We start from the raw sequence: 57,671 nt of genomic DNA on the forward strand, positions 1-57,671 counted from the left end.
ATGCTCCTGCCGGGTGTTCTTAGTAGCGGCAGTGGCCACTTGGGAGCAGTGCATGCAGCGCTCAAGACCGGCGAGGATTTCATTAACGCTGGCCAGCCGCTGAAGGGGTAGATGAGATTCGTCGGCGACATCCGGCGGGGAACATTTATGCTCGGGCAGTGAACGCGCAGCGGTAGCGCATAGTGCTTGACTGTGCCGTTCAAGTTCGGTGAGTTCTTGCATAAAGCGATTATCTTGACGCCGAGCATGCGCTTTAACCAACATCAGGAAGGCGCCGACATTCAAACTGCTGCCGATAAGCAGCGCCGCCATTAGCCACAACATGGTGCTCCAAGAGACGTAGCTGGGCGACATCCACCACATCATGGCGCCAACCACCACGCAGAGCACGATTAATGCTGCTTGCACAAGCAGCAGTGGCCACAGCAGAGGCCAAACAATGGCATTCCAAAAGTGCTCCCTTTGATAGCGCTGCATGATCTCGCCTTCCTATTGGCCGTATGGCCGCTGATAACGTGACCGCTGTTTAAGGCCCCACACCCATTCGGTGTGACGATTTATGCTACAAACATGATACTAATGTCAGTGTACGTCTACGCTTCGTTACTGTCATGCGGCTCTTGCGTTGAACGTTTTTCATCCTTTTCGCCTGCGAGTTTGTTATGTGCTTGATATCGTTTGCTTGGCAACCCGGCACCCCCATGCCTTTGCGGCTAATGGGTAACCGTGATGAGTTCCATGCGCGCCCCACCGCGCCGCTGGGTGAGTGGCAAGATAACTCGGCCATTGTCGGTGGCCGCGATTTAGAGGCCGGTGGCTCGTGGCTGGCAGCCAAGCGCGGCGGTGTAGTGGCCGCGTTAACCAACGTACGTGACCCGCAATTGGGCACACCACCCGGCGCGCCAAGCAGGGGGGAGCTGGTCGCCGATGCCCTGCAGTGTAGCGATATAGAAGCGTGGCTAACTGCGCTCAGCCAGGGCGAGGCAATGCGCTACGCGGGCTTTAATTTATTGGTCGCCACGCCCCAACGGCTTTGGCACCTACACCGCAGCAGAGATCGTCTGGCTCTCACTGAGGTAGCTCCCGGGGTTCATGGCCTCTCCAACGCTGATCTCAACTCACCCTGGCCAAAGCTTCTACATGTACGCACTGCGCTTGAGCACACTCTTTTACAGCCAGACCCGTTCCAGGCATGGCCTAGTGGCGTTCAGCGCGCTATGCAAAATCCACAAGAAGCGGCTATCGAGGAGTTGCCGGATACCGGCGTGGGGCTTGAATTGGAGCGCCAGCTTTCAGCGGCGTTTATTGTCGGCGAGCGCTATGGCACCCGCGCCACCTCGTGGCTCACTCTGGATAGCGACGGGCACATCGAAGTTACCGAACAGCGCTTTGGGCCGCTGGGGCGCTTTGAGGGTGAAACCTCTTTAGCGTTGCCCAGCAGTTCGCTTGAATCTACACCCTAGGCTTTGCATAAAGAACTTAGTCACGGGGCGGCATCAGATGCGATAGCTGCCACTCATCCATGCGCCCCTCTAGATGGGTATGCACCTGGGCAGGGGTGTCTAGCTCCATCACTTCTTTGAGCAACTGCTCAGCATCGCTGAACGGCACCCGGCGAATGGCCGCGCGCACTTTGGGCAGGCTTGGCGCATTCATGGAAAGACTGGTAAAGCCCATGGCCATGAGCAGCAGCGCTCCAGCCGGGTCTCCGGCCAATTCACCACAGAGCGAAATGGGCTTATCGAGCCGCGTCGCATCATTAGCAAGTTCCAGCAGAGCGCCGAGCAACGCCGGGTGCAGCGCATCATAAAGGCTCGATACGCGCGGGTTGTTACGGTCTACCGCCAGCAAGTACTGGGTTAGATCGTTGCTGCCCACGGAGAAAAAGTCGACTCGCTTCGCCAGCGCGTCCATTTGATAGATAGTGGCGGGCACTTCAATCATCACGCCCACTTTAGGTCTGACGACAGTAATCCCTTCTTCGCCCAGCTCTAAAATGGCGCGATCCAGCAGGCGCAGCGCTTCATCGACCTCTTCGACGTTGGTAATCATCGGGAAGAGAACGTAGAGGTTATCCAGGTCGATCGAGGCTTTGAGCATGGCGCGCAGTTGCACCATTAACACTTCCGGGTGATCCAGCGTTACCCGCATACCGCGCCAGCCTAGAAACGGATTCGCCTCTTCAATGGGGAAATAGGGCAGATCCTTGTCACCGCCGATATCCAATGTGCGCATCACCACCGGCAACGGGGCAAAGCCTTCGAGCTGCTCACGATAAAGCTTGGTTTGCTCTTTCTCGCCGGGGAAGCGTTCGGTAATCATAAACGGCACTTCGGTTCGATAGAGGCCCACTCCACCGATACGGCTTTTAAGCAGCGCGGTGGCATCTACCGCTAACCCGGTATTGACCATAAGCGGCATCGTGTGACCGTCGGGCGTGGCGCTGGGCAGATCCTGCTCGTGCTCAAGCAGTTCGCTGAGCGCCTCTTCTTCGGCGATCAGACTTTCATAACGGGCCGTAAGTTCAGGCGCTGGGCGCACAAACAGGCGACCACGGTGACCATCCAGCACCACCGGCGCCCCGCCTAGGCGCGGCAGCGGTAAATCCATCATGCCCAGCACCGTAGGAATGCCCATGGCCCGGGCGACAATCGCCACGTGGGACGTGCTGGAGCCGCGTACCGAGACCAGCCCTTTGAGCTTTTCGCGGGGGACTTCACCCAGCATGGCCACGCTGATCTCATCACCGACCAGAATAGCGTTATCGGGGTAGGTTTCCGGCGTGGATGGGGTATCTTCTTGCAGATGCGCAAGCACCCGGCGGCCAAGATCACGAATATCAGCCGCTCGCTCGCGTAGGTAGTTGTCGTCTACCCGCTCCAGATACTGGACGTGACGACGCACTACATCGGCCAGAGCGCCTGGTGCCCACTGGCCTTCGCGAATGCGTTTTTCCACTTCATCAGCCAGCGCGGCTTCGCCGAGCATCTGCTGATAAACATCGAACAGCGCCAGCTCTTGAGCAGAAATCCTGCTTGCCAAACGTTCGGCCGCGGCACGAATTTCGTTGCGGGTTTTGCCAATGGCTTCTTTGAGGCGGGCGACCTCATAATCCTGATCGCGGGGTATCAGATCCGGCACGCTGTTTAAATCCGCGGGCGGGGTAATCACCACTGCTTCCCCCATGGCCATGCCAGGCGAGGCAGCAACGCCTTTAAACATTGCCTGCCCTCCGGCAAGCGCCGGGCGCAGCAGGTTGCCCGTGGCTAAAGCATGCGCCAGCACACCAGCCAACTGCGCGGCCATGGTGACCAGAAAGGCTTCGTCCTCATCGTCGTAGCGGCGCTTTTCGGCTTGCTGAACCACCAATACGCCCAGCATGTGGCGCTGATGAATAATCGGCACACCCAAAAAGCTGGAGTAGCGCTCTTCACCGGTGGCTTCAAAGTAGCGGAATTGCGGGTGGGTCTGGGCGTCTTCAAGGTTTAGCGGCTCGCTGCGTTTGGCCACCAAGCCCACCAGGCCTTCACCTAACGGCAGTACTACGCGCCCTACGGCTTGAGTGCGCAGACCAATGGTCTCCATCAATACCAGCGACTCAAGCTCCTTGTCGTAAAGGTAGAAGGAGCACACATCAGTCTGCATCGCTTTACGAATTCGGCGTACCATCGTGGACAGCGCGGCGTCGAGAGTGCGCGCGCCGTTCACTTCCTGAATCACCCGGCGCAACACCTCAAGCATGGACGTTTTACTTTTCACTATTATTTGCCTCGCTGAGGAATTTTCTGGCAGACTGCTGCCGCCCTACCCTGGGCAGCGGCCAATCGCCCTAATCGTCATCCTGTGCCAGACGCTGAACGCGGGGAGACAACTCCCGCAGCGCGCGCCGATATACCTCTCGCTTAAAAGGCACTACCTGCCCTAGCGGGTACCAGTAGCTCACCCAACGCCACCCATCAAACTCGGGGGTTGGGGTTGCCGTCATACAGATCTGGCTTTCCTGGCAACGGATTTTAAGTAAAAACCACTTCTGCTTCTGGCCTATACAGACCGGACGCGAATGTGTGCGAATCATACGTCGTGGCAGACGGTAGCGTAGCCAGCCCCGGGTGCAGGCAACAATATCAACATCGTCGGCGGTTAGGCCGATCTCTTCGTAAAGTTCACGAAAAAGTGCTTGTTGTGGCGTCTCGCTTGCATTGATGCCCCCCTGGGGAAATTGCCACGCATTTTGTCCTACCCGACGCGCCCAAAGCAGCTGCCCCTGGCTATTGGCAATGATGATGCCAACATTGGGGCGAAAGCCGTCAGCGTCGATCACGGACATCACCTTAATAAATTTTCAGTTGTCCCCATTTTTCCACAAGGGTGACAAGCGTATCAATACAATATAACGCTAAGTGATGAATGGTTGCGTATCAGCATAGAGAGAAGAACGTGCGTTGGTGGGAATGACATGGCGACTCTGCGATAATCCGCGTCCGCTATTTGCCTAACTAGCGTCTTTGAGCACTAACGACTGTCTACTATCCACTGACTAAAAAAGGGGAGCGCCGTGAGTCTGGCCATATTCGATTTGGATAATACGCTGCTATCCATCGACAGCGATCATGCCTGGGGCGAGTTTTTACTCGAACAAGGGGCAGTCGACCCGGTTGCCTACCGGGAAGCCAATGAGCGCTTCATGGCTGATTACAACGCGGGCACCCTGGATATGGCTGCTTTTTTGGAGATGGCGCTTAAACCGCTGGCTGATAATTCGCCGGAACAGCTTTCAGCATGGCACCAGCAGTTCATGGCCAGCAAGATCGAACCCAATATTCTGCCCAAAGCAGAAGAGCTTCTGGCACGCCACCGCACCAAAGGCGACACGCTGCTGATTATTACCGCCACCAACCGCTTTATTACCGCCCCAATTGCCGAGCGTTTGGGGGTCGATCACTTAATCGCGGTGAACCCGGAGGTCAAAGAGGGCCGCTACACGGGGCGCGTTTCGGGCATTCCCAGCTACCGCGAAGGCAAAGTCACCCGCTTAGAAAAGTGGCTGGAAGATCAAGACCTGACCATGGAAGGCGCGTGGTTCTACAGCGACTCGCACAATGATTTGCCGCTGTTAGAAATAGTCGAGCACCCCGTCGCCGTCGACCCCGACGACACCCTGCGCGAAATCGCCAAAGAACGCCAGTGGCGGATTATGAGTTTGCGGGATTAGGTTGTGTGAGGTGTGAGTCGTGAATCGTGAATCGTGAGTCGTGAGTCGTGAGTCGTGAGTCGTGAGTCGTGAGTCGTGAGTCGTGAATCGTGAATCGTGAATCGTGAATCGTGAATCGTGAATCGTCAGGAGTATAGGTTTCGTAGCGCGTGGTAACGAATCTCGCGAGGCACGAGCGAATGAGGCACCCGCGGGAGGCGGCGGAACGACGCCCCGTGGCAACCAACCATCATCGCCTACACAAGCCAACCCCCGGCACCGCTTCGCGCTGCTTTCGCGGGTGCGCTTCGCTTACCACGCGCTACTAAATCTCGCAGGCACATGAGGGTGGGGATTCCAAGGGCGTGTGCACGTTATGCAAATGGCCGTGGCACGTTATCATGCCACCGAAATCGAGTGATTGTCGTAGCGCGTGGTAACGAGAAAGCGAGTTCAGCGAGCGTTTCGAGGCACCCGCGGGAGGCGGCGGAACGACGCCCAAGAGCACCGCACGCGCCCTGGTATCAATAATTGCCACACGCAGGTAAATATTTAACGGCTTAGGAGAGTATCAAGCGAAATCACATTGCCAGCATGTTTATCTGCTAACTTAACGTCATCTGTGACCAACGTTGCTGCTGCTACAGATGCGGAAGCAGAGATAATACTATCCGGCAGTTTCATTTGAGTACTTCGTCGTACCTTGATGGTTTCGTTTTTGACCTGATGATCCAGTTCCACTCTTGTTAGCTGGGCCAATATCACCTTAATCGCCTGCTCGTCCTCTGGGAGCAAACCGGGAAAGGCCAGAAGCTCAAGCTCAGTGATGACAGAAAAGGCGTAATGGGCAGCTGGCAGACACAACTGACGTTCAATGGCATTAATGAAGACATTGGTATCGAGGAGATAGCTACCACTCATCCCGCAAATTCCTTTGGTATTCGACGCCGTCATGTGCTGTCAGAGACGGAGCTTTCACAGAGGTAAAATCTATTCCAACTTGCTTAACGGAGGGGTTCTCCTCCTCCTTTGTATTCTCATACAAAACAACGATTCGGGCATGTCTGTTCTTTAAATGCGCATATTCATCGGGGATTTTAACTACCCCATTCTGAATATCTGCCTCAAATTCAATCGCATGCATTTCAATCCCCCTTACAAATAAATAGCTTACCTCGCCATTTGACACTCTTTCTGTCAAAAATTCGAGTCACTAACGAACGGACTTATAATCCCGGCACCGCTCCGCGCTGCTTTCGCGGGTGCGCTTCGCTTACCACGCGCTACTAAATCTCGCAGACACATGAGGGTGGGGATTCCAAGAGCGTGTGTACGCTATGCAAATGGCCGTGGCACCCCACACCAACCTCGGCACCGTTTCATGCTGCTAAATCTCACCCAACAAAAAACCCCACAAGCTAAGCTTGCGGGGTTTGGCGTTAACTGGCGCTAGTGTAAAAGCGTCAGCGGGCGCGTTTAGCCGAGCAGGTGCTCGACTGCTGCACGCTCTTCGCGCAGTTCTTTCTCGGTGGCTTTCATCTTCTCTTGGCTGAATTCGTCAATTTCGAAGCCTTGAACGATTTCATACTTGCCACCCTGGCAACGTACCGGGTAGGAGTAGATGATGCCTTCGTCGATGCCGTAGCTGCCGTCAGACGGAATTGCCATGCTGACGATGCCTTTGGAACCCAGCGCCCAGTCGTGCATATGGTCGATGGCGGAAGAGGCAGCAGAAGCGGCAGAAGAAGCGCCACGTGCTTTGATGATCGCCGCGCCGCGCTGCTGCACGGTGGGGATAAAGTCGTTTTCGTACCAATCGCGCTCAACCAGATCGAACGCTGCTTTGCCGTCGACTTTGCACTGAGCCAGATCCGGGTACTGGGTGGCACTGTGGTTGCCCCAGATGATCATGTTTTCAACGTCAGTGACATGCTTACCGGTTTTCTGTGCCAGCTGGGTCAGGGCGCGGTTGTGATCCAAACGCGTCATGGCGGTGAACTGACCTGCGTCCAGATCCGGCGCGTTGCAGGAAGCAATCAGCGCGTTGGTGTTGGCCGGGTTACCGACGACCAGCACTTTCACATCACGGCTGGCGTGATCGTTCAATGCTTTACCTTGAACGGAGAAGATCGCTGCGTTGGCTTCCAGCAGGTCTTTACGCTCCATGCCCGGGCCGCGCGGACGTGCGCCAACCAGCAGGGCGAAATCAGCGTCTTTGAACGCTACGTTCGGGTCATCAGTAGCAACGATGTCTTGTACCAGCGGGAAGGCACAGTCGTTGACTTCCATTACCACGCCGTTCAGGGCGTCCATTGCCTGGGGAATTTCCAGAAGCTGGAGAATGACAGGCTGATCCGGCCCCAGCATGTCGCCAGCGGCGATGCGGAAAATGAGAGAGTAGCTGATCTGACCGGCGCCGCCGGTAATCGCAATACGTACTGGATCTTTCATCATTGCTCCTTGATTGGTTCGCCTAGGGATGGTTCTCGCCTGAGGAGTGGCTTAACAGAACTCAAGACGCAAAGATGGTATGCCCAGCAGGACAAAAACTCAATCAGACATGAGACTACTTGCCATTTGACACACAAGCTTTCCTTCCATTGGCGTGCTACTCGCTGAAAAGGTTGAGTTGCGCTATGGTATCTTCGGCTTTATGCCCCTCCTTTCTTGTTTTGCTAAGGACATGGACGCTCCATGCGAAGAATCCCGTTTTCTTATGCCCTAGCTAGCCTACTGGTGCTGGCACTAGTGATATGGCTCGCTTTTGGTAATTTTCAGCGCTTTCAAACCACGCCTCCTGACGCCCCCGATCAAATCGAAGCGGGTTCGCGGGTCGAAATTGTCGTGCAGCAGAGCACGCCGTTTATTCCCCAGCAGATTATTCAGGGCCAGTTGACTGCCGAGCGTGAAACCACCCTGCGCGCCAACGTAGCGGGCTTTGTAGACGAGAAGCCGGTGGCCCAAGGTAGCCGCGTTGAGGCGGGCGATACGCTGTTGGTCATTGATAACGACGCTTTGCCCGAGCAGTTGCAGCAGGCCCGTGACGAGCTAGCAGTTGCCGAGGCGGAATATGCCGGGGCACGCAACCTGCGCCAGCGGGAGCTGATCTCCCAGCCAGAGCTACTGCGCCTGCAGAGCGCGCTAAGCGCCAGCGCCGCTTCAGTGGCTCAGCTGCAGAATCAACTGGATGACAGCCGCCCCACCGCGCCTTTTGATGGGGTGCTTAACCGCGTACAGGTGGAACTGGGCGACTTGCTGCAGCCCGGCGAGGAGTGGGGCCAGTTGGTCGACGACCGCCGCTTGAAAGGCGCTGCCTGGGTCTCTCAGCAGCAGGTGGGTGATTTAAGTGTAGGCCTGCCGGTGACTGCACGACTGCTGAACGGTGACCATCTGGAGGGCGAACTGACCTTTATTAGCCACCGCGCCGAAGAGGCCACGCGCAGTTTTTATATTGAAGCGACGCTGGATAATCCGGCCGGTAAGCGTTTAGCAGGTGGCAGCGCCGAGCTGACCATCACCCTCCCCCCGCGCCAAGTGCATACCCTTTCGCCTGCGCTGCTGAGCTTGAATAGCGAAGGCCAACTGGCGGTCAAGCATCTGGATGACAACGATCAGGTACAGCAGACCGCTGTGGAACTGGTAAGTGCCGATACCCAGCGCGCCTACGTGACTGGCCTGGCCGACCCGCTACGCCTGATCACGTTGGGCGCTGGCATGGTAGATATCGGTGAGACAGTGACCCCGGTGCCTGTTGAAGAGGCGATTATTTCACAGCCGGCGGAACAGGATAGCGTTCATGCGCCAGTTGATTAATGCGGCGCTAGCCCACACTCGCACGACATTACTGCTGTTGGTGAGTCTTCTATTGGCGGGCATCACTGCCTGGCAGATGATTCCTAAAGAAGCTAACCCCGACGTCACCATTCCGATGATTTATGTCTCGCTGACACTGGAGGGGGTGAGCCCCGAGGATGGCGAACGGCTGCTGATTCGCCCCATGGAGCAGGAACTGCGTGGCATTGAAGGGTTGCGCAAGTTCACCGCCCAATCCAGCGAGGGGCATGGCTCGATTACTCTGGAATTCGACCCCGGCTTTGATCCCGACACCGCGCTAACCGATGTACGTGACCGGGTGGATATTGCCCGCAGCGAACTACCTTCCGAGGCCGATGAGCCGCGGGTGATGGAGGTCAACGTCTCGGAGTTTCCGGTGTTGACCATTGGCCTCTCCGGGCAGTTGGATACCCGTGAGCGCATGACGATTGCCCGACGCTTGCAGGAGGAGATCGAAGGTATTGCCGATGTGCTGGAAGTCGATATTGCCGGTGAGCGGGAAGACTTGCTGGAGATCGTCGTTGATCCTTTGGTACTGGAGAGCTACGGCGTTGATTTTGACACGCTATTTAATCAGGTATCGCGCAATAACCGCTTGGTGGCAGCGGGCAGTTTGGATACCGGCGCGGGGCGCCTGGCGCTGAAAGTCCCCGGGATTATCGAGTCCCTTGACGATGTTATGAATATGCCGGTCAAGGTCGATGAGGATCGTGTGGTCACCTTTGGCGATGTGGCCTGGATCAACCCTACCTATAAAGACCCCGAAGGCTTTGCCCGCATCGATGGCCAACCAGCGGTGGTGCTGGAAGTTTCCAAACGCGCCGGGGCGAATATCATCGCCACCATTGGCGCGGTGCGTGACCGCTTAGCCGATGCAGATGACTTACTTCCCGAGCAGTTGCGTTTCACCACTATTCTGGATGAGTCGACCACCGTTAAGAACATGCTCTCCGAGCTGCTCAATAACGTACTGACCGCCGTTGTGCTAGTGCTGATTGTAGTGGTCGCGGTGATGGGCTGGCGCATGGCGCTGCTGGTGGGGCTTACCATTCCCGGTGCCTTCTTAACCGGTATTCTGCTGGTATGGGCGTTTGGTTTTACGCTCAATATCGTGGTGCTGTTTGCACTGATTCTGGTGGCGGGCATGCTGGTGGATGGCGCTATCGTGGTCAGCGAGCTTGCCGACCGCCATCTGCGCGATGGCCAAACGCCTCATCAGGCGTGGCTCAACGCCGCTTCAAGAATGAGCTGGCCGGTGATTGCCTCGACGGCCACTACGCTGGCGGTCTTTATTCCCCTGCTGTTCTGGCCCGGCGTGGTCGGTCAGTTTATGAAGTACCTGCCCGCCACAGTGATTTTGTGCCTGCTGGCATCGCTGGCCATGGCGTTGGTGTTCTTACCTACTCTTGGGCGCCTGTTTACGCGTACCACCGCAACCACGACAGACGCCAACCAGGATGAAGCGACAACCTCCTTTGGGCGTGGCTATCGCCACCTGCTGGCAAGGCTACTTATGCACCCTGCCTGGGTACTGCTGGTGACCGTATTGTTAATGGCTCTGCTGTATACCGGCTATGCGCGCTTTAACCACGGTGTCGACTTCTTCCCAGCCGTAGAGCCTGACAGCGCCCAGGTGTTGGTGCGCGCCCGAGGCGACTTCTCCGCCGTTGAAACCGACGCCATTGTGCAGCGGGTGGAAGCCAAACTATCCGGCATGAGTGAAGTGCGAGCGCTGTATGCACGCTCCTTTGCAGTGCCTAACCAGCAGATGGGCAACGACGTGATTGGCATGCTGCAGTTCCAGTTTATCGACTGGCATGAACGTCGCCCTGCCCAGGCCATTTTGGACGACATGGCCGAGCGCGCCGGAGATATTCCCGGCATTACGCTGGAATTTCAGGAGCAGGAGATGGGCCCCGGCGGCGGTAAGCCAATCGTGCTTGAGGTCAGCGCCACGAATCCCGACGTCGCCGATGCAGGCGTTAACCAGATAACCCAACTAATGCGCGAGCTGGGTGGCTTTACCGACATTGAGGATAACCGCAGCCTTCCGGGCGTGGAGTGGCAGGTTAACGTGGATCGCGAAGCGGCGGCGCGCATGGGTACCGATGTAACGACCATTGGAAGCGCGGTGCAACTGCTGACGACCGGCCTTCAGGTGGCTAGCTATCGCCCGCCGGAAGTCAGCGATGAAGTGGATATCCGCGTGCGTCTGCCGCAAAACTGGCGTTCGCTGGATCAGCTTGAGCGCTTGACCATCAACACTCAGCGGGGCCAAGTGCCGATCTCGAATTTTGTGACTCTGGAACCGGCGCCGAAGGTCGGCACCCTTAATCGCATCAATGGTCGCCGGGCGATTACCATTGAGGCTGACTTAGCACCGGGCTATCTCGCTGATGAGCGCCTAACTGCCCTGCTAGCCGCAAGCAGCGGCAGTTTGCCTGATGGCCTGATGGTCAACGTGGCGGGTGAGCAGGAGGACCAGCAGGAGTCGATGCAGTTCTTAGCCAGTGCCTTCTTGATTGCTATCGGTTTGATGGCGCTGATTCTGGTCACCCAGTTCAATAGCTTTTATCAAGCGGGGTTGGTGCTCTCGGCGATTGTGTTCTCCACCGCGGGTGTGCTCATGGGCCTCCTGATTACCGGCCAGGCGTTTGGCATTGTCATGGTGGGGATGGGCGTGATTGCTCTGGCGGGTATCGTGGTCAATAACAACATTGTTTTGATCGATACCTACAACGAACTGCGCGGCCAGGGTATGACACCCGGCGAAGCCGCCCTTGAAGCGGGCTGTTTACGCCTACGCCCTGTGCTGTTAACGGCGATTACCACGGTATTGGGGCTCATGCCGATGGTGCTGGGGATCAATGTAGACCTGTTCACCCCTGCCCTGGGCTTTAATGCGCCCTCCGCCCAGTGGTGGACGCAGATGTCGAGCGCCATAGCCGGCGGCCTCACCTTCGCCACCGCGCTAACGCTGTTGCTCACGCCGTGTATGTTGGTGATTGGGGGTAAGCTTCGTCGTAGGGGGTGAATGGTGAATGGTGAATGGTGAATGGTGAATGGTGAATGGTGAATCGATTATAAGGTATTGGGCACCCACCGCGTTATGTGCACGCGTGATTTAGTAGCGCGGCGTAAGCGTTAGCGCACCCGCGAAAGCAGCGCGAAGCGGTGCCGGGGTTGAAGCGGGATTACCATGGAGCAAAAGCGCCGCATAGCGGCGCCTGTCTAATGGAAGGTCTTACTTAAGCGGGGGCTTTGGTGTGCTGCGGGCTGTGTGCGGCGTGTAAGCGCGCGATCAATTGGTCTTCTAGCGCGAAGCGTTCGGTAAGGCCACGGGCTAAGCGGTCGATCCAGGCAGGTAGGCGGGCGATGTTTTGCTCGCAGCTAAGCGTGGAGCCAAAATCGGTATCGAACTCCAACACCATCTCGGTGGACATTTCTAAACGCTCAAGCAACTTCTCCGCGATGACGAGCGCGCCCTCGTCGCTAAAGGCCCGTGCCTCTTCCGAGAGCTGGGGGTAAATCTCAAAGTGACCTGCGCTGATGTAATCCATCAGCTTTTCACTAAACGTATCGATAGGCGCTTTGCTCACTGCTTCCAATTCAGCATCACACGCTTCTTTTAGCTCAATAAAGCTGATCAATAGCTGACGGCGCTGATCCAGCCAGCGGTCAATCAGGGAATGCACGCCTCCCCAGCGCTCCAGGGCATTTTTGCAATCTTCGAGCATGGGGCTTTCTCCTTAAAGTCACCTTTAACTGCTATTAATAACTACTATCAAACGCTCAGATCAAATAATAAGCTTAGAGTCGCGCCTCCCACTACCTCTGTCAATCCCAGCAAGTACGGTTTCCATGGTACTAAAAGTTCACTGCCCATAACGCTTTCTTCTATGGCTGATAACCAGCGCTCTCAAGCGGCAGCCCCTGCCATATTCCTGCGTCTATTTATGCTCTCATCTTCCGGCCACCATTGCGAGCACAGCCGCATGAGGGCTTTAAACGCTCGCACGCCTACTCACAGGAAAATACTTTAAGCTTAAAAAGTTTATACTTGAATTTTATAGAGCCCTCTCCTATCTTCAGGAAAGAGAGTGTTTTCCGTGGAGAATAAAAATGAGAATCGCCTGCCTGGGTGGAGGGCCTGCTGGCCTCTATTTCGCTATCAGCATGAAGCTACACGATCCCTCCCATGAGATCGTGGTGATTGAGCGCAACCGTGCAGACGACACCTTCGGCTGGGGCGTGGTGCTGTCAGACGAAACCCTCGACAACCTGGCGGCCAACGACCCGGTCAGTGCAGAGCGCATTCGTGAGCATTTCGCCTATTGGGACGACATTGCGGTCGTTCATAAAGGCGCCAAAACAGTCTCTACAGGCCATGGATTTTGTGGCATTGGCCGCCGCCAACTGCTAATTCTGCTACAGGAACGCGCTCGCGAGCTCGGCGTGGAGATGCGCTTTGAAACCGATATTACAGAAGCCTCCATTGAGCAGTACCGGCGTGAGTATGACTTGGTCCTGGCCGCCGATGGCCTTAATTCTCTCACCCGCCAAACCTACGCCGATCACTTCAAGCCCGACATTGATGTACGAGCGTGCAAGTTCGTTTGGCTGGGTACCCATCAAACCTTCAACGATGCCTTCACCTTTATTTTCGAAAAGACCGAGCATGGCTGGGTGTGGGCTCACGCTTATCAGTTTGATAGGGATACGGCGACCTTTATTGTCGAGTGCAGTGAGGCCACTTGGCAGGCGTTTGGCTTTGGCGAAATGAACCAGCAGGAGTCGATTGCAGTCTGCGAGCGCATCTTTGCCAAGCATCTCGACGGCCACGCGCTGATGACCAATGCCAACCATATACGCGGCTCCGCCTGGATCAACTTTCCACGGGTACTCTGCGAACGCTGGAGCTATGAAAACGTCGTATTGATGGGTGACGCCGCCGCCACCGCACACTTTTCAATTGGCTCCGGCTCCAAGCTCGCTCTGGAGAGCGCCATCGCGCTGGCCAACTACTTGCACAGCGAAAGCAGCATGGCAGCTGCCATTGCTCGCTATGAAGAGGATCGCCGCTTCGAAGTGCTGCGCTTACAGTCCGCCGCGCGCAACTCCACCGAGTGGTTTGAGCAGGTGGAGCGCTACCTGGATCTCGACCCGGTGCAGTTCAACTACTCGCTATTGACCCGCTCCCAGCGCATCAGTCACGAAAACTTGCGGGTACGCGACCCACAGTGGCTAGAAAGTGCAGAGCGCTGGTTCCAAACCCAGGCGGGCAACGCTGGCAGCGCCCGTGCACCGATGTTTGCGCCTTATCAACTACGCGATATGACGCTGGTTAATCGCGTGGTGGTCTCCCCCATGGCGCAGTATAAAGCCGTCGATGGCTGCCCTACCGATTGGCACTTTAGCCACTATGCCGAGCGAGCCAAGGGTGGCGCAGGCCTGGTATATACAGAGATGACCTGCGTCAGCCCCAGTGGGCGAATCACCCCCGGCTGCCCAGGCTTGTACGCGCCCGAACATGAAGTGGCGTGGAAGCGTCTTTGCGATTTCGTGCACACGGAAACCCAGGCCAAGCTATGCGCCCAAATCGGCCATTCAGGAGCAAAGGGCTCTACTCAGTTGGGCTGGCAAGAGATGGATGCCCCGCTTACGGATGGCAATTGGCCAATATTGGCAGCTTCAGCACAGCCCTGGTCAGCGCGTAACCAAGTGCCCAAGGCAATGGATTGCGATGATATGGATCGGGTGCGCGATGAGTTTGTCAGTGCGGCGCAGATGGCCGATCGCGCGGGTTTTGACATGATCGAGGTCCACGCCGCCCACGGCTACCTGCTCTCTTCGTTTATCACGCCATTAACCAACCATCGTGACGATGAGTACGGCGGCTCGCTGGATAACCGGCTGCGCTACCCGCTTGAAGTGATCAACGCCGTGCGCCGCGTTTGGCCTGCCCATAAGCCGCTTTCGGTGCGTATTTCTGCCAACGACTGGTGCGGCGATGAAGGCATCACCCCAGACGATGCGGTGGAGATCGCCAAACGGTTGCGCGATGCGGAGGTGGATATTGTCGATGTCTCTGCCGGACAAACCTCGACCCAGGCAAAGCCGGTCTATGGACGTATGTTCCAAACGCCCTTCTCTGACCGGATTCGTAACGAGACGCCTATCGCCACCATGTCGGTGGGCAATATCTATCAGGCCGACCATGTGAACTCGATCCTGATGGCCGGACGCGCCGACTTAGTCTGTATCGCCCGCCCTCATCTCGCCGATCCTTACTGGCTGCTGCACGTTGCTGCGGGGTTGGGTGATAGTGAGGTGGAGTGGCCAGCACCCTACCGGGCAGGCGCCGATCAGCTACAGCGCTTGGCTGAACGTGGCGAGGGTTGGGTATGAGCCAATCCGATAGAAACTCGGCAGCGAACAGCCTGGCAGGCAAGCGGGCGGTGATTACCGGCGGCGGCAGCGGTATCGGTGCCGATATGGCCCTGGCCTTTGCCCAGGCGGGCGCCGAGGTCACGATTACCGGCCGCCGTGAGGCAGCCCTTCAAGCCGTTGCCGAGCAGCATGATGGCATTCGTACCGCCGTGGTCGATGTCACCGACGAAGCCGCCATGGTGACGCTCTTCGAGAAGATCGGCAATGTGGATATCGTTATTGCCAACGCCGGGGCGGCAGAGAGCGCGCCGTTCGCCAAGACCTCTTTCGGGCAGTGGCAACGTATGTTGAATGTAAACCTTAGCGGAGTGTTTCTGACCCTGCGTGAGGGTTTGAAGCAGTTGAACGACGGCGGGCGCCTTATCGCCGTTGCCTCCACCGCGGGCCTGAAAGGTTACGCCTATGTGGGTGCTTACTGTGCGGCCAAACACGGCGTGGTGGGGCTGGTGCGTTCACTGGCGGCTGAAACCGCCACTCGCGATATGACCGTTAATGCGCTCTGCCCAGGTTTTACCGACACGCCGTTACTGGCCGCCAGCGTGGAGAATATTGTGACCAAAACAGGCCAATCCGCCGAACAGGCCACCGCGCATTTTCAATCGACCAACCCTACAGGGCGATTAGTCACTCCTGCAGAGGTCACCGCGACGGCTCTATGGCTATGCGGGCCTAACAGTGGCGCAATCAACGGCCAGACGATTTCCATCTCAGGGGGTGAAGTATGACGGCAGAAAGCTTAAGCAAGGAGCGCCTGCGCTTATGGCTGCGCATGCTGCGGGTTACCCGTCAGGTGGAGTCCGAGCTGCGCGAACGGCTGCGAACCGAGCACGACTCTACACTGCCGCGTTTTGATGTGATGGCCGCGCTATATGCCGCTGAGGAGGGCCTGAAAATGAACGAGCTCTCCAAGCGGCTGCGGGTTTCCAACGGCAACGTCACCGGCATTATTGACCGCTTGGTGGAGGATGGCGCCGTGGAACGTATTGCTATTGAGGGCGACCGGCGCGCCACGCGGGTCTGCCTGACCAGTGCTGGTCGCGAAAGCTTCAGGGCCATGGCCGTTGAGCATGAGCGCTGGATCAATGCGCTGTTCGAAGGGGTGACCGAAGAGGATGCCCATCATATCGGCGAGCTGCTGCATCGTTTACCGACTGCTCCTCACGATGCCTCCTTATCTTAACGACGGCGACTCCGATTAATCACTGACAGGCGAGAACAACAATATGAAGAGCATGGCTGACCTGGCCCCCGAGCACTTTATTTGGGAAATGAGTGGTGATGTCGCCGTTATCCGGTTGAATCGCCCAGAGCGCAAGAACCCGCTGACATTCGAGAGCTACGCCGAACTGCGCGATACCTTTCGTGACTTGGCCTATGCATCCGATGTGCATGCCGTGGTGTTTACCTCCAACGGCGAGAACTTCTGCTCCGGCGGCGACGTACATGAAATCATCGGCCCCCTGGTGGGCAAGGATATGAAGGGACTGCTCGAGTTCACCCGCATGACCGGGGATCTAGTCAAGGCCATGCTGAACTGCGGCAAACCGATCATTGCCGCCGTCGACGGCATCTGCGTTGGCGCGGGGGCGATTATTGCCATGTCCTCGGATATTCGTTTTGCCACCCCCCGCGCCAGCACGGCGTTTCTGTTTACCCGCGTGGGACTGGCGGGCTGTGACATGGGCGCCTGCGCAATTCTACCGCGCATTATCGGCCAGGGCCGCGCCGCCGATCTACTCTACAGCGGCCGTAGCATGAGTGCCGAGGAAGGCCTCCAGTGGGGCTTTTACAACCGAGTGGTCGAACCAGACGCCCTGGAAGAAGACGCCATTGCTTACGCCACCCGCCTGGCTCAGGGCCCCACCTTCGGCCACAGCATTACCAAAACCCAGCTAAACCAGGAGTGGTCGATGAGCCTGGAGCAGGCCATCGAATCGGAAGCCCAGGCCCAGGCGATTTGCATGCAGACCAACGATTTCGAGCGCGCCTACCACGCCTTCGTAGCCAAGCAAAAACCTGAGTTCAAGGGGGACTGATGAGCGACAAGAGCTTTCTAGCGTGGCCCTTTTTCGAGGCCAGACACCGCGAACTTTCCGAGCAGCTCGAAGCGTGGTGCCGCACTGAACTACCCCGCGACCACAGCGATGTAGATACGACCTGCATTCAACTGGTACGCGATTTAGGCAAAGCTGGGTTTCTGGAAGGCACTGCGGGCGAGCATATCGATGTGCGCAGCCTGTGCCTAATCCGTGAAACCCTGGCCCGCCATGATGGCCTGGCCGATTTTTCGTTTGCCATGCAGGGGCTGGGAACCGGTGCGATCAGCCTATATGGCAGCGATGAACAGAAGCAGTGGCTGGACAGAACCCGGCGTGGTGAAGCAATTTCCGCGTTTGCCCTGAGCGAGCCTCGCTCGGGCTCTGATGTGGCCCAGTTGGATACCACCGCTGAGCGCGAGGGTGATAGCTACCGTTTGAATGGCGAAAAGACCTGGATCTCCAACGGTGGTATTGCCGATATCTACACAGTCTTTGCCCGCACCGGTGAAGGTCCCGGCGCCAAAGGGCTTTCAGCCTTTTTAGTGCCTGCCGACACCCCCGGATTGGAGATTCGTGAGCGCCTGGAGTCGGTGGCGCCTCACCCGCTGGCACGGCTGGGCTTCAACGATATGGTGCTGCCTGCCAGCGCGCTGATCGGCAAGCCTGGGCAAGGCTTTCGGATCGCCATGTCGGTGCTGGACGTTTTCCGCTCCACGGTTGGCGCGGCGGCCCTGGGCTTCGCCCGCCGGGCAATGGAAGAGTCGCTCTCCCGCAGCCGCTCCCGGGAGCTGTTTGGCGCCACCCTCTCCGACTTACAGATGGTGCAGGGCCACTTGGCTGATATGGCGCTAAACGTGGATGCCTCCGCCCTGCTGGTTTACCGCGCTGCCTGGACGAAAGATCAAGGTGCTGAGCGGGTGACCCGTGAAGCGGCAATGGCCAAGCTATTTGCCACCGACCAGGCCCAGCAGGTGATTGACCAGGCAGTACAGCTTCACGGCGGCGACGGCGTTCGCAAAGGCCATATTATCGAAAGCCTCTACCGGGAAATCCGCGCGCTGCGTATTTATGAAGGTGCCTCAGATGTACAAAAAGTAGTCATCGCCCGCAGCATCCTCGCGGAAGAGTAAACAGCAAAAACCGTACAGCAGTTTTCAACAACAATAAAACACAACGCCAGACACCGTATCCCTGCCCGCGCTTCCTTTGAGCCGTGGGCAGGAATAAACAACGACACCAAATACGGAGGTTGGTCATGTACATCCAGTCGGCCCATGCTGATACTTTTGCGCGGGATAACCTGCCACCCACTGATTGCCAGCCTGAGTTCCTGCTCGCGGGCTACCATTATCCCCAACGACTTAACGTGGGCGTTGAGCTCTGCGATCGACTGCTCGACCAGGGTCACGGTGAACGGATTGCCTTAGCGGGCAATGGCCGTCGTCGCACCTATCAAGAGCTCACTGAGTGGACCAACCGCCTTGCCCACGTGCTGGTCGAAGACCTGGGCGTGGTTCCCGGCCAGCGGATATTGATCCGTTCCGCCAACAACCCGGCCATGGTGGCCTGCTGGCTGGCCGCCACCAAGGCGGGTGCCGTGGTGGTCAACACCATGCCGATGCTGCGAACCAAAGAGCTATGCCAGGTAATCGATAAAGCGGAAATCAGCCTCGCCCTGTGCGATACCCGTCTGCTCGATGAACTGGTTGAGTGCCAACAGCACAGCCCGGTGCTCAAACGTGTGGTTGGCTTTGATGGCACGGCTAACCACGACGCCGAGCTTGACCGTTTAGCGCTGGGCAAACCCGCCACCTTTGAAGCGGTGGATACCGCCGCCGACGATGTGGCGCTGCTGGGGTTTACCTCTGGCACTACCGGCTCACCCAAAGCCACCATGCACTTTCACCGCGACCTGCTGGTCATTGCCGACGGCTACGCCAAGGAAGTCCTACAGGTAACGCCGGAGGACGTGTTCGTCGGTTCGCCGCCGCTGGCATTTACCTTTGGCCTGGGCGGGCTGGCCATTTTCCCGCTGCGCTTCGGCGCCACCGCCGTGCTACTCGAACACGCCTCCCCGCCCAATATGATGGACATTATCCGCGAGTATCAGGCCACGGTGGTCTTCACCGCACCAACAGCCTACCGGGCGATGCTCTCAGCACCTACTCGCCATGAGGATTTGAGCAGCCTGCGCGTGGCGGTTTCCGCTGGCGAAACCCTGCCCGCACCGATTTATCATGACTGGATCAAGCAAACCGGCACACCGATTCTCGACGGCATCGGCGCAACTGAAATGCTGCATATCTTTATCTCTAATCACCTGAATGACCATCGCCCCAGCTGCACCGGCAAACCGGTGACCGGTTACGAGGCACGAATCGTTGATGACGAGATGAATGATGTCCCTCGCGGCACGGTCGGCAAACTGGCCGTGCGCGGCCCTACCGGCTGCCGCTACCTGGCCGACAAGCGCCAGCAAAAGTATGTAAAGGCAGGCTGGAATATCACCGGTGATGCGTTTTACCAGGATGAAGAGGGCTACTTCCACTTCGCCGCTCGCAACGACGATATGATCGTCTCGGCGGGCTATAACATCGCAGGCCCCGAGGTGGAAGCAGCCCTGCTGGCCCACCCCGCCGTGAAAGAGTGCGCGGTGATTGGCGCGCCTAGCCAAGAGCGTGGCCAAATTGTCGAGGCTTTTGTTGTTCTAAACGATGGTTTTCAGCAAGATGAAGAATGTCAGCAAATGTTGCAGGACTTCGTGAATCAGACCATCGCGCCGTATAAGTACCCTCGCTCCATACGATTTATCGAGGCACTACCTAAAACATCCACGGGTAAGGTTCAGCGCTTTCGGCTGAGCCAGGAACATTACCCGAGTGCTGGCTCTCCTGGCATCAATGTGAATAGCACTAACATCAATAGCACCAACACCAACGCATGACCCTCTAAGTAATAAACGATTAAAAAATGAGGAATGATCCATGAAAATGATATCCCGCTTTGGCCTTGGCTTACTGCTCTCCTCCAGCCTGGTAACCACTGCTCACGCTGATGACGTTAAAATTGGCATGATTACCACCCTCTCAGGCGGCGGTTCGCACCTGGGCGTGGACGTTCGCGATGGCTTCATGCTGGCACTTGAGCAGTCGGGCCGCGACGACGTGGAAGTGCTGATTCAGGATGATGCGAGACGCCCCGACCTGGCGCGTACGCTGGCCAATGAGTTTATGCAGCGTGATGAGGTCGATATTCTTACCGGCATTATCTGGTCAAACTTGGCAATGGCGGTCGTTCCTTCGGTGGTACGCCAGGGCACTTTCTACCTGTCACCTAATGCCGGGCCCTCGGATTTAGCAGGGCGCATGTGCCACGAGAACTACTTCAACGTGGCGTATCAGAACGACAACCTGCACGGCGCCATGGGCGCGTATATGCGCGAAGAGGGGTATGAGCGCCCGATCATCATGGCGCCCAACTACCCTGCTGGCACCGATGCGCTGGCAGGCTTCAAACATCTTTACGAGGGTGAGGTCGTTGGCGAGCTTTACACCCAAATGGGCCAGACCGACTACGCGGCTGAAATTGCCCAGATTCGTGATAGCGATGCCGACAGCTTGTTCTTCTTCTTACCCGGCGGTATGGGCATCTCGTTTATGAAGCAGTGGGAAAGCTCCGGTGTCGATATGCCGATCTTTGGCGCCGCCTTCTCGTTTGATGAAATCTTAATCAAAGCGGTAGGCAGTGCGGCGATTGGCGCACGCAACACCTCGCTATGGGCCTATGACCTGGAAAACGAGGCCAACGATCGCTTTGTTGAGGGCTTCCAGGAAGCCTATGACCGCACGCCAACGTTGTACGCGGCACAAGGTTACGACACCGCCAATCTGATTCTTAGCGCGCTTGAAACTGCCCACCCCGATGACAAAGACGCCTTCCGCGAGGCACTTCGTGCCGCTGACTTTGATAGCGTACGCGGTGAGTTCCGCTTCGGCCCGAACCAGCACCCTATCCAGGATATTTACGTGCGTGAAGTCGTGGAGGGTGACGATGGCGAGCCCACCAATCGCCTGATCGGTGTCGCAATCGAAGATATCCAAGACGTCTATTACGAGCAGTGCCAGATGTAAGCTCGCCTCGGCTGGGTGTAGCCGCCCAGCCTTTTCTCTTTACCTGCGCTAAGGATACCCAACGTGTCCGTTACTCTGCTGATAGAGCAATTACTGAACGGCGTGCAGCTCGGCACGATGCTGTTTTTGATGGCCAGCGGCCTCACCTTGGTGTTTGGGGTGATGGGGCTGATCAATCTTGCCCACGGTTCTTTTTATATGGTGGGCGCCTACGCCACGGCAGCGGTGACTGCCTCAACGGGCTCTTTTCTGATTGGACTGGCTGCTGGGATGACCGCGGCCGCCCTGGTAGGTGCACTGGTAGAACTGTTGGTGATACGCCGACTTTACCACCGTCCTCATCTTGATCAGGTATTGGCAACCTTTGCACTAATACTGATTTTTTCGGAGGGCACGCGCTGGATCTTCGGCTCTTCACCGTTATGGTTGAGTCCTCCTTCTTGGCTGACGGGGTTTGTCACCCTGCCAGGTGATACCCGCTACCCCATCTATCGGCTGATGCTGATTGGGGTGGGTATCGCTATTTCGATTGCCCTTTACTTGCTTATCTCGCGAACTCGACTCGGTATGCGCATTCGGGCAGGTGAAAGCGATCGCGAAATGATTGGTGCGCTGGGGGTCAATATTTCAAAACTCTATACCTTGGTGTTTGCCTTAGGGGCGGCGTTAGCGGGTTTAGCCGGCGCTTTAGTAGGCGCATTGCAATCTGTACAGGTGGGTATGGGCGAGCCAGTGCTGATTTTAGCGTTTGTCGTAATCGTCATTGGCGGTATCGGCTCAATTAAAGGCGCGCTACTCGGTGCCCTGCTGGTGGGTATTGTCGACACCTTGGGTCGGGTCTATCTGCCCATCTTCTTTCAAGCGTTTATGCCACCGTCTGAGGCGACCGGCGTCGGTTCGGCGTTGGCCGCGATGCTGATCTATATCCTCATGGCCGTCATTCTCGCGTTCAAGCCTAAGGGACTGTTCTCTGCCCATGACTAATACCACTTCCTTGTCCAAGAACGCTGCGCTAGCGCCCGAAGCGGATAGACCTTTTGACCGCAAAGGGCTGGTTCAGATGGCCCTGCTCGGGCTACTGCTGTTACTGCCTGTAGCAGCCTATTTCTTGGGCCATATTTATTATGTCAATCTGGCCTCGCGTATCACCATTATTGCCATGGCGGCCGTTGGCCTTAACCTGGCCATTGGCTATGGGGGCATGGTGAGCTTTGGCCACGCGGCCTATTTCGGCTTAGGTGGCTATGTGGCAGGCATCAGTGCTTATCACGCTTTTGATATGACCCCATTTATGACGTGGCCTTTCAGCGTGCCGGGCAGCGACAATTTACTGGTGATATGGCTCGCCGCTATGTTGCTGTGCGGGCTGCTAGCGCTGGTCATCGGCGCTATCTCACTGCGTACCACGGGGGTCTATTTCATTATGATCACCCTCGCCTTTGCGCAGATGATTTACTACTTTGCCAACTCCTGGCCGACCTATGGCGGCGAAGATGGTCTGCCTATTTATATTCGCAACACCCTGCCCCTGTTCAATAACAACATGCTCGATAGCAGCGATGCACTCACCTATTTCCTGATCTGCTTCACCGGGCTTGTGTTAGCAATGGCAATTACCTCACGAATGATGAAATCGCGCTTTGGTGCGGCCTTGACCATGGCACGGCTTAACGATGTACGCCTTGCCACTGCCGGGATCAGCCCCTACCCCATTCGCTTGGTGGCGTTTGTGATTTCTGCCGCGATTACCGGGCTTGCTGGTGCGCTTTATGCGGATCTGAATGGCTTTGTTAGCCCGACAATGTTGAGTTGGCACTTCTCCGGCGAACTTATGGTCATCGTCATTTTGGGCGGCGTGGGGCGCCTTTACGGCCCGTTAGCCGGTGCGGTGCTGTTTGTGATGATGGAAACCTTTCTGGGGGGAGTCACCCAATATTGGCAGCTTTTCCTCGGGTTAGTACTGCTTGGGGTGGTGCTATTTGCCAAACATGGTGTGATGGGTTGGCTGGCCGGGAGGGAACGCAATGAGTGATGTGGTTCTTTCACTACAAAACCTGCATAAGCGCTTTGGCGCACTACAGGCGACCAGCGATGTTTCGTTGGATCTTAGACCCGGGGAGATTCACGCCTTGATTGGCCCCAACGGCGCGGGGAAATCGACCCTGATTGGCCAAATCGCGGGGAATATACGCCCTGATGAAGGGAGTGTTTACTTAGCAGGCTGTGAGATCACGAGCATGAGTATCGCTCAGCGGGCGCGCCTGGGCCTGGGGCGTAGCTTTCAGGTCTCCTCGCTGGCGGAGCCGCTATCGGTGATGCGCAATGTGATGATGGGAGTTCAAGCGCTGCAGAGTCACAGTTTTCGGTTCTGGAAGCCCGTTGCTCGCGATCGGCAACTGCTTGAACCAGCCTATGAAGCACTGGCGCGTATGCAGCTTAGTCACCGCGCCTGGACGCCGGTATTTGAACTTTCCCACGGGGAACGCCGCCAGGTTGAGGTGGCTTGCGCTCTGGCGCTCAAGCCCCGCGCACTGCTGCTGGACGAACCCATGGCAGGCTTGGGTCCAGAAGGATCGGCAAAGCTGACCGAGCTGCTGGAGGCGCTTAAGCTGGAAGTGCCTATCCTGCTGATCGAGCACGATATGGAGGCGGTATTTCGTCTGGCTGATCGTATCTCTGTGTTGGTATCCGGGAGCGTTATCGCCCATGGGGATAGCCACACTATTAGGCAGGATCCCCGCGTCCGTGAAGCCTACCTGGGGGATTCTGATGCTTAAGGTTGCTGATATTGAAACGTTTTATGGGCCCTCTCAGGCGTTATTTGGCGTTAGCCTTGACGTTAACGCCGGTGAGATGGTCGCCCTAATGGGGCGTAACGGTATGGGTAAAACCACCACCATTCGCTCGATATTCGGTCTGACTCCGGCCAGCCGTGGCACGATTGAGTTTGAATCCCAGAACATACGCCGCTTACCCGCTTTTCGTATCGCTAAAGCGGGGCTTGGCTTGGTGCCGGAGGGGCGCCGCTGTTTCCCTAATTTGTCGGTGCGCGAAAACCTATTGGTGACCGCCCGCCCGGGCGAGTGGACACTGGAGAAAGTAGAAACGCTGTTTCCGCGCTTGGAGGAGCGCCGCGCGCAAATGGCCAAGACCCTCTCCGGCGGTGAGCAGCAGATGCTGGCTATTGGCCGGGCGCTGATGACCAATCCGCGTTTGCTGGTGCTGGATGAAGCCACTGAAGGATTGGCGCCGGTGATTCGCCAGGAGATCTGGCGGGCAATTCGGCTGCTCAAGGAGCAAGGTCAAGCTACGCTGCTGGTGGATAAGTCATTAAGCGAAATTCTACCCATCGCTGACCGCTGCACCATCCTGGAAAAAGGCTGCACCGTATGGGATGGCAAACCCGCCGCGCTGGACAGCACTGTGCGTGACCGTTATCTGGGCGTGTAGGGAGGAGAAAACAGTGGCGTTTACTACCCAGCGAAAAGTTCGTTTCCAGCACTGTGATCCGGCGGGAATCGTTTTTTACCCCCGCTATTTCGAGATGATCAATTCAGTGGTGGAGGATTGGTTTGAGGAGGTCGTGCAGCGTGACTTTAACCAACTGCATGTGGAGAGCGGCACCGGGGTTCCCACCGCCGCTATCGACACCCAGTTTCATGCGCCGAGCCGGTTAGGCGAACGACTCACCTTTGAATTAGCGGTTCAAGCCGTTGGGCGTAGCAGCCTTACCCTTCAGATTATCGCTTACTGCGGTGATCAGAAACGTCTAACCAGTCGTTCAACCCTTGTATATGTGGATCTAAATAGCGGTCAGCCAATGCCCTGGACAGAGGCTATGCGCCAGCACTTTACCGTCGAAAACCTATAAGGATAGCCATAATGAGTGACGCCAACTTTCATCAGCTTCTTCACCCTTCGCATTGGAAAGCAGCGGTGGGCTACGCTAACGGCGTGCTGGCTTCAGGCCAGAGTGTGTTTGTAGGTGGGCAGATTGGTTGGAATGCCGACCAGGTATTTGAAAGCGATGACTTTGTCGTTCAAGTGAATCAGGCGCTGCAAAATATCGTGGCGATCTTAAAAGAGGCGAACGCAGGCCCGGAGCATATCGTGCGGTTGACCTGGTATGTGACGGACAAGCAGGAGTATCTGGCGCGGCTTAAGGAGGTGGGCGCCGCCTATCGCGAGGTGCTGGGCAAGCATTTTCCGGCAATGACGATGGTTCAGGTGGCGGGGCTGGTTGAGGATCAGGCTAAGGTGGAAATCGAAGCGACGGCGGTGATTCCAGCCGTATAGCGGTATGAGTACGGGGCAGCGGCAGGGTGCCGCGGGGGCGCTGTGAACCCCTCCCTGGGCGCTACTTTTCCATCTGACCGCCATGGATGGCGGAAATGCCGGAATTGTCGGGAACATTTTCCGGCCCTGGAAAAAGACCCCCGCTATACCCTGCCCCAGCCCCTCGCTGGAAGCCGAACTTTCAACACCCCTAACTGGACGCTGCTAGGTATTAGCAGTGAAACCCTTTAATCCACTCAACTAAACAGCCATCGTTAAGATAGTGCTCAAGAATCGAGAAGTGGTCTATGTTGGGAAGCAACTGCTGAGTCACTGTTTGGCCTTGCTGGCTCAAATGCTCAGCATAGCTGCTCATCTGGCGCTCGAACTCTTCTGACTCCAGGCCCCCTGCTACCAGCTTTATAGGCGCAGGTACTCGGCATGGCAGCCATATGGGGCTGAACTCCTGCACATCGCGCCCGCTAAGCTGAAGCTTGGGCTGCAGCCACGACCAGGGAAAAGGCCGCAGGTCGTATAAACCGCTGATACACAGCGCACCACGAATCAGCTGGTTGGGTAAGCCAAAAGCGCCCTCCCAGTCCGTCGACATTAGCATCGCGCATAAATGCCCGCCCGCCGAGTGTCCCGAAATACTCAGCTGCTCAGGATCAACGCCCAATTCAGCGGCATGGCGATAAACGTAGGCCACCGCTGCTTGGCTCTGCCGCACCAGCTCGCTAAAGCGTACCTGCGGGCAGAGAGCGTAGTTGACCACCGCGACGGTGATACCGGCTTTCACCAAGTCGTCAACGATAAAGCTAAATTCACGATGACTCAGCGAGCGCCAGTAGCCGCCGTGGAAAAACACGTGCACCGGCGCTTTTGGGCTATCGGTATCAGGTGCATCGGCATGAAAGATATCCATGCGTTCCGCAAGCGTTGGGCCATAAGGCAGATCGAGCGTTGTGCGGTGGTTAACTCTTGATGCTTCACTGCGCTCACGCCAATCCTTTACCAACACCGCCGGGTCACGACCCATCATCGGGTCGTAGGCGCGATCGATCTCTTCTTGAGTCGCAAAATGTTGATAAAGCATGTACGTCTCCTTATCGCTGACGCCCTACTAACCCCGACTTTTCATCAACAGCATACGCAGCGGTGCGATTGCCAGAATGGCAAATCCGATTAGCGTCCAGGCGGGCAGTGATAGGCCGAGCAACGAGAAATCGATATTGGCGCACTCGCCAGAACCGGTTAACACCATGGCCACCACGTCCTGCAATGGCAGGATATCTATCATGTAGCCAAGCCCAGGACCGCAGGAAGGGACTTCATCGGCAGGCAAGCCCTGCAGCCAAACGTGACGCCCGGCGATAAAGGCACCTGTTCCAACAGCAGCCAGCGACAGCAGCCCGTAAATCACTTTGCCCACACGCCCGGCGGGACTATGGATAGCAGCTATTGCGAATACGATACCCGCGGCGATCACCGCGACGCGCTGAAAGATACACAGCGGGCAAGGTTCATATCCGCCGATGTGCTCAAGCCCCAGGGCTACCGCCATCATTAAAACGCAGAAGGCTAAACCAGCCAGGGCGGCCGAGCGAAAGGAGTGCAGAATCATTGTCTAACCTCAGATGGCAGCGCCGACATGGCGCGGGACTCACGAGCTTTAGTGAAATAGGCCTGCAAGAACTCTTCGAAGGTCTCTTTATCAGCGGCTTCAATATCGTGCTGCTGCTGGTGCGAGGTCTCAATCAGCTGAGCAAGCAGCGCTTCACGACTGCGCTGCATCGGCGCGGCTTTTAACTGCTCGGCCTGCTCTTTGGCCAGGCTAAGCATCAAATCGCTTAACGATCCGCCGTGCGCTTTTAACCGTTCCAGCACCTGGGCAGAAGGCGTTAGCGAAGGGTCTGCAAGACGTGGTGCAAGGCTTGCCAGCGCATCAGCATGCGGGCTCCCCTCCTCGACCGCATCCAGCAGGCGGGCAACTTCGCCCATCTCGGCGAAAATTTGTTCGCCCCACTCACGCACCGAGGTGGTTTCACCATGGTTGATTAGCATGAGTTCAGGGTCACGGCCGCGCTCCACCACCCAGCGGCGGTTGTCGTCCAAGCGGTCACACTCTTCGTCGGAGATCCACGGGCTGTCGCTGAGTAGGCACCACATCAAAAAGGTGTCCACAAAGCGCATCTGGTCTTCAGTAACGCCCAGGGGGTCGAAGGGGTTTAAATCCAAACAGCGTACTTCGATATACTCCACGCCGCGGGCTTCGAGGGCTTGGCTGGGCGTTTCGTTGTGTTTGGCAACCCGCTTGGGCCGAATGTCGCTGTAGTACTCGTTTTCGATCTGGAGAATATTAGCGTTCAACTGACGCCACTCACCATCCACGTTAACACCCATTTTTTCATAGTCGGGCCACGGTGAAGAGATGGCGTGCCGCAGGGTATTAACGTAGTTAGAGAGCGAGTTAAAACAGATTTTAAGCTGCGACTGTACTTTGTTTTGATACCCCAGATCGGACATCCGCAGAGTCGTCGCGTATGGGGCAAAGTAGGTGTCGTCGCTAAGCGACTGCAGTTTTTCGGGTACCTTACCTTCAGGCAAAAAACTTTTATCGATGGCCGGTGAAGCGCCAAACAGATAGAGCAACAACCAGCTATGGCGGCGGAAGTGACGGATCATGCCGAAATAGCGGGTGGAACGATAGTCGTTGAAGGGGATATTGGTGGCTTTTTCCAACTCGCGTAGGGCGTGCCACATATCATCAGGCAGCGATACGTTGTAATGAACGCCTGCAATCGCCTGCATGATGCGGCCGTAACGCATGTCCAACCCTTTGCGGTAAACATGCTTCATGGTGCCCACGTTGGAACTGCCATAATCGGCAATCGGCACGCTGTCGTTGCCGGATAGCCTAGAGGGCATGCTGCCGGGCCAAATCCATTCGTTTTGCAGGTGATGGTAGGTAAAAGTATGCAGGTCAGATAAAAAGCACAGTGCTTCACCCGGCTGAGAGTAAACCGGCGTGATGTACTCTAACAGCGACTCTGAGTAGTCGGTGGTGATATGCGGGTGGGTTAATTTCGAACCCAGTGCGTGCGGATGCGGCGTTTGCGCAATGTGGCCAGTAGCATCGACCCGCAGCCCCTCTTTTTCAAGCCCACGACGCAGGCGGCCCAACCGACCAAGTCGCGCACTGGGTATCAGGCGCTCGACTTGCGCGGTCAGCGCAGATGGCACAGTGAGTGGTTCAGGCAAGGTGAACACTCCTTGTCAGTAAAGCCCGCCGTGAGCGGGCCTTGGTGTAGTCAGGTGGCATCGCCATCATCGCTGATTCAAAAACAGAAAACAGGATATGGCGGCAACGATCGTTTTTTCAAGACACCTTCGCTTCCAGGGCGCGCGACTATTTGCCGCCACGCGCTTTCAACAGCGCAGCACCCAGCGCCCCCATGGGCTCCGGCGCTTCAGTTTTATTTGCGTTGTTACGCTGGTTTCGAGCCGGTTTACGGGCACCACTGTATTGATCTTTAGGCGAGCCACTGTTCTTATTGGCACCGCTGTTAGCACCGTTTTCAGCCTCAGGCTGGTCATCCAAACGCATCGATAGACCTACCCGTTTGCGGGGGATATCAATGCTCATCACTTTAACGGTGACAATATCACCTGCTTTCACCACGCTGCGGGGGTCATCGATAAAGCGATCAGATAGCGCCGAGATATGTACCAGGCCATCCTGATGGACACCGATATCCACAAAAGCGCCGAAGTGGGTCACATTGGTGACTGTGCCTTCGAGCACCATGGAAAGCTTGAGGTCATTAAGGGTTTCGACACCTTCGCGGAATTCGGCCGCTTTAAACTCAGGACGAGGGTCGCGACCAGGTTTATCCAGTTCTTTGAGAATATCGCTGACGGTGGGCACGCCGAAACGCTCATCGGCAAAATCGGCGGGCTTTAAGGCTTTCAACGCGGCGCTGTCGCCAATCAAGCCGCGTACTTCACGCCCGCTCTGCTTGGCGATACGTTCCACCAGTGAGTAGGCTTCCGGGTGAACGGCGCTGGCATCCAAGGGGTTATCGGCATTGTGGATACGCAGGAAACCCGCGCACTGCTCGAAGGTTTTGGCACCGAGGCGGCTCACTTCTAACAGCTCTTTACGGTTTTTGAAGGCGCCTTTGACATTACGCTGAGCAACGATATTTTCGGCCAGCGCAGCGCTCAGACCGGCTACCCGTGAAAGCAGTGCGCTGGAAGCGGTATTGAGGTCGACGCCCACGGCGTTAACACAGTCCTCAATGACGACTTCCAGACTGCGCGACAGCTGCACCTGGGAGACATCGTGCTGGTATTGGCCTACGCCAATCGACTTGGGCTCGATTTTAACCAGTTCGGCCAGCGGATCCTGCAGGCGGCGACCAATAGAGACGGCACCGCGCACGGTGACATCGAGATCGGGCATTTCCCGCGAAGCGTATTCAGAGGCGGAGTAGACCGAGGCGCCCGCTTCAGAGACCATCACTTTGCTTAACCGATGCGCTGGTGCCAGCGCTTTTAGCAGCTCGCCCGCGAGCTTGTCAGTTTCACGGCTGGCGGTGCCATTGCCCACCGCAATCAGCTCGACGCCGTGCTGTTTCACCAGCTTAGCCAGCACGCTCAAGGCTTCATTCCACTGATTTTGCGGCGCATGGGGATAGATAGTGGTGTGATCGACAAATTGCCCAGTGGCATCGATCACCGCGACCTTACAGCCGGTGCGCTGGCCGGGGTCGATAGCCAGCGTCACTTTTTGCCCCGCCGGCGCAGCCAGCAGCAGGTCTTTTAGGTTGGCCGCAAACACTTCAATGGCGGTAAGCTCAGCCTGTTCGCGCAGGCGGCCCAGCAGCTCGGTCTCCAGTGCTGTATAGAGCTTCACCCGCCAGGTCCAGCGCACCACTTCGGCTAACCACTTATCCGCCGGGCGGCCCTGGTCGCTGATGCCAAACTGCTTGGCAATCGCCAACTGGGCGGGGTGAATGGGGGCCTCGTCTTCGCCGGGCAGTCGAATCGACAGGCTCAACACGCCTTCGTTACGCGCCCGGAACATTGCCAAAGCGCGGTGTGATGGCGCTTTGGCGAGTTTCTCATCGTGTTCGAAATAGTCGGAGAACTTGGCGCCCTCCTGCTGCTTGCCCTCCAGCACACGGGCACTGAGCTCGCCCTCTTGCCACAGCCGTTCGCGCAGTTGGCCGATGAGCTCGGGATCCTCGGCGAAGCGCTCCATCAAGATCTGCTTGGCGCCATCCAGAGCGGCCTTGGCATCTTCGATGGCAGGAATATCGCCTTCTGCTGGGCGCAGATAGTTTTCCGCTTCGCTTTCCGGATTAAGCGTTGGATCGGCAAGCAGCGCATCCGCCAGCGGCTCAAGCCCTGCTTCGCGAGCGATTTGCGCTTTGGTGCGGCGTTTTTTCTTAAACGGCAGGTATAAATCTTCCAAGCGTTGCTTGGTCTCGGCAGCGTCGATGCTGGCTTTCAGTGTAGCATCGAGCTTGCCCTGCTCATCAATGGCGGCAAGTACCGCGGCGCGGCGCTCTTCCAACTCACGCAGATAGCGCAGCCGCTCATCTAGCTGGCGCAGCTGGATATCGTCCAGCGCGCCGGTGACTTCTTTACGGTAACGGGCAATGAAGGGCACGGTGGCGCCGCCATCCAGTAGCTCCACCGTGGCGGACACTTGCTCGGGACGCACACCAAGCTCAGTGGCCAGGCGGGAAATAATACGCTGATTGACATCCATAAATTGCAACTAACTCATGCAGCATTTTTTAGTGCCAACAAGGTATCACAAACGCGCCACGGCTGGCATGACTTGCGGCTTCAGCGTCGCCACCCGTGGTCATCCCAGAACGGGCGGCGTGACTCGCGCTGTACGTCATCGCGGCTGATACCAATATCTTTCAGCATGTCATCGCTCAAATGGCGCAAGGAATCCCGCTCGCGACGCAATTGGTACCAGCGATAAATTCTTTCCCGCCAGGTGATGCTGGGTTGCTTCTCAGCAGATTGGCACTGTTGGTTCTGCAAGTGTTGGTTTTGCAAGCAGTGTAGCGAGCGCTCCATTTCAACCTCCCTTCGCCGCCAGCAACGGCGTGGTGAATAAGTGTTGAAGGAAGTATTGAACAGCGCCTAAAATCAATCCAACGAATAGTCCTTATGTTCAACATCAAAAAGATTGATAGCCATGGCCACACTACCCACCATCGATCATGAGCTGCTGCGTACCTTTGTGGCCATTGTCGACCAGGGCGGCTTCACCCGCGCCGCTCAGACGGTAAACCGCACTCAATCGGCCGTCAGCATGCAAATCAAGCGGCTGGAAGAGGATGTTATCCAGCGCCCACTGTTCGTGCGCCAGAATCGCCAGCTGCTGTTAACCAGCGAAGGGCATACGCTGCTGGGTTATGCACGCAAAATTCTTTCGTTGCAGGGAGAAGCACTGACGCTGCTGCGCCAGCCGGATATGGTGGGCCGTGTGCGACTGGGGGTGCCGGATGACTATGTGATGCGTTTTCTGCCCGGCATTCTGAAAACCTTCTCCCAAGCCTGGCCGCTAGTGGATGTGGATGTGCACTGCGCCCCCTCGTCGGTACTCTCTCAGCAGCCGCAAGGGAGCCTAGACCTGATTATTATGACGCGGGAGATAGGCGACGAAGTTGGCACCATTTTAAGGCGTGAGGCTACCGTGTGGGTCTCGGCTGAGAGCCATTGCACACATTTACAGACGCCAGTACCCCTTGCCATGTTTGAGGCTCCCTGCTTTTGTCGGCGTCATGCCTGCAATGCACTGGATCGCGCAGGCCGAGCCTATCGAGTCGCTTACAGCAGCCCGAGCTTGGCGACGTTACAGGCGGTTGTGGGGGCGGGCTTGGCAGTGTCTGCCTGGATGCGCAGTTTAGTCACCGCCGACATGCAGATATTGGGTAAAAAAGATGGGTTTCCCGAACTGCCGGAAGCGTCCATCGTTTTGCAGCACACCTCCGCCACCCAGTCACCGATTATCGATAGCCTGGCCGAGCATATTGTTGAAGGGTTTAGGCTTTGATGAGACAGATGCACATCCCGTAGCGCGTGGTAACGAGAAAGCGAGTTCAGCGAGCGTTCGTAGGCACCCGCGGGAGGCGTCGGCACGACGCCCAATGGCACTTCAGCCATACCCGGCACCGCTTCGCGCTGCTCTCGCGGGTGCGCTGACGCTTACGCCGCGCTACGAAACCCACCGATTCAACTTCGTGCACATCCGTAGCGCGTGGTAACGAAGAACGCGAGTTCAGCGAGCGTTCGTAGGCACCCGCGGGAGGCGGCGGAACGACGCCCCGTGGCACCCCAACCAACCCTGCCTACACGGACCAAACCCCGGCACCGCTTCGCGCTGCTTCCGCGGGTGCGCTTCGCTTACCACGCGCTACGAGAACCCATCGATTTCGCTTGGTGCAGAACCCGTAGCGCGTGGTAACGAGAACGCGAGTTCAGCGAGCGTTCGTAGGCACCCGCGGGAGGCGTCGGCACGACGCCCAATGGCACTTCAGCCAAACTCCGGCACCGCTTCGCGCTGCTTCCGCGGGTGCGCCTTAGGCTTACCACGCGCTACTAAATCTCGCATGCACATGGATGTGGGGATTCCAAGGGGATGTGCACGTTATGCACATGGCCGAGGCACGTAATCACACTGTTGATAGGTAGAGGCAGGAGCGGTCTAGCTGTGAGAGACTGGTCAGCCCTAGCAAAGCCATATTGCGCTCAATTTCACGCTGTAAAAGATCGGCGACATGCTCTACCCCAGCCTGCCCTGCGCAGGCGGCGGCATAGTTGAAAGGACGCCCCACAAAGACAAAATCAGCCCCCAATGCCAGCGCCTTGATCACATCGGAGCCACGCCGGAAGCCGCTGTCGATCATAATGGGGATATCACTAACGCGACGCTTGATCTCGGGCAGCACCTGGAGCGGGGAAATGGTGCAATCCAACTGGCGTGCGCCATGGTTTGAAAGAATAATGCCATCAACCCCTGCTTGCTGAGCACGTACTGCGTCTTCCGGGTTTAATATCCCTTTGACAATCAAGGTGTCGGGCCACAGGCGCCGTACAAGATCGAGATAACCCCAGTCAAAATGGCGTCGCCCCGAAAAGTCCCGCGCTGCTTGTCGGGAGATAACGGGCGCGCCCCGCTCGGCATAGTTGTTTTCAAAATGCGGCATGCCGTGCTTCCACAAGGTGCGCAGGAAGGTATTGCAAAGCCAGCCTGGTCGTATCAGACCGTCAAACGCTAGGCGAAGGGTTGGCTCGAGAGGGGATGAAAACCCCGAACGGCGGAAATTGTCGGGGTTGGGCGGCACCGGGTAATCAAGCGTTACCACCAGCTTCTTGAAGCCGGCTCGCTTGATCCGCTCGAGCAGGGCCTCGATACCTTCTGGGGTACCGGGCAGGTAGGCCTGAAACCAGTCGGCCCCCTCCACCTTAGCCACCTCCTCCATGGGCACCAGCGATGAACCACTCATAACCATGGGCAGGTTGCGCTTTGCTGCTGCCCGAGCCAGCACTAAGTCGCCCTGGTAAGTTGATAGCGCACTAATGCCCATGGGGGCGATACCGAACGGAACAGTGTAGCGTTTGCCATAAAGTTCGGTGTGCAGATCAATCTGCGAGACGTTGACAAACGCCTTGGGCAAAAAGCGGTAATCATCAAAAGCGGTTAGGTTGGCTCGCTGGGTTCGCCCATCCTCGGCCACATGGTCGATATAGCCAAAAATTGGCCTGGGCAACACTTTTCGGGCCAGCCGCTCAGCATCATGCAGGTTATGGATGCTGGCGAGTTTCTTTCGAGTCCATCGTTGTTGGAGCCAACCTTTCACGCAACACTCCTAATGATTGTTCTATCCTCCCCCCGCTCGGCAGCCTAGCTCGATTCAGCAGGCACGAAGCGCAAGGCAACGCCATTGTTGCACCAGCGCAGGCCGGTGGGTTCGGGGCCATCTTCGAAGACGTGGCCCTGATGGCCACCGCAGCGGGCGCAGTGGTATTCGGTACGGGGCCAAACCAGCTTGAAGTCCAGCTCGGTCAGCATATGCCCTTCCACGTGTTCGAAAAAGCTTGGCCAACCGGTACCGGAATCATATTTCATTTCACTGGTGAAGAGTAACAGATCGCAGCCAGCGCAGCGGTATTCACCATCCCCCCACTCCTTGTCCAACGGGCTTGAAAAGGCGGGCTCAGTGCCTGCCTTTCGGAGTACATCAAAGGCTTCATCGGAGAGTCGTTCACGCCATTCGGCTTCACTCAACTCCAGTGGCTCCAGGCCTGGTGCAGCTTCCAGGTCAAGCCGTGGAAAGCCAAATGACAGTCCAGGTATCACCCCGACCGCGCCGGTTAGTCCGGCCAGGCCTAAAAATTGACGTCTTTTCATGAGAATCACTCCCCAGAAATTGGCAAGGAAAATAATCGGCCAGCAAAAGAGCCAATAAAAATGGGACAGTGCCGTGGCGCTGTCCCATTCTGAGGTCGATCATTTCTGTGTAGTTTAGTCGCTATTGGGTGCGACTTACTTACACTGGCACGCTACTTTTTCTGCTGCTTTTTCTAGCGGCCTGACACGCTGGTCAACTGACGTCCAAGTCATCAACTGATGCTCAGGTCAGTTGGGGGCCTGCCTGGATAATGGCCTCATTGACGCCTTCAAATTTCTTGAAGTTATCGACGAATTTGGTCGCCAGGTCTTTGAGGTGGCGGTCGTAGGCGTCACGGTCTTGCCAGGTTTCACGCGGGTCGAGCAGGCTGGAATCAACGCCCGGCACGGCAAGCGGCACTTGCAGATTGAGCCCATCGATGTGCTTGGTCTCGATGTCGCGCAGCACGCCAGACTGAATCGCGCTGATGATGGCACGTGTGGTCGGAATGGAGAAGCGTGCGCCACCTTCGCCGTAAGCACCGCCAGTCCAGCCGGTATTAACCAGATATACCTGGGCGTCTTTTTTCTCGACACGCTTGATCAGTAGATCAGCGTACTCACGGGCAGGACGCGGGAAGAACGGTGCGCCAAAGCAGGTAGAGAATGTGGCGGCCAAGCCTTCAGAGGAGCCCATTTCAGTGGAACCCACTTTAGCGGTGTAGCCAGACAGAAAGTGATACGCCGCGGCTTCTTTGGAAAGAATCGACACTGGGGGCAGCACGCCGGACATATCGCAGGTCAGGAACACGATGGCATTCGGCTCGCCAGCCAGGTTTTCCGCTACGCGCTTCTCAACGTGCTCTAACGGGTACGCGGCACGGGAGTTTTGGGTCAGGCTATCGTCGGCGTAATCAGGCTCACGACGGTCGTCCAGCACCACGTTTTCCAGTACGGTGCCAAACTTGATGGCGTTCCAGATGACCGGCTCGTTCTTCTCGGAAAGATCGATACACTTGGCGTAGCAGCCACCTTCCATATTGAAGACGACCCCATCCCCCCAAGCGTGTTCGTCATCGCCGATCAAGAAGCGCGCCTGATCCGCCGAGAGCGTGGTTTTACCGGTGCCAGAGAGACCGAAGAAGAGACAGGTTTCGCCATCTTCACCCACGTTCGCCGAGCAGTGCATGGGCAGTACGTCGGCAGCTGGCAGCAGGAAGTTCTGCACCGAGAACATGGCTTTCTTCATTTCACCGGCGTAGCGCATACCCGCGATAAGCACTTTTTTCTCGGCGAAGTTGATGATCACGCAGCCGTCAGAGTTGGTGCCATCGCGAGTAGGGTCACACTCAAAGCCTGCGGCGTTAAGAATCGTCCACTCGTCTTTAACTGCTTGGTTGTAGGCCTGAGGGCGTACAAACATGGTGCGGCCAAACAGGTTTTGCCAAGCGGTTTCGGTGGTGACGCGCACCGGCAGGTAGTGAGTGGAATCACTGCCCACGTGCAGCTCAGAGACAAAATGCTCTTGGCTGACCAGGTGGTCATTGACTCGATCCCACAGGGCGTTGAACTTGCCGGCGTCGAAGGGCTGGTTAACGTTGCCCCAATCGATTTGGCTGCTAGTGGAGGGCTCATCAACGATATAGCGGTCTTTCGGTGAGCGACCGGTACGCAGGCCGGTCTTGACTACCAAGGCGCCGTTGGCTGAGAGGCGGCCTTCGCCACGTGCCACTGCGCGCTCGACTAGTTCGGCGCTGCTGAGATTAACGTGGGATTGGGGAGCGGCTTGAGTCGTGGTCATTTCGATTCCTGGGCTTCTCTCGGTTTACCGGGCGTCACCGACGCCTTGATGTTCATCCCAGCCACTGTGAAACCGGCTGGGCGCGCTGAAGTTCGGCGCATTATGGCAAAAAGAAAGCCCCCAGGAAACGGGGGCGCAGATCAAATATCTTGTAGTTAAACTACTACAAAGGCACTACATTTTGTGTTGCAGCGCAGTAAAAATTCAAACATCCGTTTGCACGAAACACCAAATTCATTGAATCCATTGGCGCTCCTAGCACTGCTGGTAAACACCCTGATATACGCTTTCGACTACACACTTAGTGAATCGTGGGCGGTGGTGCGTCAGGGTCGTCCAACAAAGTTTCAATATCCGCTGCTGTGTAGTGATATTTCGTGTGGCAAAAGTGGCATTGGGTATCAATAGCTCCCTGCTCGTGCAAAATATCCCGCAGTTCCTCTTTACCCAGAGAGTGCAACGCGTAGCTCATACGCTCACGGGAGCAGGTGCAGCCAAAGCGCAGTGCTTTGGGTTCAAAAACACGCACGGTCTCTTCGTGATAGAGACGATGCAGCACCTCGCGCTGCTCAAGGCCGAGCAGTTCTTCCGTTTTGATCGTATCGGCTAGCTGTACGCTGCGATCCCAGGCATCGACATCCTGGTTTTGTGACTCTTCTGGTAGCCGCTGCAGCAGTAACCCGCCCGCACGCTTCTCATCGGCGGCCAGCCAGAGGCGGGTTGGCAGTTGCTCGGATTGGCTGAAATAGGCTTCCAGGCAGCCGCCCAGGGTCTCTTGATCCAACGCCACAATACCTTGATAGCGGTGGCCCTCACGGGGATCGAGGGTAATCACGATCTGGCCTTCTCCCACTAGTTCGCGGAAGCTGGCGTGCTCGCTGGGCAGTGCGGCGTCTTCTGCTATGCGGGCAATCGCGCGCAGTTCACCACCGGGGTTGGACTCGGCCATTAACAGTGACAGAACGCCGCGTCCACGTACCTCGATACTCAACGTGCCATCCAATTTCACGGTATCGGTAAGCAACGCCACGGCGGCTAATAGCTCGCCCAACAGCTCATTCACCGCCGGAGGGTAGGCATGACGATCCAGCACTTCGTGGTAGGCGGCCGCCAGGGTGACGATCTCGCCGCGGACATTGGTGTGATCGAACATAAAACGTTGAATTTGATCGGACATAATTTGGCAACCTAGTGTTTTAGAACAGCAAATATTGAAGGGCGGCAAAGATATAACTGCGTGGGCTTACTCACCCTGATGGCGCTGGAAGCGCTGGATATCGCGGCGCTGCTTTTTGTCGGGGCGCTTGAGAGGATGCTGCATCGCTTCGTTAGTGAGGCGTCTTGCTTCGGCCTCTTTAGCACGACGCTGCACGCTCTCTTCGGTTTCTGCATAGAGCGTGCGCGCTTCTGGTGCCCCGCGGCGTTGATCCGAAAGCGATAAGACCTCGACCTCCAATATCTCCCAGCCCTGGGGCACGCGAATAAGCGCACCGACTTCCACCTGCTTGCTGGTTTTAGCGCGACCGCCGTCGTAATTCACTTTCCCGCCCTCGATAGCTTTTTTAGCCAGTGCGCGGGTCTTAAAAAAGCGTGCGGCCCACAGCCATTTATCCAAGCGTACGCTCTCACTCATTTAGGCACTCCTTGGGTTGCTGACACCTGTTCAGGAAGCTGTTCGGGTAGCAGGTGGGCAAAGCGATCGAGGGCAATAAATTCTTGCAGCTCTTTTTCAGGCCGCTGGCTGTCGGGCTGTTTAATGCCCAGTAAATGCTTAATGCCAAACTCACGAGCGCTCTCGAGTACACGGGCGTTGTCGTCGATAAACAGCGTACGCGTGGGATCAAAGGCTTCGATGTCTTGTAGCGCAAACCAAAACGCCTGCTCCTCTTTGGCGGCTCCTACGTCCTCGGAAGAGACGATCGCGTCCAGGTAACTTTCCAAACCGGTGAGCGGCAGCTTCAGGGCAAGACTCGCACGATCCGCGTTAGTGGCGAGCACGACCCTCGGGTGGGCCTGTTTGAGCCATTTGAGGAAATCCAGAGCATCGCTACGCAGGCCTATCAAGTGCTGGACTTCGCGCTTCAGAGCGACGATATCCACGCCCAGCTCGCGGCTCCAGTACGCCAGACTGTACCAGTTTAAGGTGCCCTGCTCGCCGATAATACGCGCGCGCAGCGCCTCCTGGGAGGCTTCATCCAGTTGGTGCAGTTCGCGGTAGCGCCGCGGCAGGTGCTCGAGCCAAAAGTGGCTGTCGAAGTGTAAATCCAGCAGCGTGCCGTCCATATCCAAGAGGACGGTGTCTATCTCGCGCCAATCAATCATTGCCGCTCCAGTCACGTTAGGAGTAAGCGTGCTATTGTAGCTTAACCGCCTTTTACCAGCCATGGAGGCCCACTTTTATGTCTACGCCCCCCCCAACTCGCGACACCTTCAATCACCCTGAAGGTGCCAGTGCTAAGCGTTCGGGCTACCAGCAAAAGCCGCAAATTTTGGCTCGCAAGAGCGTGGCCCAGAGCCGTTTATTCCAGATTGAGTCGCTTGATTTGCGTTTTTCTAACGGAGAAGAGCGCCAATTTGAGCGCTTGACCGGCGCTGACCGCGGCGCAGTGATGATGGTGGCGATGCCCGACCCAGACCACGTGCTGCTGATACGTGAATACGCCGCTGGATTTGAAGATTATGTGCTCACCCTGCCAAAGGGATTAGTCGACCCTGGCGAAGATATCATTACCGCGGCTAACCGCGAGTTGATGGAGGAGTGTGGCGTTGGCGCTCACCGCATTGAACCGCTGGTCGAGCTTTCGCTGGCACCCAACTATATGCGCCACCGTATGCAGGTACTCCTCGCCACCGACCTGTACCCCAAGCGCCTGCCAGGGGATGAGCCAGAGCCATTGATTGTGGAAACCCACGCCATCGAGGAGCTACCCGCCCTACTACTGCGCGAGGATTTTCACGAAGCCCGCGCTATCGCCGCGCTCTATATCGCCCGGGATAGGTTGCGGGAAGAGAAACGCAATAGTGCGACGGATTTGCTTTGAAGTATCTAAGTAGGCAGTAGCTTCGCTCGAGGTGGGTCGATGTCATCGTGAGCGAAGCTACCTCATTTTTGTCATTGCGAGCGAAGCGAAGCAATCTCGGGGTTATACTGCCGCCGCTGGTTGAGATTGCCGCGTCGCTACGCTCCTCGCAATGACATAATAAGAAGGCTCCTCACACGCAAAAGCGACTAATCCCCCGCCCCTCTCTCTAAAGATGAGTTTTCAATGCGATCCAGCGGCGCTGGCGGTGGCTATCCAGCCCGGCTTCCAGCAAGGACATTGAGCGCAGGGCATCATCGGCGCTGACCGGTAGTGGCTCCTTATCGCGGATAGCGGCGGCTATACCTTGGTAATAGGCCAGGTAGTCGCCCGGCAGGGTAGGAAGCTCACGACGCGTTAGCGGTGCGTTATCCCCCTCCCCTTCGCGCAGTGTCAGGGTGCCATGTTGAGTATCTTCGCCCCACAGGGATGTCGGCACTTCGCCTGCTTTTAAGCGATCCTCTTGAGGGTCTAAGCCGTATTTTATGAAGCTGCCTTGGGTGCCATTAATCCGGAAGCGCGGTGTCGGTTCGGCCACCAGCGTGCCCGCCGCCAAGGTAACGCGAAAGCTTTCGTAATCGAGCAGCGCGAGGAAGTCATCGTCAGCCTGGGCGCCATCTCGCAGCATGCCGAGTTCCAGCAGAATAGCCTGGGGCATGCCAAACAGCTCGCAGGCTTGATCTAATAAATGCGGCCCCAGATCAAACCAGATGCCGCCACCGGGGGTGGCCTTCTCGCGCCAGCGATCGCGAACCTCCGGACGGAAACGATCGAAATGGGATTCGAAATTGACCAGACGTCCTAGCGTCCCCGCCTCAAGCAGGGCCTTAACGGTCAAGAAATCGCTGTCCCAACGACGGTTATGAAACACCGACAATAGACGCTCTTTATCATCCGCCAATTTTTTGAGCAGCTTGGCTTCTGACAGGGTCACCGTGAACGGCTTATCGACCACTACGTGCTTGCCCGCCGAGAGAGCGGCTTTGGCGAGGGAAAAGTGGGTATCGTTAGGAGTGGGAATAACGATCAGGTCAATATCACTGCGCTGGCAAAGTGCTAATGCCTGAGCCTCTACCTCAACATCCGGCAGTGACGCCTGCACCTTGGCGGCATCGCTTGAAGAGACCGCGACCAAATCCAGGCCTTCCGTGGCCTGGATCAGCGGTGCGTGGAAGGTTTGGCTAGCGAAACCGTAGCCGACTAATCCAACGTTTATAATCGCCTTCATTTGATTCCTTACTCGGGCTTATTGCATGTTTCAGCTGCATGTTTCAGCTGCGTATATCAGTCGAGTTTGCTTAGATCCCGAACAGCCCCTTTGTCAGCGGAGGTCGCCAACAGCGCATAGGCTTTAAGTGCCGGAGTGATCTTGCGGGGACGCTGCTCGGCAGGCTTCCAGGCAGTGGCACCCTTGGCGTCCATTGCCTCGCGGCGGGCCGCCAGCTCGGCATCGGTCAGTTTGACGTTAATCGCCCGATTGGGGATATCGATGCGGATCAGATCGCCCTGCTCAATCAATCCAATCGCACCGCCCGCCGCTGCTTCAGGAGAAACATGGCCAATAGAGAGCCCTGAAGTGCCGCCAGAGAAGCGCCCGTCAGTCAGTAGCGCGCAGGCCTTGCCTAACCCTTTGGATTTAAGATAGGAAGTTGGGTAGAGCATCTCCTGCATGCCAGGCCCCCCTTTCGGGCCTTCGTAACGAATCACGACGACATCACCCTCTTTGACCTTATCCGCCAACACATCGGCGACTGCCTGATCCTGAGACTCCACCACATGGGCGGGGCCTTCAAAGACCAGGATCGAGTCATCGACCCCGGCGGTTTTGACCACGCAGCCATCCAGCGCGATATTGCCGTAAAGCACGGCCAGGCCACCCTGCTGGGAGAAGGCGTGCTCAAGGTCACGAATACAGCCGGTGGCACGGTCACCATCCAAACTCGGCCAGCGGGCACTTTGGGAAAATGCCACTTGGGTAGGGATGCCACCCGGCCCGGCTTTAAAGAACTCAACCACTTCCGCGCTTGGCGAGCGCATGATATCCCACTCTTCCAGCGCCGCTTTCAGGCTGTCGCCATACACGGTGGGCACCGAGGTATCCAGCACTCCGGCACGATCCAGTTCCCCCAGGATGGCCATAATGCCACCTGCACGGTGGACGTCTTCGATATGGTACTTCTGGGTATTGGGCGCCACTTTACAGAGTTGGGGCACTTCACGGGAGAGGCGGTCGATATCGGCCATGGTGAAGTCCACCTCGGCTTCCTGGGCCGCCGCCAGGAAGTGAAGAATAGTGTTGGTAGAGCCGCCCATGGCGATATCCAGGGTCATGGCGTTTTTGAACGCCGCCTTGGAGGCAATGGCACGCGGCAGCAGGTGGGCTTCTTCGCCTTCGTAATAGCGCTTGGCCAGCTCGACAATGCGATGGCCAGCGGTTTCAAACAGGCGACGACGATCCGAGTGAGTCGCCAAGACGGTACCGTTGCCGGGCAAGGCCAGACCCAGCGCTTCGGTTAAGCAGTTCATGGAGTTGGCGGTAAACATGCCCGAACAACTGCCGCAGGTGGGGCAGGCGCTGCGCTCTACTTCCGCCAGGGTGTCATCATCCACGCTGTCGTCGGCGGCCATCACCATGGCATCGACGAGATCCAGCCCGTGGTTGAGAAGCTTGGTTTTACCCGCTTCCATGGGGCCGCCGGAAACAAAGATAACCGGAATATTGAGGCGTAGAGCGGCCATCAGCATTCCTGGGGTGATTTTGTCGCAGTTGGAAATACATACCAGCGCATCGGCGCAGTGGGCGTTGCACATATACTCAACGCTGTCAGCGATCAGGTCGCGGCTGGGCAGCGAGTAGAGCATGCCGTCGTGGCCCATAGCGATACCATCGTCCACCGCAATGGTGTTGAACTCTTTGGCGACGCCCCCGGCTTTCTCAATCTCCCGCGCCACCAGTTGGCCCATATCCTTTAAATGCACATGGCCCGGCACAAACTGGGTAAAGGAGTTGGCTACCGCGATAATCGGCTTTTGAAAGTCGCCGTCCTGCATACCCGTGGCACGCCACAGCGCGCGGGCACCGGCCATATTGCGGCCAGCGGTGGTGGTACGTGAGCGATACTCTGGCATGGTGTCCTCTACTCTCTAATAAATAGCTAGGCTCTATTTTTTATTAGCCCACAGCACGCAAGGCTGCAGGCTAGACTAATTCTGAAAAATATCAGTGGCTTTTGATTGTGGCATGAGCAATGCGCAGAGACTAGATGTGGAGGCTGGATGTAGAGGCTAAATCACGAGACCCGATAGGAAGTAAAGCGCCCTCCATGGCGCCGATTCATCAGAAGGTCGCCCACGCCTCTTCGGCTGGCTGGGCTTGGGCAGTACGCTGAGTCGGGGAGTTTTGGGGCGAGGCTAATGTGGGAGATGACGCTAATGGGGGCGTGGAGCCAAGCCCTGCTTGTTTAAGCAAGCGCTCGCGAGCAGTCTCACTGCTCTCTTCGGCAGCGCCCTCTAAGCGAAAGGCGGCGATAACGTTGGCCAGGCTCAGCGCTTCGCGGGTGAGGTCTTGAGCAGCGCTGGAAATCGACTGTACCTTGGAGGCATTCTGCTGGGTGACATGATCCATCTCCGCGACGGCGGTATTGATTTGCGCGATACCGTTGCTCTGCTCATCGGAGGCGGTGCTGATCTCTTCCATGATATCGCTGACTCTCATTACCTGAGTCACTACCTGATCGATAGCGGCTTCGGCCTCCTTCACCGCTTGGGCACCGCCGCTAATCTCCTGGGAGGAGGAGTCGATTAAACGACGAATGTCGCCAGCCGCATCAGCGCTACGCCCGGCCAAGCTACGCACCTCATTTGCCACAACTGCAAAACCACGCCCCTGCTCGCCAGCCCGAGCAGCTTCTACTGAGGCATTCAGCGCCAGAATATTGGTTTGAAAAGCGATGCCGTCGATGACGCTAATAATGTCGGTCATCTTATCGGCGCTGGCAGCGATACGCTCCATGCGTTCGACTAGCGCCTGCATGCGCTCGCCGGTTTCGCGGCTGGTGGTGGCATTTTGCATGGCCAGTTGATTGGCCTGACGGGCGTTTTCGCTGTTTTGTTGCACGGTCGCCGTCATCTGATCCATGCTAGAGGCAGTTTGCTGAAGCGAGGAGGCCTGCTGCTCAGTGCGCGATGCCAGGTCTTCATTCTGCTGTTTGATATGTTCGGACGCAGGTGTCACCACATCGACTTTGTTGCCCACCTCGGTAATCAGCCCCGATAAGCTAGCGCGCATGGTTTCCAGCGAACTCAGCAACTCGCCTAACTCGTCATTACGCTTTAAAGTCACTCGGTTGGCGAGGTTACCCGCGGCAATTTGGAACGTTACCCGGCGCGCCTCGTTGAGTGATTTAATCAGCGATTTGAGTACCGCCATGCTCAGCCCCACCATTAACACAATACCCAGCAGCAGCACGCCCAACTGACCGTACAATAATACCTGTTGCTGCTGTTCGGCATTGTCCATCAGCGTATGCGCAGCCGTGCGTTCCTGTTCAACCAATACATTGATAGTGGCACTAATACTTTCAGAGGTGGGCTGCACGTTGTCATTAAAGGCTTCAAAAGCAGCAAAGCCGTTACCATCGCGGATAGCCGTCAGGGTGGTATCGGCACTTTCAATAAAAGTGGTGAGATGTGCCGCTAGGCCCTCTTGCACACCGCCGGTTTCGCGCTCTGCAGTATAGCCTTGCCACGACTGCTCAATGTCGGCACTCATGGTGGTTAACTGGCTTTCAAGAGCATCAAGATCCGCCCGCCTCGGGTTGCGCACCGCCGGTTCTAACGCCTGAATGGCTTGGCTAACCCGCTGGCCTATCTGCTGAAGGTCGGTAATGCCTTCAAGGCCCGTTTGATTGAGAGTGCGTAAGCGTTCAGCGGAACTGGTTAAGCCATACACCCCCGCCGCCCCTGCGATGACTAGTAAAACCACCGAAGCCAGCACCATGCCCATTAGTTTGGCCTGCATACTGCTGAAACTAAAACGCTTTACCCATCCACGCAGACCGGTGTGGCGTATTGCACCATAATGCAGCTTGAAACCACGTGTTTTGCCCTGTTGCATTGCAGCGTATACCCGCTCTGCCCGGGCAATGGCTCTATCCGCCGCTTTACGCCGGATAGAGGTATAGCCCACCACGCGGTTACCATCGAGCAGCGGCGCGATGGTGGTATGCATCCAATACGCTTCTCCCGTTTGGCGGCGATTCTTGATCAGCCCCTGCCAGGTTTTACCGGCTTCAATGGTTTCCCACAGGTTCTGAAAAACCGCCTTGGGCATGCTGTGGTGGCGGAACAGACTATGGGGTTCACCCATGATCTCGTCCAGCGTGTAACCACTCACCTCCACGAAGGTTTGGTTGGCGTAGGTGATTCTGCCCTGCAGATCCGAGCGTGAGATCAACACTTCGTCATCGGCTAATTCATAAATAGTGGATGCTGCTTGTGCGGCATTATGCATTGAGACCCCCTACTTTTTTATTGAAGGCTTGTGCCATCTTTAGGATTAGCGGTTCCCTAGGAGCCTGTCCGACTTAACACTGATCTACTGCGAATCTATGCTTCTCGCGACGATCGGCCAAGCCAGACAGGCTCCTAACGCTAAGCCTTTTCAATTAGAGGTAATGCATGAAATATGCCACCGCGAAGGGTGGCATGTCATAAAACCGAATAAAGGGAAATCAAGCACCTAACAGTGTCGTCTACCGGGCTAAAACGCTTCCCACTGGTCAGCGCGAGGCTGTGTTGCGGGTGTCTTAGCACGCTGCTCTGAAGGGGCTGTCAATTGCTGAGTTGCTTTACTGAGTGCCTGGTTGGCGCGCTGTAACTTCGCCCGCGCCTCTTTGATGTTCTCGTCTTGAGCGCCTTCCAAACGGAATGCATCGACCACGTTAGCGAGTTCAAAGGCTTCGAGGGAGAGATTGTCCGCTGACGCCGCAATCGACTGAACTTTTGAAGCGTTCTGCTGGGTCACAAGATCCATTTCGGCAATCGCCGAGTTAATTTGACCGATCCCACTGCTCTGCTCGCTGGACGCAGTGCTGATCGACTCCATCAGCTCACTGACTCGACTCACCTGCTGAGAGACTTCCTCAATCGCCCGCTCCGCCTGCTCTACCGCACTACGACCACCGCTGACTTCCTGAGTAGTGCTATCAATCATCTTGCGAATTTCCTGGGCGGCATCTGCACTGCGACCAGCTAGATTGCGCACTTCGCTGGCGACTACCGCAAAGCCGCGTCCATGTTCACCAGCACGCGCAGCCTCAACCGAGGCGTTGAGTGCCAAAATATTAGTTTGAAAGGCAATGCCGTCGATCACGCTGATCATCTCGGTCATCTTTTCAGCACTCTGGGCGATACGCTGCATGCGCTCCACCAGCTTTTGCATTTGCTGACCGGTTTCCTTGGTGCTGGCAGCGTTCTGCACTGCCAGATCAGTCGCCTGGCGGGCATTATCGGTGTTCTGCTGAACCGTCGAGGTCATCTCCTCCATACTCGAAGCGGTCTGCTGAAGCGACGACGCCTGCTGCTCAGTGCGCGAAGAGAGTTCCTCATTTTCAGCGGCTATCTGCTGAATCGCCGGAGTAACCACTGAGACACGATTCTCTACATCGCCCACGATGCTGGAGAGGCTAAAACGCATGGTGTCCAGGGAGTAGAGCAGCTCGCCCAACTCGTCGTTAGTTTGACGACGTTCACGGGCGGCCAAGTTACCCGCGGCAATTTGGAAAGTGATATACCGCGCGCCCGACAAGCTGCGAAACACGGATTTCAGAATCATTACACTCAAGCCGATCATGACTAAAAAGCCTACCGCCAGTAGCACCAGCTGCGCTATCAGCATTTGCTGACGCCCGCTTTGTGCCTCGGTCACCAGCAATTCGGCATCGGCACGCACCTGCTCAACCAAGGTGCTGTTCATCTCGCGCAGCGACTCTGTGGTCGGCACCACCACGTCATTCAAGGCCTCAAAGGCCGCGAACCCATTACCCTCTTCAATCGCCACAAGGGCGGTTTGCACCGCATCAATCCAGGTATTCAGAGCACTATCAAAAGCCTGGGCGGTCTCATCAGTGACCGTCGCATCCGCATAGTAGCCCGCCCACAGCGTCTGCATGGCATCGGTATACTGGCCAATGTCTGCGTTGACGGCCTCCAGGTCAGCCCGACGAGGGCTTCGTACCGCAGGTTCCAGCGTGCCAACCGTTTGACCAATATAGCGTTCGATATTCTGCAGCGAGGCGACATCGCTCAAACCTGAGCGATTAATGGTTTCCAGCCGCTCGCCGGAGAGTAACAGCGCAGAGACTCCCAACCCACCCGAAAGACAGAGTAGCAGCAGCGACGCCACCACCATACTGATGAGCTTGGCTTTCAGGCTAGTGAACTGAAAGCGCGACAGCATTCCAGTCAAGCCTTTACGCCGCAGCGTGCCATGGGCTAGTGCGTAGTGGCGGGATTTACCTTTTTCGCGAATCTCGGCATAGATTTTTTCTGCCTGGTTAATGGCTTTTTCTGACGCTTTGCGGCGCACGGAAGTGTAGCCGACGATGCGCTCACCGTCCCGCAGCGGCGCCACGGTGGCATTCACCCAGTAGTGATCGCCATTTTTACGCCGATTTTTAACCACGCCTTGCCAGGTTGTCCCCGCTTGGATGGTTTTCCAGAAATCCTTGTAAGCAGCTTCAGGCATATCAGGGTGACGAAGGAGGTTATGGGGAGAGCCAATGAGTTCTTCACGGCTATAGCCACTGACCTCAACAAAAGTAGGGTTGGCGTAGGTCACATTGCCCTTTAAATCCGAGCGGGAAATCAGCACCGCTTCCTCACTCAGAACATACTCACGCTGCGTCACGGGCTGGTTATTGCGCATTAGTTCTCCAAGAATTAGATATTCTTAATTTTTATAAAAGCATAGGTCATTATCGCTATAGATCATCTCGGCAAACCAGTGAACAAATGTAAAAAAAGCGCCTTACTCTCGTAAGACGCTTTAAAAGGTTAGATAGCCATTGCTGCAAATAAAATCAACGCTCTATTTTCGGCCAAACACGACATCTGCCACATCACGGTAGCGCTTGGCAAAGTGCACCGTCATGCCCTCTTTCAGGTAGTCCGGCAACTCTTCGTAATCGCGCTTGTTGGCGTCGGGCAAAATCAATTCAAAAATATCGCTGCGTCGCGCGGCAATGACTTTCTCACGAATACCGCCAACGGGGAGCACTTGGCCGGTTAACGTTAGTTCGCCGGTCATCGCCAAAGGCCTATCGATCGCATGGTGCTTGGCCAGCGAGAGCAGCGCCGTGGTCATGGTGACACCCGCCGAAGGGCCATCTTTCGGCGTGGCGCCCTCGGGTACGTGCAAGTGTACAAACGCCGAGTCAAAGAAGTCGGTATCGGCACCATACTCCTGCAGGTGGCCCAGGGTATAGCTGTAAGCGATATTGGCGGACTCCTGCATCACTTCGCCTAACTTACCGGTCAGTTTAAAACCACGATCCAGTGAGTGTACTTTGCCTGCTTCGATGGGCAATGTTGCCCCCCCCATGGAAGTCCACGCCAGGCCGGTCACTACCCCTTCGCCGGTAAGCACTTTCTCCTTACGGAAAATCGGCGCACCTAAGAACTCCTCCAGGTTTTTAACTGATATCTTGACCGTTTCAGACTCCTCTTCGAGCAGTTTAACGGCCGATTTACGCACAATGCGGTGCAGTTGCTTCTCCAGCTGGCGCACTCCGGCTTCCCGGGCGTAGCCTTCAATGACCTGCTTTAAAGCCGCATCGGAGAGGCTGATCCTCTTTTTCGTCAGGTTGTCGCGCTTGAGCAGCTTCGGCCACAGGTGGTGCTTGGCAATCGCCAGCTTCTCTTCAGCGATATAACCGGAGAGGCGGATCTGCTCCATACGGTCAAGCAGCGGCCCTGGAATCGAATCAAGCGTGTTGGCAGTGCAGATAAACAGCACCTTGGAGAGGTCCATGCGCACATCAAGATAGTGATCAAGGAAATCGACGTTCTGTTCGGGATCAAGTACTTCCAGCAGCGCCGATGCTGGATCGCCCTGAAAGGACTGCCCGAGCTTATCGATTTCATCCAGCATGATAACGGGGTTTTCGACCTCGACCTCTTTAAAGGCTTGCACCAGTTTGCCGGGCATAGCGCCCACATAGGTACGCCGATGGCCTTTAATTTCCGCTTCATCGCGCATACCACCGACTGAGAAACGGTAAAACTGGCGCCCTAAGGCTTCGGCGATCGAACGTCCGATGGAGGTTTTGCCTACCCCAGGAGGGCCTACCAACAATACAATCGAGCCGCCTACGTCGCCTTTGAAAGTACCCTCGGCCAGAAATTCGATAATACGCTCTTTAACGTCTTTCAAACCGTCGTGGTCGCGATCCAGCACCTGGCGGGCATGGGGTAGATCCAACTGATCCTGGCTGGTCACTCCCCAGGGCAGCGAGGTTAACCAATCCAGGTAGTTACGCGTGGTGCCATACTCCGGCGAACCGGTTTCCAACACGCTGAGCTTATTAAGCTCATCGTCAATACGCGATTGAACACGCTCGGGCACTACCAGTGACTCCAAACGCGCTCTAAAGGTATCTACATCGTTTTCTCGATCACCTTTGGAGATACCCAATTCACGCTGGATGACCTTGAGCTGCTCGCGCAGGAAGAACTCGCGCTGGCGATCCTGCATTTGCGCGTTTACCTGCTCGCTGATCTCGCCCTGTAGCAACGCAACATCGATCTCTTTCCGCAGCAGCGGCAGCACTTTCTGCATCCGCTCTTCTACCGAAAGTGTTGCCAGCACATCCTGAAGTTCGGGGCCTTTGGCGGAGGTAATAGCGGCGGCAAAATCGGTCAACGGCCCCGGCTGATGAGGACTAAAGCGGTTGAGGTAGTGCTTGAGTTCTTCACCGTACAGCGGGTTAATCGGCAGCAGCTCTTTAATGCCGTTGATGATCGCCATGGCGTAGGCGCGGGTCTCTTCGTTCTCCGCATCAACCGGCTCTTTAGGGTAGGTCACCTCGACGAGGTAAGGCGGCTCTTTGGAGAGCCAGCGGGTAATTTTAAAGCGCTGAAGCCCTTGAGCGATAAACTGAATCTGATCGTCTTCGCCCTTAAGTTTGTGCACTTTGACCGCAGTACCGATCTCCGGAAAACCTTCGTGATCCAGTGAGGTGACACCCTGCTCGCCCACAAAGGCAACACCCAATGTGTGGTGCGGCGTGTTACCCACACGGCGCATGGTCTCTTCCCAGCGCTCACGATTAATCACCAGCGGCTGTACCTGGGCGGGGAAGAACGGCCGGTTATGAATAGGCAGGAGGTAAATGCGTTCGGGCAGCATTTCACTAGCGGGCACCAGAGAGTTTACCCGCTCGCCGTCTGAGCGGTACTCACTTCCTCCCTGCTTACTATCGGGCTCTTGAGAGCTTTTTTCAGTCTGTTCGTTAGAGTGGTTTGCACCACTGTCTTCACTACTCTCTTCACTAACGGGGGTGTCATCAGTAGTGGATGACTGCTCATCATCAAGTTGCCAATCAAGATGTTCAGCGTCGTGTTCGTAATCCTGGTCGCTCATGCGTCCTCCAATGAACCGATACCGGCGGTGAGAACCGCCTAGTGTTGTCCATGGAATGCGGGCAGTGGGCCAAAACTTCAACCCTTCGCGAGTAGAACAGTCAGTTTAGCGGCGCTCCCTGCGACCGTAGGTAAACTTTTCTTTTAAAATTATTGAGGCCAAAGCTCGGGCATCGGGCGCCCATTGATACGCCAAACGCCACGCACCACATCAAACTGCAGCTCCCGAGTGCCCAGGGGCAGACCTAACCATAATGCGGCGACGGTAGGCGCATCGTGCCAGGTAAAGTCGCCATCAATGCGCTCCAGCCATTTCGCCTGCTCTTTCTTTTTATCGAGGTTAACCACACTCAGCTCATCCAACTGGCGGGCATCAAAAAACAGCGCGCCATCCGCATCCAGGCGAATACCCAACAGCGGGCTATCGATAGCAACGGTCGTGACATCTAAACGCGGCGAGTCGCTAAGCACTTTGCGCAGATCCGGCTCTAAACGGGCCAGCAACCCTTCGGCCATAGGTAGACTAGCGTCTCCCCAGGCGGCTTCCTGACGCAAACGACGAATCACTTGGCGAACCGCATCGGCATTCAAACGCGAAAGTTCCATCTCTATGCGGCCATTGAGCAACGGCATGTCCGGCGCTTGAGAAGGCACCATCACATCGCCCACTTCAAGCTCGCCTTTGATACGGAGTTCGCTCTCATCCAGCACCATATGGCTGTTTAGATCGAGAGGTGAAAACTGGATATCGTAGGAGGGGTAGCTGAGCGTCAGCGTTTCAATATGCAGGTGATCGCGTTGAGCAAAGTGGTAAGCATCATCAATATAAGTATAGCGGCTTTCGAGCACCGTGGGGCCTATCGCAAGCTGGGCCATACCGTCGGTCAGGGTAAGTTGATCAAATAACGCGCGTAGTCGCCAATCGCCAAACACGCCTTCCAAGCGCAGCCGACCACCGCGGACGGCTAAATCGCGGCCATTTTGTTGAATCACAAAGGGGGCAAGGGCAAGGCGCAATTCGCTATGACCGCTAAGGGTGTGATAGCGCCCCTGCCAACGCGGCACAGAGGGGGCGGTGACCTCACCCACGGCTTGCTGCAGAACGGTATCGAGACGTGGTAGTACGGTGCCTTCGACATCCGTGCTTAAAATACCGTGCCGCGCGCTATACGTGAGCTCAAGGCGCCAGGGTCGACCCAAAAGCGGTGACAGTATCACCCTGCCTTGGGAGCTTAACCACCCTTGATGACTCTCAGTACGATTGACGCGCCACTCGCCCCGCGCCTCCAGATCTTCGAGCGCTTGGCGTAGACTGCGCTCAAACAGCACACTGGAGAGTAGCTGCGCTGCCATCCACACTACGGCTATAATCGCCAGCGTGGGGACAATCAGACGTTCCTTGCGCATGCTACCTCCTTGAAGCCAACGCCTTGCAGCCAATGCGCTCGAAAAAAGTTATCAACCGCTCCTGATCACTATTCACCACTCACCACTCACCACTCACCACTCACCACTCACCACTCACCACTCACCACTCACCAAGCTTAGTGTAGCCAGAACCACAGGTGCATAGTACTCCAGGCGTAGGCCCCAGCCATCACGTCATCGATCATAATACCAAAGCCGCCCGCCACGCGGCGGTCAGCCCAGCGAATCGGCCAGGGCTTAAAGACATCGAAGATGCGAAATACCACAAATCCCCATAGCGCAGCCTCCCACGAAAAAGGCACCGCCGCCATGGTTAGCCAGTAACCCACAAACTCATCCCACACGATACCCGAGTGGTCGTGTACCCCTAAATCGTGGGACGTTTTATCACATAGCCAAACGCCAATAACAAAGGTGACAAAACAAATACTCAGGTACCACCCCAGGGGCAGTTCCGCCATCATCCAGTAGAACGGAATGGCCGCTAGCGTGCCAAAGGTACCCGGTGCCCAAGGCACAGCGCCGCTGCCTAAGCCAAAGGCAAAAAAATGTGTTGGACGGCGCCAGACACTTTTAGGTGCACGATTCATGGCGCTTCCCCACTAAAATGCTGCCAGCCGGCATAGCCGCTGACATAACGACTCAGTTCACTCTGGCCAGAGGCAGTAACGCCTAACGCTTCACTACAGTGGCCAATGACGGTCAGCGCTAGACCCAATGGCGCTAAACGCTGTTGCGCCTCTGCGACGTCGTCAGCGCCGAGGGTAACAAGCAGTTCGTAATCATCCCCGCCTGAAAGTGCCGCCTTTAGTGCAGCTTCCCGACCTAGGGAGCTTTCCAGTTCGTCCGCCAGTGGTAAGGCGTCTAGCGCGATGACGGCTCCGACCTGCGAAGCGTCGCGAATATGCGCCAAGTCGGCCAGTAGCCCATCGGAGATATCCAGTGCAGCGGTGGCTAAGTCGCGCAACGCCAGGCCCGCCGCTAAGCGCGGTTGTGGCAATAGGTAGCGACTTAACAATGGATGCGCCAGATCGCGCTCGCCCTGCTGCCAAAGCGCCAGCCCGCCTGCCCCACCACCTAGTGCACCGGTGACAGCGATCAGATCTCCCGCCTGGGCACCGCTACGGGTCAAGGCTTCGCCCACCGGGAGTTCACCCATCACAGTAACGCCTATGGAAAGCGCACCGGAAGTGACATCGCCCCCCACCAGCGTGGTGGCGTGCTGCTGACAAAGCGTATGAAAGCCTCGCGCATAGTCTGTAAGCCAAGCATGGGTGGCTTCATCATTGGTAAACTGGCGCTGATCAAGGGTTAACGCCATCAAACACCAACGCGAAGTCGCCCCCATGGCGGCCAGATCGCTCAGCGCAACGGCCAAGGCACGGTGACCCACCGCAAATGCTGATGCTTCGCGGGGAAAGTGTACATCCACCACCGAGGTATCAACGCTCACGACCAACTGTTGGCCTGCTTGCGGCAACAGCAGCGTGGCGTCGTCTCCACATCCCAGTGTGACGCCATTTGACGCAGCCGACGCCTCCTGCGACGACATAAAGTAGCGTCGAATCAAATCAAATTCGGCAAGCACAAAGGCCCCTTAAACGCATTGTCATACCGCTCGCGTTCAGAGACGACGAGCGCTGACCTCGGCACTGCGCAAGCGAATAGCCAGCTTGTCGAGAATGCCGTTCACGTATTTATGGCCATCGGTGGCGCCAAATGACTTAGCCAGCTCAACGCCTTCGTTAATGACGACACGATAAGGTACTTCCATGCGGCGGGAAAGCTCGTAAGCGCCCAACCGTAGGATGGCCAACTCTACCGCATCGAGATCTTCTAAGCGGCGGTCTAGCAGGGGAGAGATTTCACGATCCAGTTCCGCTTTGAACCGCACGGTATTATGGAGTAACTCGTGAAACAGCGCCTTGTCGGCGATCTCCATCACCTTGACCCAATTTTCGTGATCTTCCAGGTCATCGTCGGCGACCTGGCTACGAAACTCGGCTTCAATGGTGGTAATAGATTTACCCGTCATGTGCCATTGATAAAGCCCCTGCACCGTTAATTCCCGCGCCGCGTGGCGGCCCTGCTGAGCGGCAGAGGGTTTACGCTCGCTCATTGGGTATCTCCTGACGGTAGCGCACGGAGCAGAGAGACCATTTCCATCGCGGCCATGGCAGCTTCGGTGCCTTTGTTACCGGCCTTGGTGCCTGCACGCTCAATCGCTTGCTCAATGGTTTCAACGGTTAACACACCATTAGCCACCGGGGTATCAAACTCAAGCTGTAAGTGATTAATCGCCGTATTACAGCCGCCCGCCACGTATTCAAAATGCGGTGTGCCACCGCGAATGACCGCGCCCAGGGCAATCACTGCGTCGGGTTTCATTACCTTCAACACGCGCTTCACCGCCAGCGGGAGTTCCCAGGCGCCCGGCACGTGAACAATGTGGATATGCTCGGCGTCGACACCGTGACGGGTCAAGCTGTCGACGGCGCCTTCCACCAGGCTATCGACCACGTGATGGTTAAAACGGCCGACCACGATGACATAGCGGCCATCGACATCAACAAACGTACCTTCAACTTGAGTGAGGGAGTGCATCAATTTATTCCTGCTGAATTAGTTCTGCTGAGAAGTTGGTTCATACGCCGTGTCATTAGGGCCCAGACGCTCTACGACTTCGAGGTCAAAGCCGGACAGCGCCGAAAACTTCCACGGTGAACTAAGTAATCGCATTTTACCCACGCCTAAATAGCGCAGAATCTGAGAACCGGTGCCGATGGTCAAGTAGTTACCGGCACCGTCGGAGTCGCTGGTACGCGGCTGGCGCACGCGATCCAAAAAGATATCCAGCTGGTCTTTCAAATCCTGGTGCGGGCGGCCGTCGTCAATCAACACAAACACGCCTGGCGCGGCACTGGCAATCTCTTCCAGCGCGCGATGGGCATCCCAGCGGCACTGTTCGTCTTTCATCAAGCCCATTACATCGCGCAGCGTATCAGTCAGATGCACGCGCACCGTGGTGGCCTGTTCCGGCGTGGGCTGACCGTTCACCAACGCCAAATGGTGAGCGCCCTGGATACGATCACGGAACACGTGCAGCTCAAGCTCGCCATGGGAGGTCATGACCGTTGACGCTTCCAGATGATCGATGGTCTGTTCGTTAACGATACGGTAGTGAATCAGATCCGCGATGGTACCGATCTTAATACCGTGCTCCTGGGCGAAGGCTTCAAGCTCGGGGCGGCGCGCCATGCTGCCATCATCATTCATAATCTCGCAGATTACACCGCTAGGGTCACAGCCCGCCAGTGCCGCCAAATCACACGAAGCTTCCGTATGCCCGGCACGGCGCAGCACGCCGCCCGGCTCGGCCATCAGCGGAAAGATATGGCCTGGCTGAACGATATCAGAGGGCTTTGCATTGGGTGCCACCGCGGCTTGCACGGTACGCGCACGATCTGCAGCTGAAATACCCGTCGTGACGCCTTCGGTTGCCTCAATGGAGAGAGTAAACTTGGTGCCAAAACCGGAACCGTTATCACGCACCATTAGCGGCAGATTAAGCTGCTCACAGCGGGCGCGAGTCATCGGCATGCAGATCAAGCCGCGGGCGAAACGGGCCATAAAGTTGATATGCTCGGCCTGCACTTTTTCGGCGGCCATGATGATATCACCTTCATTTTCGCGATCCTCATCATCCATGAGAATCACCATTTTGCCCTGGCGGATATCGTCCACCAGCTCGGCGATAGGGGCTAAGCCTCTAGAGGAGGGGTGCGCCATGGAATCTCCAATAAGTGTTGTCACGATAGCTTGTCAGGATAGGTTATCGAGAAAGAGTGTCGCGAGAGTGAGTCACGATTTTGCGCGTCAGGGTACCTTGCTCTCGCAAAATTCGCCAGATGCGCTAGTCGCTAGAGGGGATGCAATAATGCGCCAATCGCGCCCTACTGCTCGCATATCGTGAATGGTTAACCGCCGCTGATCGGCCATACGTGAGAGCCCTGGCAACGCAAAAAGGGGCCGCGCTTCGCCGCCTAACAGTGTGGGGGCAACAAACAGCTGTAGCTCATCGACCAACGCCGCATCGAGCATAGCGCCCGCCAATGTCGCTCCGGTTTCCACCAGCAGTTCATTAACCTGTTCATTTTCGGCTAACCACTGCAGCATTGCCACTAAATCGATACGGCCATCGCTACCGGCGGGCAACACCTGTACTTCAGCGCCCGCCTGAGTTAACCGTTCCCGCTTCTCTTCCAAGTGGTCTGATGTGGTGATCACTAGCGTACGCCCAGGCTCGCTTAAACAGGCTGCCGCCAGAGGTAGGCGCAAGTGGGTATCTAAAATCACCCGCAGGGGCTGGCGGTGAACCACTTGGTCTGCGTTGTTCAGCTGTAACTGCTCTGCTCGTAACGTCAGCCGAGAGTCGTCCATAATGAGCGACTCAACGCCGCTTAATATCGCGCTGGAGCGTGCCCGTAGCCGCTGCACCTGGGTGCGTGCTTCAGGCCCGGTGATCCACTGAGACTCCCCCGACCCCATGGCGGTACGACCATCTAGACTCATCGCCATTTTCAGGCGCACAAAGGGACGCTGCTGGGTCATGCGAGCAATAAAGCCGGGATTCAGAGCGCGCGCGTCACTCTCTAATAACCCCACCGCCACCTCAACACCCGCCTCTTCAAGCAGACGAATACCGCGGCCACTCACCTGCGGGTTCGGATCCACCATGGCAACCACTACCCGCGACACCTTCGCTTCCTGGAGCGCCACCGCGCAGGGGCCAGTGCGGCCGGTGTGGGAACAAGGCTCCAGGGTGACGTACGCGGTCGCGCCCAGGGCTTGCTCACCAGCATCATTCAACGCGTGAATTTCGGCGTGGGGTTCACCGGCACACAGGTGAAAGCCTTCACCGACAATCTGCTCGTCACGCACAATCACACAGCCGACCCGCGGGTTGGGATCCGTGGTGTATAAGCCTTTTTGCGCCAGTTGCAGCGCCCGCGCCATATAGCGGTGGTCGGCTTGGCTAAAGACAGCACTCATTTTGACGACTCGCTGCCATGGCCCAGTCGGGAAGAGGGCTCTTGGGACAGCCGGTCAATCTCAGCGCGAAATTCATCCAGATCCTGGAACTTGCGATATACCGAAGCAAAGCGGATATAGGCTACGTGATCGAGGGTTTTAAGCGCTTGCATGACCGACTCGCCAATATCACGGGCGTTGATTTCGCGATCGCCCCGGGCACGTAAGGTTTGGCGGATGCGCTCTACCGCCGCTTCAATGGCTTCTGCACTGACCGGACGCTTTTCCAGCGCACGCAACATACCTGCCCGCAGTTTGGCTTCATTAAAGCTCTCGCGGGAGCCGTCGGA

At 56.7% G+C, this 57,671-nt stretch carries 50 protein-coding genes (2 of these 50 running past the window's edge); 19 read left to right on the top strand and 31 right to left on the bottom strand.

What is annotated here, in order from left to right; all coding sequences use genetic code 11:
• Nucleotides 1–477, bottom strand: the 5' portion of a protein-coding gene (locus E0L35_RS14215) for a response regulator (RefSeq protein ID WP_138800622.1). Its footprint begins 750 nt before the window's first position; 477 of the gene's 1,227 nt are visible here — the first part of the coding sequence; it begins with the start codon at nt 475–477; its stop codon lies off the left edge, out of view.
• 185 nt (nt 478–662) lie between these two features.
• Here E0L35_RS14215 and E0L35_RS14220 point away from each other — a divergent pair, with 185 nt between their 5' ends.
• Nucleotides 663–1,463, top strand: a complete 801-nt coding sequence (locus E0L35_RS14220; RefSeq protein WP_022519682.1) for an NRDE family protein — start codon at nt 663–665, stop codon at nt 1,461–1,463.
• 16 nt (nt 1,464–1,479) lie between these two features.
• Here E0L35_RS14220 and ptsP read toward each other — a convergent pair whose 3' ends face one another.
• Together ptsP and rppH are read right to left on the bottom strand one after the other, a co-directional pair.
• Entirely contained in the window at nt 1,480–3,741 is a 2,262-nt protein-coding gene (gene ptsP / locus E0L35_RS14225) for a phosphoenolpyruvate--protein phosphotransferase (protein ID WP_039860909.1), read from the bottom strand.
• A gap of 88 nt (nt 3,742–3,829) precedes the next feature.
• Nucleotides 3,830–4,321 carry an RNA pyrophosphohydrolase gene (gene rppH / locus E0L35_RS14230; RefSeq protein WP_022519684.1) on the bottom strand — a complete coding sequence of 164 codons (492 nt, stop codon included), beginning with the start codon at nt 4,319–4,321 and terminating at the stop codon, nt 3,830–3,832.
• Nucleotides 4,322–4,555: 234 nt separating this feature from the next.
• Between rppH and E0L35_RS14235 the strand changes: the two genes are divergently transcribed.
• Nucleotides 4,556–5,212, top strand: coding sequence for an HAD family hydrolase (locus tag E0L35_RS14235; RefSeq protein ID WP_009288657.1), 657 nt, complete (start codon nt 4,556–4,558; stop codon nt 5,210–5,212).
• Between the two features lie 531 nt (nt 5,213–5,743).
• Here the strand turns inward: E0L35_RS14235 and E0L35_RS14240 are convergent.
• From E0L35_RS14240 to E0L35_RS14250, 3 genes are all read right to left on the bottom strand, one after another.
• A complete protein-coding gene (locus E0L35_RS14240) occupies nt 5,744–6,112 on the bottom strand; it encodes a PIN domain-containing protein (protein ID WP_138800623.1) in 369 nt (122 codons plus the stop codon).
• Nucleotides 6,102–6,335, bottom strand: coding sequence for a hypothetical protein (locus E0L35_RS14245; RefSeq protein WP_138800624.1), 234 nt, complete (start codon nt 6,333–6,335; stop codon nt 6,102–6,104). Before E0L35_RS14245 ends, E0L35_RS14240 begins: the two co-directional genes overlap by 11 nt.
• A 332-nt stretch (nt 6,336–6,667) precedes the next feature.
• Nucleotides 6,668–7,642 (bottom strand): malate dehydrogenase, encoded by a 975-nt coding sequence (locus tag E0L35_RS14250; protein ID WP_022519687.1) that lies wholly within the window; start codon nt 7,640–7,642, stop codon nt 6,668–6,670.
• Between the two features lie 243 nt (nt 7,643–7,885).
• On the opposite strand from E0L35_RS14250, the gene E0L35_RS14255 reads away from it, so the two are divergent.
• Entirely contained in the window at nt 7,886–9,004 is a 1,119-nt protein-coding gene (locus E0L35_RS14255; protein ID WP_138800625.1) for an efflux RND transporter periplasmic adaptor subunit, read from the top strand.
• The gene (locus tag E0L35_RS14260) at nt 8,988–12,059 is read left to right on the top strand and encodes an efflux RND transporter permease subunit (protein ID WP_138800626.1); all 3,072 of its coding nucleotides are present in this window, start codon (nt 8,988–8,990) and stop codon (nt 12,057–12,059) included. The genes E0L35_RS14255 and E0L35_RS14260 overlap by 17 nt, the downstream gene beginning before the upstream one ends.
• Before the next feature lie 214 nt (nt 12,060–12,273).
• Here E0L35_RS14260 and E0L35_RS14265 read toward each other — a convergent pair whose 3' ends face one another.
• Nucleotides 12,274–12,762 (bottom strand): Rsd/AlgQ family anti-sigma factor, encoded by a 489-nt coding sequence (locus E0L35_RS14265; protein ID WP_009288487.1) that lies wholly within the window; start codon nt 12,760–12,762, stop codon nt 12,274–12,276.
• 385 nt (nt 12,763–13,147) lie between these two features.
• On the opposite strand from E0L35_RS14265, the gene E0L35_RS14270 reads away from it, so the two are divergent.
• From E0L35_RS14270 to E0L35_RS14330, 13 genes are all read left to right on the top strand, one after another.
• Complete coding sequence (locus E0L35_RS14270; RefSeq protein WP_138800627.1) at nt 13,148–15,433, top strand: bifunctional salicylyl-CoA 5-hydroxylase/oxidoreductase; 2,286 nt, start codon at nt 13,148–13,150, stop codon at nt 15,431–15,433.
• Entirely contained in the window at nt 15,430–16,200 is a 771-nt protein-coding gene (locus tag E0L35_RS14275; RefSeq protein ID WP_138800628.1) for an SDR family NAD(P)-dependent oxidoreductase, read from the top strand. The genes E0L35_RS14270 and E0L35_RS14275 overlap by 4 nt, the downstream gene beginning before the upstream one ends.
• On the top strand, nt 16,197–16,655 hold the full coding sequence (locus E0L35_RS14280; RefSeq protein ID WP_041157930.1) for a MarR family transcriptional regulator: 459 nt from the start codon (nt 16,197–16,199) through the stop codon (nt 16,653–16,655). Before E0L35_RS14275 ends, E0L35_RS14280 begins: the two co-directional genes overlap by 4 nt.
• A gap of 43 nt (nt 16,656–16,698) precedes the next feature.
• The gene (locus E0L35_RS14285) at nt 16,699–17,511 is read left to right on the top strand and encodes an enoyl-CoA hydratase family protein (protein WP_022519695.1); all 813 of its coding nucleotides are present in this window, start codon (nt 16,699–16,701) and stop codon (nt 17,509–17,511) included.
• The gene (locus E0L35_RS14290) at nt 17,511–18,644 is read left to right on the top strand and encodes an acyl-CoA dehydrogenase family protein (protein ID WP_138800629.1); all 1,134 of its coding nucleotides are present in this window, start codon (nt 17,511–17,513) and stop codon (nt 18,642–18,644) included. Before E0L35_RS14285 ends, E0L35_RS14290 begins: the two co-directional genes overlap by 1 nt.
• Before the next feature lie 125 nt (nt 18,645–18,769).
• On the top strand, nt 18,770–20,458 hold the full coding sequence (locus E0L35_RS14295; RefSeq protein WP_138800630.1) for an AMP-binding protein: 1,689 nt from the start codon (nt 18,770–18,772) through the stop codon (nt 20,456–20,458).
• A 40-nt stretch (nt 20,459–20,498) separates the two neighbouring features.
• Nucleotides 20,499–21,644, top strand: a complete 1,146-nt coding sequence (locus E0L35_RS14300; protein ID WP_022519698.1) for an ABC transporter substrate-binding protein — start codon at nt 20,499–20,501, stop codon at nt 21,642–21,644.
• A 63-nt stretch (nt 21,645–21,707) separates the two neighbouring features.
• A complete protein-coding gene (locus E0L35_RS14305; RefSeq protein ID WP_009288482.1) occupies nt 21,708–22,628 on the top strand; it encodes a branched-chain amino acid ABC transporter permease in 921 nt (306 codons plus the stop codon).
• Nucleotides 22,621–23,676, top strand: coding sequence for a branched-chain amino acid ABC transporter permease (locus E0L35_RS14310; RefSeq protein ID WP_022519699.1), 1,056 nt, complete (start codon nt 22,621–22,623; stop codon nt 23,674–23,676). Before E0L35_RS14305 ends, E0L35_RS14310 begins: the two co-directional genes overlap by 8 nt.
• Nucleotides 23,669–24,421 carry an ABC transporter ATP-binding protein gene (locus E0L35_RS14315; protein ID WP_022519700.1) on the top strand — a complete coding sequence of 251 codons (753 nt, stop codon included), beginning with the start codon at nt 23,669–23,671 and terminating at the stop codon, nt 24,419–24,421. The genes E0L35_RS14310 and E0L35_RS14315 overlap by 8 nt, the downstream gene beginning before the upstream one ends.
• Nucleotides 24,414–25,094: an ABC transporter ATP-binding protein gene (locus E0L35_RS14320; protein WP_035538356.1), complete on the top strand. Its 681-nt coding sequence runs from the start codon at nt 24,414–24,416 to the stop codon at nt 25,092–25,094. The genes E0L35_RS14315 and E0L35_RS14320 overlap by 8 nt, the downstream gene beginning before the upstream one ends.
• Nucleotides 25,095–25,107: 13 nt before the next feature.
• A complete protein-coding gene (locus tag E0L35_RS14325) occupies nt 25,108–25,515 on the top strand; it encodes a thioesterase family protein (RefSeq protein ID WP_022519702.1) in 408 nt (135 codons plus the stop codon).
• An 11-nt stretch (nt 25,516–25,526) separates the two neighbouring features.
• Nucleotides 25,527–25,940: a RidA family protein gene (locus E0L35_RS14330; protein ID WP_138800631.1), complete on the top strand. Its 414-nt coding sequence runs from the start codon at nt 25,527–25,529 to the stop codon at nt 25,938–25,940.
• Nucleotides 25,941–26,151: 211 nt separating this feature from the next.
• Here the strand turns inward: E0L35_RS14330 and E0L35_RS14335 are convergent, their stop codons facing one another.
• The 5 genes from E0L35_RS14335 to E0L35_RS14355 form a co-directional block, all read right to left on the bottom strand.
• Nucleotides 26,152–27,015 (bottom strand): alpha/beta hydrolase, encoded by an 864-nt coding sequence (locus E0L35_RS14335; RefSeq protein WP_138800632.1) that lies wholly within the window; start codon nt 27,013–27,015, stop codon nt 26,152–26,154.
• A gap of 27 nt (nt 27,016–27,042) precedes the next feature.
• Nucleotides 27,043–27,543: a disulfide bond formation protein B gene (locus E0L35_RS14340; RefSeq protein ID WP_009288479.1), complete on the bottom strand. Its 501-nt coding sequence runs from the start codon at nt 27,541–27,543 to the stop codon at nt 27,043–27,045.
• Nucleotides 27,540–29,180: a glutamate--cysteine ligase gene (gene gshA / locus E0L35_RS14345; RefSeq protein ID WP_027958822.1), complete on the bottom strand. Its 1,641-nt coding sequence runs from the start codon at nt 29,178–29,180 to the stop codon at nt 27,540–27,542. Before gshA ends, E0L35_RS14340 begins: the two co-directional genes overlap by 4 nt.
• A gap of 148 nt (nt 29,181–29,328) precedes the next feature.
• The gene (locus E0L35_RS14350; protein ID WP_138800633.1) at nt 29,329–31,698 is read right to left on the bottom strand and encodes a Tex family protein; all 2,370 of its coding nucleotides are present in this window, start codon (nt 31,696–31,698) and stop codon (nt 29,329–29,331) included.
• An 80-nt stretch (nt 31,699–31,778) separates the two neighbouring features.
• Nucleotides 31,779–32,021: a DUF1127 domain-containing protein gene (locus E0L35_RS14355; RefSeq protein ID WP_138800634.1), complete on the bottom strand. Its 243-nt coding sequence runs from the start codon at nt 32,019–32,021 to the stop codon at nt 31,779–31,781.
• 121 nt (nt 32,022–32,142) lie between these two features.
• Here E0L35_RS14355 and E0L35_RS14360 point away from each other — a divergent pair, with 121 nt between their 5' ends.
• Entirely contained in the window at nt 32,143–33,003 is an 861-nt protein-coding gene (locus tag E0L35_RS14360; RefSeq protein WP_138800635.1) for a LysR substrate-binding domain-containing protein, read from the top strand.
• Between the two features lie 619 nt (nt 33,004–33,622).
• Here E0L35_RS14360 and E0L35_RS14365 read toward each other — a convergent pair.
• From E0L35_RS14365 to yrfG, 6 genes are all read right to left on the bottom strand, one after another.
• Complete coding sequence (locus E0L35_RS14365) at nt 33,623–34,810, bottom strand: alpha-hydroxy acid oxidase (protein ID WP_138800636.1); 1,188 nt, start codon at nt 34,808–34,810, stop codon at nt 33,623–33,625.
• A 44-nt stretch (nt 34,811–34,854) separates the two neighbouring features.
• A complete protein-coding gene (gene msrB / locus E0L35_RS14370) occupies nt 34,855–35,361 on the bottom strand; it encodes a peptide-methionine (R)-S-oxide reductase MsrB (RefSeq protein ID WP_022519711.1) in 507 nt (168 codons plus the stop codon).
• Nucleotides 35,362–35,584: 223 nt separating this feature from the next.
• Nucleotides 35,585–37,141, bottom strand: a complete 1,557-nt coding sequence (locus E0L35_RS14375; RefSeq protein WP_027958817.1) for a phosphoenolpyruvate carboxykinase — start codon at nt 37,139–37,141, stop codon at nt 35,585–35,587.
• Nucleotides 37,142–37,442: 301 nt separating this feature from the next.
• Complete coding sequence (hslO, locus tag E0L35_RS14380) at nt 37,443–38,318, bottom strand: Hsp33 family molecular chaperone HslO (protein WP_022519713.1); 876 nt, start codon at nt 38,316–38,318, stop codon at nt 37,443–37,445.
• Between the two features lie 66 nt (nt 38,319–38,384).
• The gene (locus E0L35_RS14385) at nt 38,385–38,774 is read right to left on the bottom strand and encodes a S4 domain-containing protein (RefSeq protein ID WP_022519714.1); all 390 of its coding nucleotides are present in this window, start codon (nt 38,772–38,774) and stop codon (nt 38,385–38,387) included.
• A complete protein-coding gene (yrfG, locus tag E0L35_RS14390; RefSeq protein ID WP_027958816.1) occupies nt 38,771–39,463 on the bottom strand; it encodes a GMP/IMP nucleotidase in 693 nt (230 codons plus the stop codon). The genes E0L35_RS14385 and yrfG overlap by 4 nt, the downstream gene beginning before the upstream one ends.
• Before the next feature lie 77 nt (nt 39,464–39,540).
• Here yrfG and nudE point away from each other — a divergent pair, with 77 nt between their 5' ends.
• Nucleotides 39,541–40,182, top strand: coding sequence for an ADP compounds hydrolase NudE (gene nudE, locus E0L35_RS14395; RefSeq protein WP_022519716.1), 642 nt, complete (start codon nt 39,541–39,543; stop codon nt 40,180–40,182).
• 208 nt (nt 40,183–40,390) lie between these two features.
• Here the strand turns inward: nudE and E0L35_RS14400 are convergent, their stop codons facing one another.
• From E0L35_RS14400 to nrdR, 13 genes are all read right to left on the bottom strand, one after another.
• On the bottom strand, nt 40,391–41,449 hold the full coding sequence (locus E0L35_RS14400) for an oxidoreductase (protein WP_138800637.1): 1,059 nt from the start codon (nt 41,447–41,449) through the stop codon (nt 40,391–40,393).
• Between the two features lie 56 nt (nt 41,450–41,505).
• Complete coding sequence (ilvD, locus tag E0L35_RS14405; RefSeq protein WP_138800638.1) at nt 41,506–43,350, bottom strand: dihydroxy-acid dehydratase; 1,845 nt, start codon at nt 43,348–43,350, stop codon at nt 41,506–41,508.
• Nucleotides 43,351–43,558: 208 nt separating this feature from the next.
• Nucleotides 43,559–45,733, bottom strand: a complete 2,175-nt coding sequence (locus tag E0L35_RS14410; protein ID WP_138800639.1) for a methyl-accepting chemotaxis protein — start codon at nt 45,731–45,733, stop codon at nt 43,559–43,561.
• Between the two features lie 249 nt (nt 45,734–45,982).
• The gene (locus tag E0L35_RS14415; protein WP_041157914.1) at nt 45,983–48,148 is read right to left on the bottom strand and encodes a PAS domain-containing methyl-accepting chemotaxis protein; all 2,166 of its coding nucleotides are present in this window, start codon (nt 48,146–48,148) and stop codon (nt 45,983–45,985) included.
• Nucleotides 48,149–48,310: 162 nt separating this feature from the next.
• Complete coding sequence (gene lon, locus E0L35_RS14420; RefSeq protein WP_138800640.1) at nt 48,311–50,863, bottom strand: endopeptidase La; 2,553 nt, start codon at nt 50,861–50,863, stop codon at nt 48,311–48,313.
• Nucleotides 50,864–51,012: 149 nt separating this feature from the next.
• Entirely contained in the window at nt 51,013–52,269 is a 1,257-nt protein-coding gene (locus E0L35_RS14425; RefSeq protein WP_022519722.1) for a DUF945 family protein, read from the bottom strand.
• Nucleotides 52,270–52,406: 137 nt separating this feature from the next.
• Nucleotides 52,407–52,880, bottom strand: a complete 474-nt coding sequence (locus tag E0L35_RS14430) for a phosphatidylglycerophosphatase A (RefSeq protein ID WP_022519723.1) — start codon at nt 52,878–52,880, stop codon at nt 52,407–52,409.
• Nucleotides 52,877–53,878: a thiamine-phosphate kinase gene (gene thiL, locus E0L35_RS14435; RefSeq protein ID WP_022519724.1), complete on the bottom strand. Its 1,002-nt coding sequence runs from the start codon at nt 53,876–53,878 to the stop codon at nt 52,877–52,879. Before thiL ends, E0L35_RS14430 begins: the two co-directional genes overlap by 4 nt.
• 36 nt (nt 53,879–53,914) lie before the next feature.
• A complete protein-coding gene (nusB, locus tag E0L35_RS14440) occupies nt 53,915–54,409 on the bottom strand; it encodes a transcription antitermination factor NusB (RefSeq protein ID WP_007114491.1) in 495 nt (164 codons plus the stop codon).
• A complete protein-coding gene (gene ribE, locus E0L35_RS14445) occupies nt 54,406–54,894 on the bottom strand; it encodes a 6,7-dimethyl-8-ribityllumazine synthase (RefSeq protein WP_007114490.1) in 489 nt (162 codons plus the stop codon). Before ribE ends, nusB begins: the two co-directional genes overlap by 4 nt.
• Nucleotides 54,895–54,912: 18 nt before the next feature.
• Complete coding sequence (gene ribBA / locus E0L35_RS14450; protein ID WP_027958809.1) at nt 54,913–56,079, bottom strand: bifunctional 3,4-dihydroxy-2-butanone-4-phosphate synthase/GTP cyclohydrolase II; 1,167 nt, start codon at nt 56,077–56,079, stop codon at nt 54,913–54,915.
• Between the two features lie 87 nt (nt 56,080–56,166).
• Nucleotides 56,167–57,342, bottom strand: coding sequence for a bifunctional diaminohydroxyphosphoribosylaminopyrimidine deaminase/5-amino-6-(5-phosphoribosylamino)uracil reductase RibD (gene ribD / locus E0L35_RS14455; protein WP_022519726.1), 1,176 nt, complete (start codon nt 57,340–57,342; stop codon nt 56,167–56,169).
• Nucleotides 57,339–57,671: the 3' portion of a transcriptional regulator NrdR gene (gene nrdR / locus E0L35_RS14460; protein WP_022519727.1), read on the bottom strand. The gene runs 159 nt beyond the window's last position; 333 of the gene's 492 nt are visible here — the last part of the coding sequence; its start codon lies beyond the right edge, outside the window — the gene reads right to left on this strand; the stop codon is at nt 57,339–57,341. The genes ribD and nrdR overlap by 4 nt, the downstream gene beginning before the upstream one ends.

Origin of the sequence: Halomonas sp. ATBC28 (assembly GCF_005937175.1) — a bacterium.
GTDB lineage: Bacteria > Pseudomonadota > Gammaproteobacteria > Pseudomonadales > Halomonadaceae > Vreelandella > Vreelandella titanicae.

Excerpts from the sequence above, each read along its gene's own strand:
- E0L35_RS14220 (WP_022519682.1), top strand. The coding sequence starts at position 663 with ATGTGCTTGATATCGTTTGCTTGGCAACCCGGCACCCCCATGCCTTTG.
- ptsP (WP_039860909.1), bottom strand. The coding sequence starts at position 3,741 with ATGCTTGAGGTGTTGCGCCGGGTGATTCAGGAAGTGAACGGCGCGCGC.
- E0L35_RS14240 (WP_138800623.1), bottom strand. The coding sequence starts at position 6,112 with ATGAGTGGTAGCTATCTCCTCGATACCAATGTCTTCATTAATGCCATT.
- E0L35_RS14245 (WP_138800624.1), bottom strand. The coding sequence starts at position 6,335 with ATGCATGCGATTGAATTTGAGGCAGATATTCAGAATGGGGTAGTTAAA.
- E0L35_RS14250 (WP_022519687.1), bottom strand. The coding sequence starts at position 7,642 with ATGAAAGATCCAGTACGTATTGCGATTACCGGCGGCGCCGGTCAGATC.
- E0L35_RS14255 (WP_138800625.1), top strand. The coding sequence starts at position 7,886 with ATGCGAAGAATCCCGTTTTCTTATGCCCTAGCTAGCCTACTGGTGCTG.
- E0L35_RS14260 (WP_138800626.1), top strand. The coding sequence starts at position 8,988 with ATGCGCCAGTTGATTAATGCGGCGCTAGCCCACACTCGCACGACATTA.
- E0L35_RS14265 (WP_009288487.1), bottom strand. The coding sequence starts at position 12,762 with ATGCTCGAAGATTGCAAAAATGCCCTGGAGCGCTGGGGAGGCGTGCAT.
- E0L35_RS14270 (WP_138800627.1), top strand. The coding sequence starts at position 13,148 with ATGAGAATCGCCTGCCTGGGTGGAGGGCCTGCTGGCCTCTATTTCGCT.
- E0L35_RS14275 (WP_138800628.1), top strand. The coding sequence starts at position 15,430 with ATGAGCCAATCCGATAGAAACTCGGCAGCGAACAGCCTGGCAGGCAAG.
- E0L35_RS14280 (WP_041157930.1), top strand. The coding sequence starts at position 16,197 with ATGACGGCAGAAAGCTTAAGCAAGGAGCGCCTGCGCTTATGGCTGCGC.
- E0L35_RS14285 (WP_022519695.1), top strand. The coding sequence starts at position 16,699 with ATGAAGAGCATGGCTGACCTGGCCCCCGAGCACTTTATTTGGGAAATG.
- E0L35_RS14290 (WP_138800629.1), top strand. The coding sequence starts at position 17,511 with ATGAGCGACAAGAGCTTTCTAGCGTGGCCCTTTTTCGAGGCCAGACAC.
- E0L35_RS14295 (WP_138800630.1), top strand. The coding sequence starts at position 18,770 with ATGTACATCCAGTCGGCCCATGCTGATACTTTTGCGCGGGATAACCTG.
- E0L35_RS14300 (WP_022519698.1), top strand. The coding sequence starts at position 20,499 with ATGAAAATGATATCCCGCTTTGGCCTTGGCTTACTGCTCTCCTCCAGC.
- E0L35_RS14310 (WP_022519699.1), top strand. The coding sequence starts at position 22,621 with ATGACTAATACCACTTCCTTGTCCAAGAACGCTGCGCTAGCGCCCGAA.
- E0L35_RS14315 (WP_022519700.1), top strand. The coding sequence starts at position 23,669 with ATGAGTGATGTGGTTCTTTCACTACAAAACCTGCATAAGCGCTTTGGC.
- E0L35_RS14320 (WP_035538356.1), top strand. The coding sequence starts at position 24,414 with ATGCTTAAGGTTGCTGATATTGAAACGTTTTATGGGCCCTCTCAGGCG.
- E0L35_RS14330 (WP_138800631.1), top strand. The coding sequence starts at position 25,527 with ATGAGTGACGCCAACTTTCATCAGCTTCTTCACCCTTCGCATTGGAAA.
- E0L35_RS14335 (WP_138800632.1), bottom strand. The coding sequence starts at position 27,015 with ATGCTTTATCAACATTTTGCGACTCAAGAAGAGATCGATCGCGCCTAC.
- E0L35_RS14340 (WP_009288479.1), bottom strand. The coding sequence starts at position 27,543 with ATGATTCTGCACTCCTTTCGCTCGGCCGCCCTGGCTGGTTTAGCCTTC.
- E0L35_RS14350 (WP_138800633.1), bottom strand. The coding sequence starts at position 31,698 with ATGGATGTCAATCAGCGTATTATTTCCCGCCTGGCCACTGAGCTTGGT.
- E0L35_RS14355 (WP_138800634.1), bottom strand. The coding sequence starts at position 32,021 with ATGGAGCGCTCGCTACACTGCTTGCAAAACCAACACTTGCAGAACCAA.
- E0L35_RS14360 (WP_138800635.1), top strand. The coding sequence starts at position 32,143 with ATGGCCACACTACCCACCATCGATCATGAGCTGCTGCGTACCTTTGTG.
- msrB (WP_022519711.1), bottom strand. The coding sequence starts at position 35,361 with ATGAAAAGACGTCAATTTTTAGGCCTGGCCGGACTAACCGGCGCGGTC.
- E0L35_RS14375 (WP_027958817.1), bottom strand. The coding sequence starts at position 37,141 with ATGACCACGACTCAAGCCGCTCCCCAATCCCACGTTAATCTCAGCAGC.
- hslO (WP_022519713.1), bottom strand. The coding sequence starts at position 38,318 with ATGTCCGATCAAATTCAACGTTTTATGTTCGATCACACCAATGTCCGC.
- E0L35_RS14385 (WP_022519714.1), bottom strand. The coding sequence starts at position 38,774 with ATGAGTGAGAGCGTACGCTTGGATAAATGGCTGTGGGCCGCACGCTTT.
- yrfG (WP_027958816.1), bottom strand. The coding sequence starts at position 39,463 with ATGATTGATTGGCGCGAGATAGACACCGTCCTCTTGGATATGGACGGC.
- nudE (WP_022519716.1), top strand. The coding sequence starts at position 39,541 with ATGTCTACGCCCCCCCCAACTCGCGACACCTTCAATCACCCTGAAGGT.
- E0L35_RS14400 (WP_138800637.1), bottom strand. The coding sequence starts at position 41,449 with ATGAAGGCGATTATAAACGTTGGATTAGTCGGCTACGGTTTCGCTAGC.
- ilvD (WP_138800638.1), bottom strand. The coding sequence starts at position 43,350 with ATGCCAGAGTATCGCTCACGTACCACCACCGCTGGCCGCAATATGGCC.
- E0L35_RS14410 (WP_138800639.1), bottom strand. The coding sequence starts at position 45,733 with ATGCATAATGCCGCACAAGCAGCATCCACTATTTATGAATTAGCCGAT.
- E0L35_RS14415 (WP_041157914.1), bottom strand. The coding sequence starts at position 48,148 with ATGCGCAATAACCAGCCCGTGACGCAGCGTGAGTATGTTCTGAGTGAG.
- lon (WP_138800640.1), bottom strand. The coding sequence starts at position 50,863 with ATGAGCGACCAGGATTACGAACACGACGCTGAACATCTTGATTGGCAA.
- E0L35_RS14425 (WP_022519722.1), bottom strand. The coding sequence starts at position 52,269 with ATGCGCAAGGAACGTCTGATTGTCCCCACGCTGGCGATTATAGCCGTA.
- E0L35_RS14430 (WP_022519723.1), bottom strand. The coding sequence starts at position 52,880 with ATGAATCGTGCACCTAAAAGTGTCTGGCGCCGTCCAACACATTTTTTT.
- nusB (WP_007114491.1), bottom strand. The coding sequence starts at position 54,409 with ATGAGCGAGCGTAAACCCTCTGCCGCTCAGCAGGGCCGCCACGCGGCG.
- ribE (WP_007114490.1), bottom strand. The coding sequence starts at position 54,894 with ATGCACTCCCTCACTCAAGTTGAAGGTACGTTTGTTGATGTCGATGGC.
- ribBA (WP_027958809.1), bottom strand. The coding sequence starts at position 56,079 with ATGGCGCACCCCTCCTCTAGAGGCTTAGCCCCTATCGCCGAGCTGGTG.
- ribD (WP_022519726.1), bottom strand. The coding sequence starts at position 57,342 with ATGAGTGCTGTCTTTAGCCAAGCCGACCACCGCTATATGGCGCGGGCG.